The organism is Flaviflexus sp. (assembly GCF_041440645.1).
Classification (GTDB): Bacteria; Actinomycetota; Actinomycetes; order Actinomycetales; family Actinomycetaceae; genus Flaviflexus.
Window position 1 is genome coordinate 1 of record NZ_JASDVN010000045.1, and the last position, 57,671, is coordinate 57,671.

General features: G+C 61.6%; 49 protein-coding genes (1 of these 49 running past the window's edge). 17 read left to right on the forward strand and 32 right to left on the reverse strand.

Going from position 1 to position 57,671, the window contains the following annotated elements:
* Window positions 1-57: 57 nt before the first annotated feature.
* The 3 genes from QMB98_RS06110 (at window position 58) to QMB98_RS06120 (ending at window position 2,517) form a co-directional block, all read left to right on the forward strand.
* Window positions 58-819: a triose-phosphate isomerase gene (locus QMB98_RS06110; RefSeq protein WP_371684796.1), complete on the forward strand. Its 762-nt coding sequence runs from the start codon at window positions 58-60 to the stop codon at window positions 817-819.
* Between the two features lie 64 nt (window positions 820-883).
* On the forward strand, window positions 884-1,747 hold the full coding sequence (locus tag QMB98_RS06115) for a ketose-bisphosphate aldolase (RefSeq protein WP_371684797.1): 864 nt from the start codon (window positions 884-886) through the stop codon (window positions 1,745-1,747).
* On the forward strand, window positions 1,744-2,517 hold the full coding sequence (locus QMB98_RS06120; protein WP_371684798.1) for an HAD-IA family hydrolase: 774 nt from the start codon (window positions 1,744-1,746) through the stop codon (window positions 2,515-2,517). The genes QMB98_RS06115 and QMB98_RS06120 overlap by 4 nt, the downstream gene beginning before the upstream one ends.
* A 211-nt stretch (window positions 2,518-2,728) precedes the next feature.
* Here the strand turns inward: QMB98_RS06120 and QMB98_RS06125 are convergent, their stop codons facing one another.
* Complete coding sequence (locus QMB98_RS06125) at window positions 2,729-3,517, reverse strand: GntR family transcriptional regulator (protein WP_371684799.1); 789 nt, start codon at window positions 3,515-3,517, stop codon at window positions 2,729-2,731.
* Between the two features lie 200 nt (window positions 3,518-3,717).
* Between QMB98_RS06125 and QMB98_RS06130 the strand changes: the two genes are divergently transcribed.
* From QMB98_RS06130 to QMB98_RS06165, 8 genes are all read left to right on the forward strand, one after another.
* Window positions 3,718-5,901 carry a thiamine pyrophosphate-dependent enzyme gene (locus QMB98_RS06130; RefSeq protein WP_371684800.1) on the forward strand — a complete coding sequence of 728 codons (2,184 nt, stop codon included), beginning with the start codon at window positions 3,718-3,720 and terminating at the stop codon, window positions 5,899-5,901.
* 20 nt (window positions 5,902-5,921) lie between these two features.
* Window positions 5,922-7,292: a dihydrolipoamide acetyltransferase family protein gene (locus QMB98_RS06135; protein WP_371684801.1), complete on the forward strand. Its 1,371-nt coding sequence runs from the start codon at window positions 5,922-5,924 to the stop codon at window positions 7,290-7,292.
* Between the two features lie 537 nt (window positions 7,293-7,829).
* A complete protein-coding gene (locus tag QMB98_RS06140; RefSeq protein WP_371684802.1) occupies window positions 7,830-8,015 on the forward strand; it encodes a hypothetical protein in 186 nt (61 codons plus the stop codon).
* Window positions 7,979-9,382, forward strand: coding sequence for an FGGY family carbohydrate kinase (locus QMB98_RS06145; protein WP_371684803.1), 1,404 nt, complete (start codon window positions 7,979-7,981; stop codon window positions 9,380-9,382). The genes QMB98_RS06140 and QMB98_RS06145 overlap by 37 nt, the downstream gene beginning before the upstream one ends.
* The gene (locus QMB98_RS06150; RefSeq protein WP_371684804.1) at window positions 9,379-10,452 is read left to right on the forward strand and encodes a zinc-binding dehydrogenase; all 1,074 of its coding nucleotides are present in this window, start codon (window positions 9,379-9,381) and stop codon (window positions 10,450-10,452) included. The genes QMB98_RS06145 and QMB98_RS06150 overlap by 4 nt, the downstream gene beginning before the upstream one ends.
* A gap of 526 nt (window positions 10,453-10,978) precedes the next feature.
* Window positions 10,979-11,605 (forward strand): dihydroxyacetone kinase subunit DhaL, encoded by a 627-nt coding sequence (gene dhaL, locus QMB98_RS06155; RefSeq protein ID WP_371684805.1) that lies wholly within the window; start codon window positions 10,979-10,981, stop codon window positions 11,603-11,605.
* Window positions 11,606-11,643: 38 nt separating this feature from the next.
* Complete coding sequence (gene dhaK, locus QMB98_RS06160) at window positions 11,644-12,639, forward strand: dihydroxyacetone kinase subunit DhaK (RefSeq protein WP_371684806.1); 996 nt, start codon at window positions 11,644-11,646, stop codon at window positions 12,637-12,639.
* A 195-nt stretch (window positions 12,640-12,834) separates the two neighbouring features.
* The gene (locus QMB98_RS06165; RefSeq protein ID WP_371684807.1) at window positions 12,835-14,163 is read left to right on the forward strand and encodes a transaldolase family protein; all 1,329 of its coding nucleotides are present in this window, start codon (window positions 12,835-12,837) and stop codon (window positions 14,161-14,163) included.
* A 320-nt stretch (window positions 14,164-14,483) separates the two neighbouring features.
* Here the strand turns inward: QMB98_RS06165 and QMB98_RS06170 are convergent, their stop codons facing one another.
* The 18 genes from QMB98_RS06170 to QMB98_RS06255 form a co-directional block, all read right to left on the reverse strand.
* Window positions 14,484-15,257, reverse strand: coding sequence for a DeoR/GlpR family DNA-binding transcription regulator (locus QMB98_RS06170; RefSeq protein WP_371684808.1), 774 nt, complete (start codon window positions 15,255-15,257; stop codon window positions 14,484-14,486).
* 131 nt (window positions 15,258-15,388) lie between these two features.
* On the reverse strand, window positions 15,389-16,411 hold the full coding sequence (locus QMB98_RS06175) for a zinc-binding dehydrogenase (protein ID WP_371684809.1): 1,023 nt from the start codon (window positions 16,409-16,411) through the stop codon (window positions 15,389-15,391).
* A 39-nt stretch (window positions 16,412-16,450) separates the two neighbouring features.
* A complete protein-coding gene (locus tag QMB98_RS06180; RefSeq protein WP_371684810.1) occupies window positions 16,451-17,494 on the reverse strand; it encodes a 3-hydroxyacyl-CoA dehydrogenase NAD-binding domain-containing protein in 1,044 nt (347 codons plus the stop codon).
* 17 nt (window positions 17,495-17,511) lie between these two features.
* On the reverse strand, window positions 17,512-19,077 hold the full coding sequence (locus QMB98_RS06185) for an FGGY-family carbohydrate kinase (RefSeq protein WP_371684811.1): 1,566 nt from the start codon (window positions 19,075-19,077) through the stop codon (window positions 17,512-17,514).
* Window positions 19,078-19,584: 507 nt separating this feature from the next.
* On the reverse strand, window positions 19,585-20,235 hold the full coding sequence (locus QMB98_RS06190) for a class II aldolase/adducin family protein (protein WP_371684812.1): 651 nt from the start codon (window positions 20,233-20,235) through the stop codon (window positions 19,585-19,587).
* Window positions 20,236-20,253: 18 nt separating this feature from the next.
* Window positions 20,254-21,279, reverse strand: a complete 1,026-nt coding sequence (locus QMB98_RS06195) for a 2-hydroxyacid dehydrogenase (RefSeq protein WP_371684813.1) — start codon at window positions 21,277-21,279, stop codon at window positions 20,254-20,256.
* Between the two features lie 26 nt (window positions 21,280-21,305).
* Window positions 21,306-22,814 carry an FGGY family carbohydrate kinase gene (locus QMB98_RS06200; protein ID WP_371684814.1) on the reverse strand — a complete coding sequence of 503 codons (1,509 nt, stop codon included), beginning with the start codon at window positions 22,812-22,814 and terminating at the stop codon, window positions 21,306-21,308.
* A 132-nt stretch (window positions 22,815-22,946) separates the two neighbouring features.
* The gene (locus QMB98_RS06205; protein ID WP_371684815.1) at window positions 22,947-23,987 is read right to left on the reverse strand and encodes a zinc-binding dehydrogenase; all 1,041 of its coding nucleotides are present in this window, start codon (window positions 23,985-23,987) and stop codon (window positions 22,947-22,949) included.
* Window positions 23,988-24,097: 110 nt separating this feature from the next.
* The gene (locus tag QMB98_RS06210) at window positions 24,098-25,582 is read right to left on the reverse strand and encodes an FGGY-family carbohydrate kinase (protein ID WP_371684816.1); all 1,485 of its coding nucleotides are present in this window, start codon (window positions 25,580-25,582) and stop codon (window positions 24,098-24,100) included.
* 411 nt (window positions 25,583-25,993) lie between these two features.
* Window positions 25,994-27,058 carry a glycerol-3-phosphate dehydrogenase gene (locus QMB98_RS06215; protein ID WP_371684817.1) on the reverse strand — a complete coding sequence of 355 codons (1,065 nt, stop codon included), beginning with the start codon at window positions 27,056-27,058 and terminating at the stop codon, window positions 25,994-25,996.
* Between the two features lie 4 nt (window positions 27,059-27,062).
* Window positions 27,063-28,574: an FGGY-family carbohydrate kinase gene (locus QMB98_RS06220; protein ID WP_371684818.1), complete on the reverse strand. Its 1,512-nt coding sequence runs from the start codon at window positions 28,572-28,574 to the stop codon at window positions 27,063-27,065.
* Between the two features lie 4 nt (window positions 28,575-28,578).
* Window positions 28,579-29,283 (reverse strand): L-ribulose-5-phosphate 4-epimerase, encoded by a 705-nt coding sequence (locus QMB98_RS06225; protein WP_371684819.1) that lies wholly within the window; start codon window positions 29,281-29,283, stop codon window positions 28,579-28,581.
* Window positions 29,280-30,953 carry a ribulokinase gene (locus QMB98_RS06230; protein WP_371684820.1) on the reverse strand — a complete coding sequence of 558 codons (1,674 nt, stop codon included), beginning with the start codon at window positions 30,951-30,953 and terminating at the stop codon, window positions 29,280-29,282. Before QMB98_RS06230 ends, QMB98_RS06225 begins: the two co-directional genes overlap by 4 nt.
* Window positions 30,954-30,988: 35 nt before the next feature.
* Window positions 30,989-32,356 carry a sn-glycerol-1-phosphate dehydrogenase gene (locus tag QMB98_RS06235; protein ID WP_371684821.1) on the reverse strand — a complete coding sequence of 456 codons (1,368 nt, stop codon included), beginning with the start codon at window positions 32,354-32,356 and terminating at the stop codon, window positions 30,989-30,991.
* Window positions 32,357-32,439: 83 nt separating this feature from the next.
* Window positions 32,440-33,204: a DeoR/GlpR family DNA-binding transcription regulator gene (locus QMB98_RS06240; protein WP_371684822.1), complete on the reverse strand. Its 765-nt coding sequence runs from the start codon at window positions 33,202-33,204 to the stop codon at window positions 32,440-32,442.
* A 34-nt stretch (window positions 33,205-33,238) separates the two neighbouring features.
* A complete protein-coding gene (locus tag QMB98_RS06245) occupies window positions 33,239-34,786 on the reverse strand; it encodes a ribulokinase (RefSeq protein WP_371684852.1) in 1,548 nt (515 codons plus the stop codon).
* Window positions 34,787-34,857: 71 nt separating this feature from the next.
* Window positions 34,858-35,703 (reverse strand): HAD-IIA family hydrolase, encoded by an 846-nt coding sequence (locus tag QMB98_RS06250; protein ID WP_371684823.1) that lies wholly within the window; start codon window positions 35,701-35,703, stop codon window positions 34,858-34,860.
* 39 nt (window positions 35,704-35,742) lie between these two features.
* Window positions 35,743-36,768 (reverse strand): hypothetical protein, encoded by a 1,026-nt coding sequence (locus QMB98_RS06255; protein WP_371684824.1) that lies wholly within the window; start codon window positions 36,766-36,768, stop codon window positions 35,743-35,745.
* Window positions 36,769-37,358: 590 nt separating this feature from the next.
* Between QMB98_RS06255 and QMB98_RS06260 the strand changes: the two genes are divergently transcribed.
* The 3 genes from QMB98_RS06260 to QMB98_RS06270 are packed head-to-tail and all read left to right on the forward strand — an operon-like array spanning window position 37,359 to window position 39,730.
* Window positions 37,359-38,222 (forward strand): HAD-IIB family hydrolase, encoded by an 864-nt coding sequence (locus QMB98_RS06260; protein WP_371684825.1) that lies wholly within the window; start codon window positions 37,359-37,361, stop codon window positions 38,220-38,222.
* Window positions 38,219-39,058, forward strand: a complete 840-nt coding sequence (locus QMB98_RS06265) for an SMP-30/gluconolactonase/LRE family protein (protein ID WP_371684826.1) — start codon at window positions 38,219-38,221, stop codon at window positions 39,056-39,058. The genes QMB98_RS06260 and QMB98_RS06265 overlap by 4 nt, the downstream gene beginning before the upstream one ends.
* Before the next feature lie 9 nt (window positions 39,059-39,067).
* On the forward strand, window positions 39,068-39,730 hold the full coding sequence (locus QMB98_RS06270; protein WP_371684827.1) for a uridine kinase: 663 nt from the start codon (window positions 39,068-39,070) through the stop codon (window positions 39,728-39,730).
* A 168-nt stretch (window positions 39,731-39,898) separates the two neighbouring features.
* Here QMB98_RS06270 and QMB98_RS06275 read toward each other — a convergent pair whose 3' ends face one another.
* Both QMB98_RS06275 and lysS read right to left on the reverse strand, forming a co-directional pair.
* On the reverse strand, window positions 39,899-40,879 hold the full coding sequence (locus tag QMB98_RS06275) for a zinc-binding dehydrogenase (RefSeq protein ID WP_371684828.1): 981 nt from the start codon (window positions 40,877-40,879) through the stop codon (window positions 39,899-39,901).
* A gap of 390 nt (window positions 40,880-41,269) precedes the next feature.
* Window positions 41,270-42,748 (reverse strand): lysine--tRNA ligase, encoded by a 1,479-nt coding sequence (gene lysS / locus QMB98_RS06280; protein ID WP_371684853.1) that lies wholly within the window; start codon window positions 42,746-42,748, stop codon window positions 41,270-41,272.
* Window positions 42,749-43,777: 1,029 nt separating this feature from the next.
* Here lysS and glpA point away from each other — a divergent pair.
* Genes glpA through QMB98_RS06295 form a run of 3 tightly spaced genes read left to right on the forward strand, consistent with a single transcriptional unit; the run spans window position 43,778 to window position 47,888 of the window.
* Entirely contained in the window at window positions 43,778-45,352 is a 1,575-nt protein-coding gene (glpA, locus tag QMB98_RS06285; protein WP_371684829.1) for an anaerobic glycerol-3-phosphate dehydrogenase subunit GlpA, read from the forward strand.
* A complete protein-coding gene (glpB, locus tag QMB98_RS06290; RefSeq protein ID WP_371684830.1) occupies window positions 45,349-46,599 on the forward strand; it encodes a glycerol-3-phosphate dehydrogenase subunit GlpB in 1,251 nt (416 codons plus the stop codon). Before glpA ends, glpB begins: the two co-directional genes overlap by 4 nt.
* A complete protein-coding gene (locus tag QMB98_RS06295; RefSeq protein ID WP_371684831.1) occupies window positions 46,596-47,888 on the forward strand; it encodes an anaerobic glycerol-3-phosphate dehydrogenase subunit C in 1,293 nt (430 codons plus the stop codon). Before glpB ends, QMB98_RS06295 begins: the two co-directional genes overlap by 4 nt.
* 142 nt (window positions 47,889-48,030) lie before the next feature.
* Here the strand turns inward: QMB98_RS06295 and panD are convergent, their stop codons facing one another.
* From panD to hpt, 11 genes are all read right to left on the reverse strand, one after another.
* The gene (gene panD, locus QMB98_RS06300) at window positions 48,031-48,474 is read right to left on the reverse strand and encodes an aspartate 1-decarboxylase (protein WP_371684832.1); all 444 of its coding nucleotides are present in this window, start codon (window positions 48,472-48,474) and stop codon (window positions 48,031-48,033) included.
* Window positions 48,467-49,294 (reverse strand): pantoate--beta-alanine ligase, encoded by an 828-nt coding sequence (gene panC, locus QMB98_RS06305; protein ID WP_371684833.1) that lies wholly within the window; start codon window positions 49,292-49,294, stop codon window positions 48,467-48,469. Before panC ends, panD begins: the two co-directional genes overlap by 8 nt.
* 187 nt (window positions 49,295-49,481) lie before the next feature.
* Window positions 49,482-50,357, reverse strand: coding sequence for a Rossmann-like and DUF2520 domain-containing protein (locus QMB98_RS06310; protein WP_371684834.1), 876 nt, complete (start codon window positions 50,355-50,357; stop codon window positions 49,482-49,484).
* Window positions 50,354-51,904, reverse strand: coding sequence for a PH domain-containing protein (locus QMB98_RS06315; RefSeq protein ID WP_371684835.1), 1,551 nt, complete (start codon window positions 51,902-51,904; stop codon window positions 50,354-50,356). Before QMB98_RS06315 ends, QMB98_RS06310 begins: the two co-directional genes overlap by 4 nt.
* 161 nt (window positions 51,905-52,065) lie before the next feature.
* Window positions 52,066-52,557: a PH domain-containing protein gene (locus QMB98_RS06320; protein WP_371684836.1), complete on the reverse strand. Its 492-nt coding sequence runs from the start codon at window positions 52,555-52,557 to the stop codon at window positions 52,066-52,068.
* Between the two features lie 38 nt (window positions 52,558-52,595).
* Window positions 52,596-53,060 (reverse strand): DUF3180 family protein, encoded by a 465-nt coding sequence (locus QMB98_RS06325; protein ID WP_371684837.1) that lies wholly within the window; start codon window positions 53,058-53,060, stop codon window positions 52,596-52,598.
* Window positions 53,057-53,914, reverse strand: a complete 858-nt coding sequence (gene folK, locus QMB98_RS06330) for a 2-amino-4-hydroxy-6-hydroxymethyldihydropteridine diphosphokinase (RefSeq protein ID WP_371684838.1) — start codon at window positions 53,912-53,914, stop codon at window positions 53,057-53,059. Before folK ends, QMB98_RS06325 begins: the two co-directional genes overlap by 4 nt.
* Entirely contained in the window at window positions 53,907-54,677 is a 771-nt protein-coding gene (gene folP, locus QMB98_RS06335) for a dihydropteroate synthase (RefSeq protein WP_371684839.1), read from the reverse strand. Before folP ends, folK begins: the two co-directional genes overlap by 8 nt.
* 14 nt (window positions 54,678-54,691) lie before the next feature.
* Window positions 54,692-55,258, reverse strand: a complete 567-nt coding sequence (gene folE / locus QMB98_RS06340; protein ID WP_371684840.1) for a GTP cyclohydrolase I FolE — start codon at window positions 55,256-55,258, stop codon at window positions 54,692-54,694.
* The gene (gene ftsH / locus QMB98_RS06345) at window positions 55,255-57,429 is read right to left on the reverse strand and encodes an ATP-dependent zinc metalloprotease FtsH (protein ID WP_371684841.1); all 2,175 of its coding nucleotides are present in this window, start codon (window positions 57,427-57,429) and stop codon (window positions 55,255-55,257) included. Before ftsH ends, folE begins: the two co-directional genes overlap by 4 nt.
* Window positions 57,413-57,671, reverse strand: the final stretch of a protein-coding gene (gene hpt, locus QMB98_RS06350; protein WP_371684842.1) for a hypoxanthine phosphoribosyltransferase. It continues 296 nt past the right edge of the window; 259 of the gene's 555 nt are visible here — the last part of the coding sequence; the start codon falls outside the window, past its right edge — the gene reads right to left on this strand; its stop codon occupies window positions 57,413-57,415. Before hpt ends, ftsH begins: the two co-directional genes overlap by 17 nt.

The following is a 57,671-nucleotide window of genomic DNA, read 5'->3' on the forward strand; positions in this document are numbered from 1 at the left end:
TTTCATGCCACGACGCGCAAAACGCCCGCTACACACTCAATTATGAAGAGCCTCTAAATGTCCCTCCCCACTCCCGTTGCCGGATTCAGTTCCAAGGCCTACCAGTCTCTTGCGGAGGCGAAGGCATGGGCGGGCGTCGTCTCACTGGCACTGAGCGACGGCCGCGGAGCAGGCCACTACATCTGCGTCCCCCACCCGATCCTGCCCCTCATGAAGCAGTGGCTGGACGGGACTGGCATGGACGTCGGCGTACAGGACCTTTCCCGGTTCACTCCCGGGCCGCACACCGGTGATGTCACGGCCGACCTGCTCGCTGACCTGGGATGCCGGTACGTCATGCTCGGTCATCCCGAGCGGCGACGGGACTATGGGGAGACGTGGGAACTGGTGGCGGAGAAGGCCGCCAGGGCCAGCGAGAACGGTATTGTCCCCATCATCATTGCCGGTGAGGCAAACCAGGATGATGACGTTCGCGCCGTATGCGAAGAGCAGCTGAACTACATCACGGGCGCCATCAGCCCCGATGCGGACCTGCTCATCGCGTACGAGCCAGCATGGGCGATCGGGGTGGCCGACGCGGCTCCCGCCGAGCACATTGTCGGCGCCATCTCGATCATCAATGACCTGCTGTCGAACCGTCCGGGTGCGTCCCGGATCGTTTACGGCGGTAGCGCCAAGGCGAGCACCTACACCGCCATCGTTCAAGCCGGGAAGGAGAACCCCTCCGGGGTTCCCGACGGCGTGTTCCTGGGGCGAGCCGGCCTCGACCCACACACGTTCCTATCCAGTGTCCACGAAGTAGAAAACGCACAAAACTAACGATGTTGGGGGCCGAGTAGCACCGGCCCCCAACGGGCTCACAGCCGACCACAAGGAGAAAGAAATGCCTTACGCAAACACCCTCGACCTGGTTCGAGAAGCAGAAAAGGGAGGGTACGCGGTTCCCGCCATCAACATTGTCGACCCCATGACAATTGCCGCAATCGTGCGGGCAGCTGACGAGATCGGCTCCCCCGTGATCTTGCAGACCTCCGTCAAGACCGTCAAGAGCGCGGGGGCGGACGTTCTTGTCAATGCCGCGAAGGTCGCTGCAGAGAAGGCCGGCGTTGGCGTTGCCCTGCACCTTGACCACTGCCCCGACCGCTCCATCATCTCCCTCTGCGTGGAGAAGGGCTGGAGCTCGGTTCTGTTCGACGCCTCCGACCGCGATCTCGAGACCGCACGCCGCGAAACGGCCGAGGTCGTTGAGGAATGCCACGCTGCCGGCGTTACCGTCGAGTCCGAGATCGAGAACATCCTCGGCGTTGAGGACGGTGTTGGTTCGGATGAGTCCACCCACGCCTACACCGTCGATCAGCTGATCGAGGTCGCGAAGGAAACCGGCACCGACCTGCTCGCCCCCGCACTCGGTACCGCTCACGGCCAGTACAAGTCCGAGCCCGTTCTCGTTCCCGAACGCGTCACGGAGATCCGCGAGAAGTACGACATCCCCGTAGTCCTCCACGGCGGCACCGGACTTTCTGACGCCCAGTTCCACGAGTTCATCGACAACGGCGTTTCGAAGATCAACATCTCGACCGCCCTCAAGCACGCCTACATGAAGACCGCTCTCGCCTACCTCAAGGAATGCGAAGAGAAGGACGCGTGGGAGCCCGTCAAGCTCTTTGCCGAGATCGAGAGGGCCTCCGAAGAGGTCATCAAGAACTTCGCCAAGATCTTCCGCTCCGAAGGAAAGGTTACCCAGTGAACGCCCTGATTTTTGACTGCGACGGCGTGCTCGCCGACACCGAGCTCGACGGCCACCTCGTTGCCTTCAACGAGACCTTCGAGCACTTCGGCCTGCCGTTCCGCTGGAGCCAGGACGAGTACGCACGCCTCCTCGCCGTCGGTGGCGGCAAGGAACGCTTCATCGCCTACGTGAAGGAGAACCCGGGCCTCGAGGAAACCCTGCCCGAGCCGCTCGACGAGTTCGTTCTCAAGATCCACAAGGAGAAGTCCCAGCGCTACGTTGAGCGGGTCGAGAACGGGCTCCTGCCCGGACGCCCCGGCATCGCCCGCATCATCTCCGAGGCACTGGATGCCGGATGGAAGGTTGCCGTTGCCTCCACGTCCGCACTCAAGTCCGTCGAGGCCGTTCTCACCGCCGTCATCGGCCCTGAGCAGCGCGAGCGCCTCTCCGGCGTCTTCGCCGGCGACATGGTTCCGGCCAAGAAGCCCGCTCCCGACATCTACCTCATGGCGATGGACGAGATCGGTGCGGACAAGGACACCACCGTCATCGTCGAGGACTCGAACACGGGCGCTAAGGCCGCTGCCGCGGCCAACACCCGCTACATCGTCACCCTGTCCACCTTCACGGTGAACGAGGAGTTCCCCCAGGCCACCACGGTTCTGTCGAACCTGGGTGTGCCCGGTGAGCCCGCCTCGATCCGCGAGGGCGAGGACGTCCTGACCGACGGCATTGTCACAGTCGAATCCCTAGAAAAGGTCCTCAGCCTCCCGATCCCGTCCGAATAGGACAAGCGGGAACAGGACAAGAGGGGTATGTTCCACCGGAGTGGAACGTACCCCTTTCCGCTTTGACCATACGAAGACAGCACATGAGTACGCCCGGCACTAGCCGGGCGTACTGTCGTATTGGCAAACCTAGGTATTGGCCCACCTACATGCTTGCGAAATATCGTCGCGACCAACCAACATCCAGGCAACCCTCCATCTCAGGCAGGAACTACATCTCGTACTCGTAGGTGAGGCGGATCCTGTCACCGCGCAGGAGGATGCGGGTGTACTCGAAGGGCACGCCCTCGGGGGTGCTGACCTTTTGGCGGAGTAGGAGGATGGGCTCCCCTGGGTTGATCGTCAGGAGCTTGCCTTCCGTACTCGAGGCTCGCGTCGACTCGAGGGTCTCTTCGACATGACCCATGACGAGGTCGTACTCGCGATCGAGAATGACGCAGAGCTGCTCCGTGGCGGAGTCGCGGTCCAGCAGATCCGGGGCGAGCTTGAGTGGCACGTGGGAGATGTGGAGGGAGATGGGGGCGTCCTCGGCGCGGCGCAGGCGCGCGATCTTCACGACCTGCTCGCCTTCGGCAAGATTGAGGTGTTCTGCGACGTAGGAGTCGGCGGGCTCAATGGTTGCGTCCATGAGCTCCGTTGAGGTGGTGTAACCGGCCTCCTCGAGCTGTTGCCTCATGCCGGTGTAGGCGGGTGACTTGGTCGAGATCTTTCCAGGGGCAACGTACGTGCCCTTGCCCTGAACGCGGAACAGGCGTCCCTCATTCACGAGCGTGGTGAGGACCTGACGGACTGTCATGCGGGACAGACCGTACTCCCTGTTCAGTTCGTGCTCGGACGGGATCTTCAGGTTCGGCTTCCACTCGCCCGAATCAATGCGCTCTCGGAGGATGTCACCAAGCTGGACGTAGAGCGGAACTGACGAGCTACGGTCGAGAGTTTTCGGTACTCTCTTATCGACCGCGTCGGGACTTGCGACCACCGGAATAATTTTGGAAGCCATTGATATCGAGTCCCTTCTTGACCAATGCTGTATAGCCTCGTGTACACTTGTAAGCAATTGTATAGCCTGCGCTGCGGAAAAACCGTATAAGCTCATCATGCAACGTAGCACGCAAGAGTCGCACTCCACAGATTTCCTTGCAAATACAAGCTTAAAGCACTGCGCGATACAGTCCGGAAATTACGACAAAGGATGTCAATATGCCGAAGACCACGAAGCTTCAATCCAAGGTGCCCTGGGTAGAAGTTGCCAGCACGAACGCGGATTGGGACAAGCAGTCCGAATCTGACCTCTTGAACATGGCGAGCCAGATTCACCTCATTCGCGCCTTCGAGGAATCCGTTCTCGACATGGCAGGTCAAAAGCTCATCAACGGCCCCGCACACTCCTCCATCGGACAGGAAGGCGGCGCTGTCGCCTCCGCTCTGCCCCTGCGCGTTGAGGACCAGATCAACGGTTCCCACCGCGGCCACCACCAGTTCCTCGCCAAGGCGTTTAACGCAGTGGCTCCCGAGGGCCTGGACCTGCGAGAGGACCTGAGCGACGAGCTCAACGACGTCCTCTACCGCACCCTCTCCGAGATCGCTGGCCTCAAGGCCGGTTACTGCCGCGGTCGCGGTGGTTCCATGCACCTGCAGTGGAAGGAAATCGGCGCCATGGGCACCAACGCCATCGTTGGTGGCGCCGTCCCGTTCGCAACCGGCTTCGCCTTCAACTCGAAGAAGCTCGGTACCGACAACGTGTCCGTCACCTACTTCGGTGATGGTGCGACCAACATCGGTTCCACCCTCGAGGCCATGAACCTCGCGGCGGCGTGGGATCTGCCCACCCTGTTCTTCATTGAGAACAACCAGTACGCAGTCTCCACCACGGCCGACGAAGCGACCGGTGAGAACCGCCTCTCGGGCCGCGGCCCCGGCTTCGGCATTGCCTCCTGGCGCGTGGATGGCATGGACCCCGTCGCGGTCCGCATCGCCACCGAGCAGGCCGTTGAGCACATGCGTGCGGGCAAGGGCCCGGCCGTCATCGAGGCTCTCACCTACCGCTACTTCCACCAGAACGGCCCGATCCCTGGTTCCGCCTTCGGATACCGCAGCAAGGAGGAGGAGAAGGAGTGGCAGGATCGCGACTCCATGCGCCTCGTCGAGGAGCACCTGCTCCGCCGCGGCATCCTCGATGAGGATGGCGTGAAGTCGCTTCGCAAGAACGCCAAGGCCATCATGGCCACGGTCGTTGAGAAGATCCTAGAGGACGATCCGGACGGCAAGCCCGGCTCCAAGCGCATCCGCCCCGAGCTGTGGCCCGATGTCGAGTTCATCAACGTTGGCATCCGCGGCGAGATCGACGCCGTCAAGGACGAGGACTGCAAGGAACTGACCGACTTCGCGGAGTCGGAGCTGGTTGAAACCAAGTTCCTCGACGCCGTTGCCTCCACAATGCACAGGCGCATGGAGGAGGACGAGACCATCTACGTCATGGGTGAGGACGTCCACAAGCTCAACGGTGGCTCCCGTGGCGCCACGAAGGGCCTTCCCGAGGCATTCCCGGGCCGCATCATCGGCACCCCAATCTCGGAGGCAGCGTTCACCGGCCTCGGTGGCGGCGCCGCTCTCGACGGCCGCACCTACCCCGTTGTTGAGCTCATGTACGCCGACTTCATCTGGGTGGCAGCCGACCAGATCTTCAACCAGATCGGCAAGGCCCGCCACATGTTCGGCGGCGAGCACGCCATGTCGATGCTCATGCGCATCAAGATCGGCACCCGCACCGGTTACGGTTCGCAGCACTCGATGGATCCCGCCGGCATCCTCGCCACCAACCCGGGATGGCGAATCATTGCCCCCTCGACGCCGCACGACTACATTGGCCTGCTGAACGCAGCCATGAAGCTCGACGATCCGGTTGCCGTTCTCGAGCACGACGCGGACCTGTACCGCAGCACCGGCCTAGCACCCAAGGACGACCGCGACTTCTGCCTTCCCGTTGGCAAGGCAGCCCTGCGCCGCGAAGGCAACGACGTCACCGTGATCTCCTACCTGTCCATGGTGTCGCAGTCCGTGACCGCGGCCGAGCAGTCCGGTGTGGATGCTGACGTCATCGACCTGCGTTGGCTCGACAAGGCCAGCATCGACTGGGAGCTGATCGAGAAGTCGATCAAGAAGACCAACCGCATCCTCATCGCGGAGCAGGCTAACGCCGGCACCTCGTACGGCGGATGGCTCGCTGACGAGATTCAGCGCCGTTACTTCGATTGGCTGGATGCTCCCGTCATGCGCGTACACGGCTCCGAGTCCTCCCCCAGCATCTCCAAGATTCTGGAAGCTGCCGCCCTGGCCGATGTCGACGATGTTGCGAAGGCTCTTGTCGAGCTCCGCGACATGTGAGCCCCGAAAGGACTTATTCAATGGCACAGTATTTCACCATGCCCGGGCTCTCGGCCGATGCTGAGGAAGCCCTCCTGGAAGATTGGCTCATCAAGGAAGGCGACGAGCTTTCCGAAGGTAGCCCGATTGCGACCGTCGAAACCGACAAGGCCGTTGTCGACATCGATATCAACGCTGACGGCGTTGTGCACGCTCTCCTTGTCGAGACCGGCAGCTCCGTTCCCGTTGGTGACCCGATCCTGGTTCTGCGCGATCCCGATGAGGATCCGGCCGAGGCAGATCGCCTTGCGGCCCTCGCCCGTGGCGAGTCCGCACCGGCCGCTTCGGCTCCCGCAGAAGCCAAGGAAGAGGCACCAACCTCCGCTGAATCGACTCCGGAGGTAACCAACACGGGTTCACCCGTGCCGGATGGTTTGGAACCTGCTGTTGCGGCCGAGCAGGCAACCCTCGGAACCGAAGAGCAGGTCAGCCCGGCACCGACCGGTCGCCTGTTCGTGACCCCGATCGTGCGCCGCCTCGCCAAGGAGCAGGGCATCGACCTCACCACCATCACCGGCACCGGCAAGAATGGCCGCATCATACGCCGCGACTTCGAGAAGGCTGTTGCCGAGCAGGCGAACGCCCCCAAGGCGCCACCCGCCCAGCAGGCCGCTCCCGTGCAGTCACCGGCTCCCGCCGAGCACTCCTCCTCGATCGACCTGTCGGCCTACCCGGATGCTGAGTTCGTTGAACACACGAAGATCCGCAAGGTCGTGGCGCGTCGCCTCCAGCAGTCGAAGAGGGAAGCTCCCCACTTCTACCTGCGCCGCTCCGTCAACGTGGATGCTCTGCTTGCTCTGCGCAAGCAGCTGAACGAGAACTCTCCCGTTCGCATCTCCGTCAACGACCTTGTCGTCAAGGCCGCCGCGAAGGCTCTCGCCGAGTTCCCCGAGGTCAACTCGGTTTGGGACGACGCGGGTTCCTACCGCCTCTCGACCGTTGATGTCGCTGTTGCTGTCGCTTCCGACCGCGGTCTCGTGACCCCGGTTGTGCGCAAGGCAGACCAGCTAGCGCTGTCGGCTCTCTCGAGCTCGATCAAGGATCTTGCCTCACGTGCGAACGAGAACCGCCTCAAGCAGGACGAGCTCTTCGGTGGCGCTCTCACTGTCTCCAACCTCGGCATGTTCGGGGTGGAGGACTTTGACGCGATCATCAACCCGCCGCAGGCAGCGATCCTCGCCGTTGGTGCCGCAACCCAGCAGCCCGTCGTCATTGACGGCGAGATCGCGGTTGCGTCGATCATGAAGCTCTCGCTTTCCGTCGATCACCGCAGCGTGGATGGTGCTCTTGGCGCACAGTTCCTTGCTCGCATCGTCGAACAGCTGGAGTCCCCCTTCAGCCTGCTGATCTAGCAGGAAGGCCCACCACGCGCGTCTGTGTGGTGGGCCTTTCTGTATCCACAGCGGACCATGGCCCAGATCACACCCTCCGATTGAGCCATTGGAAGGGAGCGCTTTTAAACGAACAGAGAACAGAGAAGGAGCCAACCAAGCAAGACCAGGAACGAAGTACAACGAACCCGAGACTGAAGAGTCTCACGAGAACAAAGATCTACGTCTATGCAGAGAGCCCACCGGCTCTTTCAATCCCAATCAGTGCTCGGCACAGCTCGTGGCGCAAAGCGATTGGACTCGAGCGCAACGCCGCGCACCCGCCCCGGAAGGTGAAGACCCCTTCCCCCAGTCACAGCCTGAAGAGGAATTTGTTTGGAAGTGCTTTCTCAAGCATGACTCGAGTAGTTCTCGAGAAGTTTTTGAGAGTCTCCCTTGTGGAGTCTCCCCTGTGGGCACGTGACATCACATAAATACCCCATCTATCTACTGACACTTTTGGTATTCAGCCGCCGCCACGCAGCGTGGACGGTGTTTTGTTCAAGGAGGAACACGGCAATGGAATACGTAATGGGAATTGATGCCGGAACGTCCGTCGTCAAAGCAACTATTTTTAGCCTTGAAGGTCGGGAAGTCGCCAGGGCTGCCAGGATCGTGCCAATCACGAACCCGGAGTCGTACATGGCGGAGGAGGATCTGCAGGACGTGTGGATGGCGGCGTTGGTGCCATCTCCGAGTCACTGACCGGCAGCGCCATCACCCCGGACAGGATCCGGGCGGTTGCTGTCACGGGCCAGGGTGACGGTTCCTGGCTGGTCGACACGGCCGGCAATCCCGTTGGTCCCGCAATCCTGTGGACCGATGGTCGCGCTGGCGAGATCGTGGACGAGTGGGGCCGCGACGGCACCCTGTCCTCCACTTTCAAGAAGACCGGCGGCGGCCCCTACGCGGGCACGACCTCCGCGATTCTGCGCTGGCGCGTTGAGAACCAGAAGGAACTCCTTGAGCGCGACGATATTCGCAACGTGTATTGCAAGGACTGGGTGGGCTACAAGCTGTCCGGCGAACTGTCCTCGGATCCGTCCGACTACTCACTCATGGGCATCGACACCGTCAACCGCACCTACTCAGATGATCTGCTCGAGGCCTTCGGCATCACCGAGGTCAAGAAGTGGCTCCCGGAGCTGAAGAAGAACACCGACCAGGTCGGTGTCGTCACCGATCAGGCCTCCGGCCTGACCGGCCTGCGCCCCGGAACCCCCGTGTTCAAGGGTGGCGTGGACATCTCCTGTTCGTCCCTTGGTTGTGGCGTGGCAGAGCCCGGCACCGCCATGGCAGTCATCGGCACCGCCGGCATCGTGACCGTTGCGACCGACGAACCGCAGAACGCCTTCAGCCCCGCCGACGTCGGTTGGCTCATCCCCCACACGGAGAAGACCTGGATCCGCTCCCTCGGTATGAACTCCGCGACCACCAACCTCGAGTGGTTCCTGCGCGAGTTTGGTCACCAGTTCCGTGACGAGGCAACCGCCATTGAGGGACGCAACCTGTACTCCTACCTCGATCAGGAACTCAAGAAGGTTCCCCTTGGATCGGGTGGCATCATGTACCACGGGTACAACGCTCCCGGTGGCGAGCGCGCCCCCTTCATCAAGCCCTCCGCACGCGCCTCCTTCAATGGCATCACCGGCTCCCACACCCGCTGGGAGATGCTCCGCTCCGTCTACGAGGGTGTCGCCTACGGCATCCGCGACTGCCTCGACCCCATCCCGGTCACGGTCGACACGATCAACATGGCGGGCGGCGGCGTGAACTCCCCCGTGTGGAGCCAGATCTTCGCCGACGTCCTCGGAGCACGCGTTGTCGTACCCGCGGGCACCGAGTTCGGTGCGAAGGGTGCCGCGATCTGCGCAGCGACCGGCGTTGGCCTGTTCTCCTCCCTCGAGGAGGGCGTCCGCGAAACCGTGGATCCGCTCCGCGAGTACGAGCCGGACCCGAAGAAGACCGCCCTCTACGACGAGTTCTTCGACGTGTACCAGCGTCAGCGTACGGCTCAGATGGAGATCTGGGACGATCTCCAGGCCATCACCCGAAAGGCCGCCAAGGCGTGAGAGCCATTGTGAAATCCGGTGATGGGCAGGTCAGCGTTCAAGAGGTTGCTGACCTGCCCGGACCCGGGCCTGGAGAAGTAACGGTCAACGTGGCTGCGACGGCGATCTGCGGCACTGACCGCAACGAGATTACCGGCACCACGGGCATGATTCCCCGGATCATGGGTCACGAAGTGTGCGGGATTGTGGCCGCCGTTGGTGAGCCCGTTCCCGGCATTCCCATCGGTGCTTCCGTGGGCGACAGAGTGGTGCTGGAAACTGACGCGTACCTGTGCAGGTCGTGCCACTGGTGCCGCACCAAGCAATACAACAGGTGCCCCAACCGCACTGGCATCGGCCGCACCGCGAACGGTGGACTTGCCGAACAGATCACGATCCGCTCCGACGCCGTGCACCGCCTCCCCGATAACGTATCGCTTCTCGAGGGAGCCCTCCTTGAGCCCCTCGCCGTAGCGGTCCACTCGGTCCTTGAGGGACCCTTCGAGATCGGTCCGGACTCCACGGTCGTTGTCATCGGCCCGGGCACCATGGGGCAGCTCTGCGCCCAGGTTGTAGCCGCTGTCGGTGCGCGTGTCATCGTGGTTGGCCTGGAGCGCCACGAGGCACGCCTCAAGGTCGCGAAGGAAACCGGAGCACACTACACGGTGTCGAGCGGAGCGGACGATGTTCGCGCCCTCGTGAGTGAGCTGACTGGGGGCATGGGAGTGGACTACGTCTTCGAGTGCAGTGGCAGCGTCGACCAGGTTGTCGATGGACTCTCGTACCTGCGTAAGGGCGGCATGTTTGGCCTGGTCGCCTTCTACAAGGATCCTCTCGTCGTGGATGCGATGACGATCATGCAGAACGAACTCAACGTCGTCGGGTGCCGAGGCAAGAGGCCCTCCAGCTTCCGCACCGCACTCGCCCTCCTGCGCAACGGACACCTGAACCTCCTCCCCGTCATCGGAGCCGTACACTGCTTGGATGAGTGGGACCTGGCCATTGAGGAGGTCAGTCGCGGAGTCAAGGTCGTCATGACCCCAGGCGGTGCCCCGCTTGATACCGAACTTCCCGACCACCTCAAGAGCTGACGTGGGCAGGTGGTAACGGATCTTTCTTGCCGCCCGCAGGACCCTCCCTTCGTGCGGCAAGAAAGATCAAGGACGATGCCGAGGTGGCCCGGGCCCTTGCCCGGGCCACCTCCTTCCCACTCCCCTCCATGCGCCAACCATCACCATCGAGACACTGCAGCTTCGCAATAGAATCGACGGCCGCGAGCGCACGCCACCGGATCATGCCGAGAGAATCCTTTCTCGGGCTCTCTTGAGTGAAGTCCTACCCGCGGGTTCGGATTCGCCACTCTTTCTCCAGCTCAGAGGCCCGTTAACGTGGCGGACTTGAACCGCATTTACAGCCAGCAAGAAGCGCACGCATGCACGGATTCTCAAGATTTCAAAGTCCTCTGAGGTTTCTTCATTCAACCCTTACCAAACAGCACCAGATTGCGTAACATGGGTCACAGGTCGCACATGTATAGGTGCAGATTTCGCCGGTGAAATCTGACCGCGGTGCGACCACTATTTTCAGTCTGCAAGGGTGCAGTTAGGACGCAACACCATGAATGATCTCGAGTTAACAGAATTTGTCGTCAAGACAATTGCCGACACCGCCATTGAGAACGAGTCGTTCTTTTGCGAATTGGATTCGGTCGTCGGGGATGGTGACTTTGGATATTCGCTCGCTCGTGGATTTGAGAAGCTGCTGGAGAACTGGGACGACATCGATCGCAGCAGCGTCCCCGTGTTCCTCCAGAAGTGCGCCATGATCCTCACCTCCAGAATCGGCGGCTCATCGGGCCCAATCTGGGGGACGGCGTTCATGAGGGCGTCCGCCGTTGCTCGCCAGCACGAATCCCTCGACGCTTCCGTGCTGGTCGCCATGATTCGTTCCGCCATCGAGGGCATCCAGGCCCGTGGCGGGGCAGAGTTTGGCGACAAGACACTCATCGATGTTCTCGCCCCCATGGCGGATGAGATCGAGGCCGCCAGTGGATTATCTGGCAAGCAGATTGCAGAACGAGTTGCCGTACGCGCCGACGAGGCGGCGGAGGCCACGAAGGAGATGATCGCCAAGCGCGGTCGCGCCTCCTATACAGCTGAACGAAGCATCGGCAGCGTCGATGCTGGCGGCAAGGGTGTTGCCGTCATTACCCGCGCACTCGCTGATGCGTGGCCCGAGTCCTGACAACCACACAATTAATTCAAAGGCGAAAAGGAAAACAAATGAAGAAGTTCATGAACGACCCGAAGAACTTTGTTCCGGAGATGCTGGACGGCATCGTGCGAGCAAATCCCGACACGTTGAGGTACGTGCCGGACTACAACCTGATCCACCGTGCAGACGCACCGAACAACGGCAAGGTCTCGATCATTCAGGGTTCCGGCTCCGGCCACGAACCCGCACACGTCATGACCGTCGGCCCCGGCATGCTGACCGGCGCCTGCCCGGGTGACGTGTTCGCAGCTCCCCCGATGGACTACGTGTACGAATCTGCCAAGCTCCTGAACTCCGACAAGGGCGTCCTCCTCCTCGTCAACAACTACACGGGCGACCGCATGGCGTGGGAGATGGCGAAGGAGATGCTGGACGCCGAGGGCGTCAAGACCGAGATCGCTTACGTGAACGATGACGTTGCGGTCCAGGACTCCACCTACACTGTCGGCCGCCGCGGCGTTGCCGGCAACTTCTTTGTCATGAAGACCGCTGGCGCTCTCGCAGAGGCCGGTGCTGAGCTGGAGGACGTCAAGGCCATTGCCGAGAAGACGAACTCCCTCGTTCGCACCATGGGCATTGCGCTCTCCGGCACCACTCCCCCCGCCAAGGGCGAACCAATCTTCACCCTCGCGGATGACGAGATGGAGGTGGGCGTTGGCATCCACGGCGAGCCGGGACGCCGCCGCGACAAGATGGCCTCCGCCGACGACATCGTCGACGAGCTGCTGAACGCGGTCGTCTCCGACCTGCCATTCGAGGAGGGTGACGAGGTTGCCCTCATGATCAACGGACTCGGTGGCACGCCGATCTCCGAGCAGTACATTCTCTACGGCATTGCACACCGCAAGCTCGAGGAGAAGGGCATCAAGGTCTGGCGCTCCTACGTTGGAGAGTACTGTACATCGCTGGAGATGGCGGGCGCCTCGCTCACCCTCCTGAAGGTCGATGACGAGCTCAAGGATCTGCTCCTCGCACCCGCCGAGATCGCGATTCGCACCTTCTAGTTCATCCTTTTACCCATCGCGGGAGGGACGCCACGACGCTCCTCCCGCAATTCCTGTTACCCCCAAAAACTGCGATTTCGTTCCCTCCACTTTGGGCGCGTGAGAAGACTTCCAGGACTATCTCAAACCTTGTATAGTCCTGTATAAATTCCCTGGTTAAACTGGTCATGAGAGCCTACAAAGGAGTATGCAATCATGAAAGTTCAGAGTTATCCACCAGCTTCCCTGAATCTGACGGTCGAGGATCTTGACCTTGAGTGCCAGCCCGGGCAGCGCGACGACGTGGAAAGAATTACGAGGACCCCGATCGATCCCGACACCTTTGCTCTCCTGTCGGGCCGCGTCAAGAACATTGAGGTCGGCCCCGAGCTGCAGAAGGTCGTCACCTACTTCAAGACTCCCAAGAAGGAGACTCCTTCCGGGTTCAAGCGCGTCCTCTCCCTCAAGAGGGACACGCTCGTGGTGGACCTGAGGCGGGACATCTCGTACGACAAGAACGGCGAGCTGAAGCCGACGAAGGTCATCTATTCCGCGGATTCCGCGAATCCGTACGAAATTGAGCCCATTGCCCCATTCCTTGGGAACCTTACCTGCAACCCCGGCATCATCTACGACCTGTTTCTCAACAACCCCGAGGCGAACGTTGGGAACAAGTTCAAGGACCGCGACGAGGTCGTGACCGCCCTGGGTGACGTGCTTGGCCCGGGCTGTGACATGTCGATCGAGCTGAATAATCCGTTCGAGCCGGACTTTGCGAAGATCCTGGATGAGGCGGAACGGTTCAGGGAGATCCTCTCCCCCTGGCGGGTTGTCATCAAGGTTCCCCACACCGGTCCCGTCAACCACGAGAACTACCGCCAGCTTCTCACCGGCGATGGTCACCTAGATACGGCATTCGACAAGGGAGCAACCGCCGACATGCTGCGCGGCCACAACCTGGCCCTGAAGCTCTACGAGCACGGATTCAAGGTCAACTTCACCCTCATGTTCGAGCCACATCAGGCTCAGATGGCGCTGCAGGCACGCCCCGCCTTCATCAATGCCTTTATCCGCCATCGTCGCATGCAAGCCAGCAGGATCGTGGGCCTTCTCAAGGCCTACGAGCTCTCCGGGGACACGTACTTCGTTGGAGACCTCCGCAAGTACCTCATCGCGTGCGACTTTCTGCCCGCTGGATCCGACGGCGTCACGGACGATGCGGTTCTTACCCGCGCACGCGAGGCACTCGCCAACCGCGCCGTCACCACCTCGGACAACAGCTCCGACGGGCTCGATACGGTGCGACACAACCTGCGGGCCCTCCGTCAGTCCAACCTGCCCGACACGAGACTCATCATCTGCTCCATGGAGGGGCCGCTCAACTACCCCGACATCGACCGCCTACTCATGGAACCCGAGTTTGAGGACATGGTGGACAGGGTCGTGGTCACGGCCGAACCCCAGTACCTGGCAAGGTTCACCTCAACCAACCAGGTCGTGAGCTACCAGCGCAGGTTTATGGCTGCGGCAGAGGGCAACGACTAGGGGTCAACCAAGCCACCATAGCAACCAACAAGACAGCCACAGCAGGTATGAAGGTGACTGCATGTTCGATCCCCGAAAAGACAGTCGCATATTCTGAAGCGCCCGACCCAGCATTCCATTGCCTCGTCGGGCGCTGCACTACCGCTGACGCGATCTGATCGGAGTAACGGGTTCTCAATGCACCCCACCAGGGCGCGCTCTCCGTCTTCGATCTCTATGCGCACCTACGCAATGAAAAGTGCGTGTTGGTCTCTTTGGGAGGAAACGATGCCACGCCCTTGTGACATCGCCTTAACCCACAGTTTACCCATTTTGTTGCTCTAGTCACGCCCAACTCGGACGGTGGCCCCTCGTTCGCGTAGCTCCGCAATGATGCTTTCCGGCGTGCCAGCATCCACAACAACGCTGTCAAAGTCGGCAGTATCGGCGACTCGGTAGAGGGCCTTCCGTTCAAACTTCGATGCGGTCACGGCAAGGTGGGATTGCACGGACGACTGCAGCATGAGGGCCTTGTATTCGGCGACCTGTGAGTAGGGGTGGTAGACGACGCCGTCGGAGATAGCTGCTGCCGAGATGAAGGCATGGTCGGCACGCACCTGCTGGAGCGTCTTGACGCCCGCTGGGCCGTAGTTCGCGTCAAGGTGGCGGTCGTACCTGCCGCCGAGGGTCACGAGCTCCCAGTCGGGCACAGAGCCAGCGAGCTGGATGATCGACCAGTTGTTCGTGATGATGGTGAGTCCACCCACGGAGGTGAACTTCTTCAGGATCGAGTACACAGTGGACGAGTCGTCGCAGATGATCGAGGTGCCGCGGGTCAGGTACTTCTCAAACTGAGAGGCGAGCGAGTCCTTCGCCTCTTCTTCCTGGGTGAGGCGGTACTTCATCGAGGTCTCGCTCAGGGAGGTGGCAACGGCGGTGACCTCGCCGCGGGAACGCACGATCACGCGATCGTTCTCCAGCTCCGACAGATCACGGTAGATCGTCATCGGGGAGGCGTCAACGAGCTTCAACAGGTCTTCAACGCGCACTGTACCTGCGTTGAGGACGTGTTCTGCCAGCAGTTGTTGCCTGTCGTTCTTACTGAGCTGAGCCACGTTGCTCCCTTCTGCCTAAATTGCTCAAGCCTACTGCCTCACCTGAGCCACTTCGTTATTTTATCGCTCGATACCAGCGAAAGATGAATTGAGTGTGCCGGGAGCGAGTCGCTCCCGGCACACCTTCCTAGCTAGGGGCGAAGAATGTACTTCGAACCCTTGCCCTGGGACATGTCCTCGAGGGACTCGACGAGAGCCTCGAGGGGGCGCACCTCGGTGCAGAGAGACATGCCGTCGAACTTGCCGGTGGACAGCAGTTCAACCGCGATCTTCACGTACCGGGGCTGGTGGTGGTACACGCCCTTGAGGGTGTACTCCTTGTAGTGCATATCCGAGGAGTTGACCGAGAACGGCGCATCCTTCGGGGTGCCACCGAACAGGACTGCGGTGCCGCCGGGGCGGAGGCAGTGCACGGTCTGCTCCCACACCTGGGGCAGACCTACTGCTTCCACGGCCACGTCAGCGCCGCGACCACCGGGGGTGAGCTCGTTGATCTTCGCGGCGCACTCCTGCGGGGTTTCGAGGCCGGTGAGGTTGACGGTGCGGGCACCGGCTTCCTCGGCCTGAGCGAGGCGCCCCTCGGAACGGTCGGCGGCGATCACGCTTGCACCGCGCAGCTGCGCGAGCTTGATGAACATCTGGCCGATGGGGCCAGCGCCGTTGACCACGACGGTGTCGCCGAGCTTGATGCCGGACTCGGAGATGCCGTGAACGACGGTCGAGAGCGGCTCGAGCGGGGCTGCCGCCTCGAACGAGAGGGTGTCGGGAATCTTGTAGGTGTTCCGCTGAACAATGGCCTTGGGAATGATGATCTGTTCCGCGAAGGCACCGTTCAGGTACTCCAGGTTCTCGCACAGCGACTCACGGCCAATCGAGCAGGCCCAGCAGTGCCCACAGGGGGCGGTGTTGGCTGCGACGACGCGGTCACCGGGGGCGAAGTCGGTGACTCCCTCCCCCACTTCGGTGACGATGCCGGCGAACTCGTGTCCGAACCTGGCCGGCAGTGTCGGGAACAGGGTGGGGTGTCCCCTGCGGTACGACTTGAGGTCGGTGCCGCACGTGGCTGCTGCCTTCACTTCGACAGCGACCTCGCCCGGTCCCGGGGTTCCCGGTTCCACATCTTCGAGTCGAAGATCTCCGGGTCCGTAAAACATGTATGCGCGCATAAGATTCCTCTTTTACTTCTTTCCTACCTAGGGACGTGCCGGAAGTACGGCGCGTGCCAAGATATTGGTGTAGTCAGGATCGTCCTGGTAGACGATCTGCTCTGCGGCGTAGAGGAGCGGCATGCGCTCCTTGACGTCACCGGTCTGTTCGGCGAGCCTGATCGCGAGCGGGATGGCGGGCACGCCCTCCACGGTCTGCTCCAGCTCCTCCATGGTCTTGAGCGCGGCCTTCGCACCCTCACCGCGGCCGATGCGGACGCCGTAGACCTTGTTGCGGCCGGACAGTCCGGTCACCTCGAGGTCACCAACGCCGGGCAGGCCGTAGGCGGTTGCTTCCTTCGCGCCGAGTGCGACGGACAGGATCGACATCTCCTTGACAGCCTGGGCGAACGTGGCCGCCTTGAGGTTGTGGTGAGGGTGGCCGGTCTTTTCCTCGAGACCATCGGCGATGCCGAGCATGATGGCGTACACATTCTTCATGGGTGCGCACAGCTCGACGCCGACCTCATCATCGGAGGGCTCGATGGCGTAGTGGTCGGAGCGTGCCTCGCGGGCGTACTTGACCGCTACGTCGTAGTCCTTCGATCCGAAGATCGTGGCCGTGGGTTCGTTTGCTGCACACTCGTTGGCCTTGACCGGGCCGGCGATGGCGACGATGGGTGGCAGGGCGATGCCAGCCGCCTCCGCCATGCGGCGCAGTCCGACGGGCAGGAGCTCGATCGTGCCGTCCTCCGCGGGAAGGAAGCCCTTCGTCGTGAGCCACAGTGCCTGCGCCTTAGAGATGCCCTCGAAGGCGAGTTCTGCAACCTTGGGGACGCCAACGGATGCGACAGAGAGAGCCACAACGTCGACACCATCAAGTGCCTTGTTCAGATCGTCGGATCGGAAGGTGTTGACCTTGTCGGAGATGACAACGTTGATACGAGGGTGGGGTTCACCCGCCTCAATTGCATCAATCAGATGGTCATCGAGCCACGTTCCCCACAGGTTCACCTGCCAGCCTGCCCGCACGAGGGCGTTGGCGAGCCCGGAGCCCATGGCTCCAGCACCGAGGATTGCAATAGATGACATGTTCGATCCCTTTCGATCTAGTTATCTTCGTTGGAGACTTCAGCATCCGGGTAGCGGCGAGCGAACTCGTGAAGCTGATCGTTGGTTTCCTTGAGGTCCGCGTAGAGGCGGCCCTGGATCTCGCCGAGCTCTGCGTAGATCTTGTGGTTCTCTTCGTTCGGCTCGGTGGAGTCGGTGAACTGAGCCATGTGCTTGGCTGCGGTGGCGATCGAGTTGTCGCCGAAGACACCCGTGGAGGACATGGCGACAATGCCGGCGCCGAGTGCCGAGATCTCGTCTTCCTTGCAGGCGGTGATCGGCAGGCCGATTGCGTCGGTCATGATCTGGCGCCAGAGCTTCGAGCGGACGCCGCCACCCATGGCGCGGACCGTGGTCAGCTTCGTGCCGGTCGCCTCCTGGAGGGCGCCGAGCGAGCGCGCCATCTCCATCGAGATTGCCTCCAGCAGGGAGCGGTACATGGAGCCGCGGCCGTGGGTGCCTCGCCAGCCGACGACTGCACCGCGGGCGATGGGCTCCCAGTAGGGGCTCTGCACTGCGTTCCAGTAGGGCAGGGTCACGAGGCCACCGGCACCGACGTTGCGGGCCGCGGCGACTGCCTCGAGCTCCGGATCCGGTCCACCGTTGAGTGCGGGGTTGCCGAATTCCTTGCGGAACCAGGTGGTGAGGAACGCACCCGAGGACTGCAGGACCTCGAGAACGTAAGTGTCGGGGATGCCGCCGGCGAGGGTACGGAACACCTGGCCGTACTGGTATTCATTCGCGGTCACGCCGGCGTTCACGGCGGTACCCATGTTGAGGTAGGCAACCTCAGGATCCACAGCTGCGGCGCCAACGCCAGCAGCCTGCCCATCACCGAGACCGGAGATCACCGGGATCTCCTTCGAGATGTTCCAGGACTCGCGGACTTCCTTCTTCACGTAACCGATGACATCACCGGGCTGGTAGAGGTTCGACATCTGGCTACGCTTGACGCCAGCGATCTCCATGAGCTGGTCGGAGTAGTCGAGCTTCTCAATGTCGAACAGGCCGAGGGAGTCAGCTGCCGCAACCGAGGAGTTCCATTCGCCGGTCAGGCAGTAGACGAGGTAACCGTGCACGTCGACGATCTTGTCGGCGCTTGCCCACAGCTCGGGCTCGTGCTCGTTCACCCATGCCATCTTGTAGATCGCGGGAGTCACGTCTGCGGGCTTGCCCGACAGCTTGTGGATCTCGGGGGTGCCATACTTCTTGATCTGGTCGGCGGCGCGAATGTCGAGCCACAGGATGCCGTTGCGGAGCGGGGTGCCGTCCTCGGTGAAGGGAGCGAAGGTTTCGCGCTGGTGGGTGAGGCCGATGGCTGCGATGCGGCCCTTGTCCGCCATCTTCAGCTTCGAGATGGCCTCCGCAATAGCGGCGTTGGTCGAGCTCCACCAGTGCTCCGGGTTGTGCTCGCCAAAGCCCTGCTGAGGGGTGCGCATGGGGATCTCACGCTTGCCGAGTGCGAGCACGTTTCCTTCGACATCAACAACGATGGCCTTGGACGACGTGGTCGACGAGTCAACAGCGATAACGAGCGGGCCTTCGGCCGCGTTCAACTTGTTCATCTTTTTCTCCTGAATTCTTCCTTGAATCCGACCGGCTTGGACGAACCGGTGTTAGGTAACAGTATTAACACATCAAACTGATAAATCCACCAAAAACACATGATGAACACATGTGCAAACTCTTTACACCATCCGTCCATGCACGAGCTTCGCAATTGTCTCGATTGGAAGGAATTCATGACCCTCACGACCTGCACGTTTCTTGGAGTCAGTCTCTTTTCTCGGCAGAAACACAGGACTTCTCGAGACGATCGACCACTCCAGCCGCTATTGAAGCGAGAGCGCCGAGAACGGTCGCGGGTACGACTGAGCGGGAAGATGCTCGCACCTCCCCGCTCTGGTCCGACATAATCTCGGACACTCACAACACTCCACCCTGTTAAAACTGGTGGAAGCTGACTGCACTATTCAGTTGTCGAGAATGACCTCTTTGTGGCGGTTCATTGCCGGTACACTGCCGATTTAGCAATGACTTTCCAGCGGTTCGGAAACGCTCCCGAACCGGTCCTAGCTGTCCTTGCCCGGCTGCTTGCCGTAGGAGGACATGCCAACGACCGCGGATGCGATCTGATCATCGTCGAGGAGTGCGATGGGGGCTCCGGTTGCCATGGCGCGGAGCTGGATCTCGCAGATGTACTCGAGGATGGGCAGGAGGTTGACGGCCTTCTTGAGGTTCGGGCCGATGGTGATGGCACCATGATTCTTCATGAGGGCGCCGGAGCGTCGCTCAAGGGCCTTCGCAACGTTCTCGGCGAGCTGGTCGGTGCCGAATTCCGCGTAGGGGGCTACGCGGATGATGCCACCGAGCATGGCCGAGTAGTAGTGCGACGGCGGAATCTCGTCCACCACGAGGCCGAGTGCCGTGGAGGCGTAGGCGTGGTTGTGGGTGACGGCCGTGGCGTCCGTTGCCTCGTAGACCGAGATGTGGAGCGGGAGCTCCGAGGAGGGCTTGAGCCTGCCCTCAACGTGGTTTCCCGCCATGTCGTACACAACGACATCCTCGGCGGTCATGGTTGCGTAGTCGACGCCCGAGGGCGAGATGACAACGTGGTCTCCGATGCGGATGGAGACGTTGCCGGCGGTGCCGACCACGAGGTTCTCCTCCACCATGAACAGGCAGGTGTCGACGACTTCTTGGCGTTCTTTTTCGTACAGCATTCTTCTTCTGCTTCTCTCTTACTTTTCTAGGACAGCCGGGTTAGCCAGGTGGGTCGGGACCTCACCACGGGAGTAGGCGGCGATGTCGGCGGTGGCGATGCGGGCGGCCACGCGCGATGCCTCCTGGGACGCTCCAGCGAGGTGGGGCGTGAAGGTGATGCGAGGGGTCTTCAGCAGTCTGTGGTCCGCGGGGAGCGGCTCCTCGGGCAGGCAGTCGAAGGCCGCTGCGTGCAGGTGACCGGCGTCGATCGAGTCGCACACGGCGTCGTAGTCGACGAGCGGGCCGCGAGCGCAGTTGATGAGGATCGAGCCCTTCTTCATCTTCGCGAGCGACTCGGCGTTGATCATGTGCTTGTTCTCCTCCGTCACGCGCGCGTGGAGGGTGACGAAGTCGGACTCGGCAAGGAGCTGATCGAGGGTCACGAACTCGACCACGCCGTCGCTGCCGGGTTCCTTGAACGGATCGAAGGCGAGGACGCGGGCACCGAAGGCGGCCATGATCGCGGCCACGCGTGCGCCGATGGCGCCGTATCCGATGACACCAACGGTCGAGGCGCCAACCTCCTGGCCGGTCTTCTCGAACTTGTAGTAGTCGGTTGCCCACTCGCCGTTCACGACCTCCATGTGCCGCTGGGCGATCTGACGGGCCGCGGCGAGCAGCATCGCAACCGAGTGCTCTGCCGTGGCGCGAGCGTTCCTGCCCGGAGCGTAGGAGACCATGACGCCGTGCTTGGTAGCGGCATCAATGTTGACGTTGACGGGGCCACCGCGGCAGATCGAGATGAGCTTGAGGTCGGGGCTGGCGGCGATGACCTTCTCGGTGAACGGGTGGGTGTGGGAGATGACGGCCTCGCAGCCTTTGAGAGCATCGATGAGTTCGTCCTCATCACCCAGTGCCTCGTGCACCTCGGCGACGTCGCCGAAGGGCGGGTCCGGCCAGGTACCAACCAGTCGCGCCACCTCAGCGTCCGGCACCTCGTTCTTGAGTGCCGTGGTGAGAACGTCATCGGTCAGGAATCCGTCCGATGCAATGAGTACTTTCATGTTTCTCTTTCTCTTTCCTGCGATTGCTAGTTGGTCTGCTTGCGCAGCGACCTCATGTCCGGCCACACCGGACGGAGGGCTCCCCTGGTCTCGAGGAACAGGTCGTACGCATCTCGGTACAGCTTGTTGTTATCGGCGTTCGGCTCGAAGGTCTGAGTCGATGCGCCAAGTGCCTCGGCGGCCTCGGGGATCGTGTTGTAGCGGCCCGCGGACACGAGTGCGAGCACGGCCGCGCCGCGTGCACCGGCCTCCGGAGCGTCCTGGCGGACGACGGTCAGTCCCGTGGCATCGGCGAGAATCTCGCAGATGAGGTCGGAGCGGAAGCCACCGCCCGACACGAGTAGGTCATCGGTCACCTCGAGGGTCTCGATGCACTCCACGAGGGAGAAGGCAACGCCCTCGTATACGGAACGGAGGATGTCCTCGCGTTCGGTCGTGAGCGACATGCCCTGCCACGAGGCCGAAGCGTTCGGGTCGAGGAAGGGTGCACGCTCACCACCGGGGGCTGCGTACGGCAGGTAGACGACGCCGTGCGAACCGGGTCCAGCATGGCGTGCCGACTTCTCGATCTCGTCCCAGTGAGCGTCCTCGAAGCCCAGCATCTTCCTGATCCAGTCGAGGTTCGGGGTGCCGGTCATGGGGGCCATGAACTCGAGAACCTGGGCGTCGTTACCGGTGGCAAGAACCATGGACAGGTCCGACTTGCGTTCGGCAACCGACGGCAGCAGGGTGCCAACGAAGCCGGTGGTGCCGAGGATCAGCCAGGTGGCGCCGTCTTCGACGGCACCGAGGCCCGCGCCGGTCACGGCGACGTCGATCTGACCAACGCCGACCGGTGTGCCCTCGGGGATTCCCGTGATCTTGGCGGCCTCGGCGGACAACGGGGATGCCTTGCCGGCTGGGTGGCGCACCTCGGGCAGGAGCGACAGCGCGTCGGTCAGGTTGACGTCGGCCGCGAGGGACTCCGAGTAGCCTGAGGCGTCGCGTACATCAAAGAAGGTGCGGGATGCTTCTGAGTAGTCGGTGGCGCGCTCGCCCGTGAGCTTGAAGCGCAGCCAGTCCTTACAGTAGAGCTGGGTTGCCGCCCGGGCCATGACCTCGGGCTCCTTCTCGCGCAGCTCCTCGAGGAGGACAGGGAAGAGACCGGAGAACAGGGAGGTGCCGGTGACTTCGAGGACCTTGGCGTCCTTGCCCTCCTCAGTCCACTTGGCGACCCTGTCGCCCGCACGACCATCCATCCAGTTCGCTGCGGGGCGGATCGGTTCGCCGGCCTCGTCGACCAGCCACACGCCGTCACCCTGGCCGGTCAGGCCAATGCCCACGACCTCGTGACCATCGAGCTGGTCCTGAACCGACTTCAGGCAGGAGGCAACGGCCTCCCAGATCAGATTCATGTCCTGCTCTGCTTCGCCATTGGGTCCGTAGTTCACGGGAACGGACTCGTGGTGAGTTGCGTAGATCTCGCCATCAAGGGTGAAGGCAACGGCCTTCACTGCTGTGGTGCCGCCGTCGACACCAATAATTACTTCGGACATTGTGTTACTCCTCATTGAGTGGCCTGGAGGAAAAGTTGTGATCGATTGCGGGGAGCCAGGACCTCTCTCCCCGCAACGGGCCGATCAGTACCGAAACTGTTCGGAATATGTCCGGAACTGCTCTGAACGGAATTAGTTGGGAACGATGGCGACCTTGATACCCTCACCCGACTGGGCGAACTCAATACCCTCGACAACTTCGTCAAGCTTGTAGGTGTGGGTGTGGAGTGCCTTGACGTCGATGAGGCCCGCACCGATGAGGGCGAGAGCCTTCTCGTGGTGTGCGCGGCCCGCGTTCGAGGTGCCCGTGACGATGAGCTCGCTGTAGTGGATGAGGTTCGGATCGACCTCAGCGAGAGCACCCTTCGGGAAGCCTGCGAAGGCGTTAACACGGGCGCGCTTGCGGGCGGCCTGAAGGGCCTGGTTGACGAGGGCGCCGTGACCGATGCAGATGATGACGACGTCAGCGCCGCGACCGTCGGTCAATCCCTTAACGAACTCAAACAGGTCCTGCTCAAGGGGGTTGATCGTGTGGGTTGCACCGAGCGATTCGGCGATCTCGCGGCGGGGTTCCGACGGGTCGGACACGATGACGTTCTCGGCACCGAGAAGGCGGTTGAGCTGCGTGTGGAGCAGGCCGATGGGGCCGGCACCCATGATGAGGACGGTGTCGCCGACCTCGGTTTTGTACTGCTCGGAACCGTTGATGACACATCCAAGGGGTTCGGCGAGGGCCACCTCCGCGGGGGTCAGGTGCGCCGCCGCCTTGTAGACGCCGCCGCGCTCAAGAGCATCCTTCGGGACACGGACGTACTCGGCGAGGCCGCCGTTGACCCGGTACCCGAAGATCTGGGAGTCGGTGCACAGGTGCTCGAGACCGCGTGCGCAGTAGTAGCACTTGAGGCAGGGAATGGTGGGGAGGATGCCAACGAGATCGCCGATCTCGTAGCCTTCGACACCTTCGCCGATCTCCTCAACGTATCCGGAGATCTCGTGCCCGAGGACAACACCGACATCAATGCCTTCCGACTTCTCAACACGCAGGATACGACCGTCCGTGCCGCACACCGTGTTGGCGCCGACTTTGAGGACGAGCTCACCCGCCTGCGCTACCGGCTTCTCAATATCTCGAAGTTCAAGCTTTCCTGGTCCAGCAAACACTGCTGCTTTCATGCGTCCTCCCTAGAACGATCATGCGGTGCGGATTGCACCGTGCCCCGCGGGGCGAAGTCTGTTGTGTGGGTGCGAGAGTGTGGGAGGGTTTCCCCTCCCACACTTAGTCACTAGTTGGCCCGTGCCTGAATGTCTGCCAGCCTGTGGCTGACATCCGCCGTGGACGGGTACAGGTCGAGGTAGATCTGGTACATCTCGCCGTAGATCTCGAGGTTGTCCGGGTTCGGCTCAATCTCACGCTCTGCGGAGTTCCAGGTCGTGTTCTGGTCCACGAGGCCCGCGGTCACGGCCGCGAGCAGAGCATCGCCGTAGGACGCGCCGATGGTGACCTTCGGGATGTACTGCTTGATACCGATGATGTCGGACATGATCTGGGGCCACAGGCCACCGGTCGTGCCGCCACCAACAGCCCAGTATTCCTTGGCCTCGCCGCCCGATTCCTTGATCGAGTCGAGCAGGTGTCGGGAACCGTAGCCGGTTGCCTCGAGCGCGGAACGGTAGATGTCGCCGTACGAGTGCGTGAGGTTGAGGCCGGCGAGGACACCGCGGGCGTTCGGGTCAGCGATCGGCGAACGCTCGCCCGAGAAGTAGGGCAGCATGAGCAGGCCGCGAGCACCCGGGGATGATTCGCCTGCCAGCTTCGTCAGCTCGTCATAGTCGCGTCCCGACAGGTCAGCCACCCACGTGGTGAGCGAACCCGTGGTCGACATGCCGCCGGACACGTTCGAGGTGCCTGCGTAGAGGCCAGCGTTGGACCACAGCGAGGGAGCGATGAGGGCCTTGTCGGAGATCTGCACGGCAACCATGGTGGAGCCGTACATGAGCATGACCTGACCCGGCTGGCTAACGCCAACGGAGAGGGCCTCGACGAATGCGTCGATCGAGCCGACCGACACCGGGGTGCCGGGACGGAGGCCGGTGATGCGGGCGGCGTTCTCGGTGATGTGGCCAGCGACCTCGTTGGACCACATGAGCTTCGGCATCTCGAGATCTTCACAGATGTCGGTGACCCACTCGTCAACCCAGTCGTTCGTGAACGGCGAGTAGAGGGGCTCACACATGGAGGCCGACAGGTGGTCGAGAACGTAGGCGCCGGTCAGGTGGAAGATGCAGTAGGTGTGTGCCATGAGGAAGCGACGGGTCTTCGACCAGACCTCGGGCTCGTTGCGACGAAGCCACTCGATCTTCGGGCCAACAGACTGCGACGTCATGTGGTTACCGCAGACCTCGAGGATCTTGTCGGCACCGTAGCGCTCGGTCAGCTCGTCGATTTCCTTGGCGGAACGGGTGTCAACGCCGTAGAGGATGGCGGGGCGCAGGCCCTGTCCACGCTCGTCGGCTGCGAGGAACACGGGGCCGATGCCGGAAATGGCGAGGCCCGCCACGTCACCCTTTGCGCGGGCGGTCAGACGGCGGCAGATCTCGACAACATCCTTCCACCAGGTCTCATCCGGATCGTGCTCGGCCCAGCCCGGACGGGGGAAGGACGTTTCGTGACGCACAACCTCGCTGTGGATGACGTTACCTTCAGTATCGGCAAGCACACCCTTCGTTGAGCCCGTGCCAATGTCGATTCCGATTACAAGATCAGACATCTCTCAATCTCCTTTGATTTGAGGAATACGGCCGCGAGCACCTCCGCACGGGCCATGGTATGCACGTGATTGCCCTCACGCGCACCCTTCAATATTCCTCTAGCATTCGTGAATAGTCAATGTCAGAGACCGATAAAAATTGAACATATTCTCATCTCATCACGATAATTTCACAGTCTCGTTGATCATTTTCTCGAGTGACTCTATCTCTAGAATCTCTCCATAATTCAGGTCCGACAGTTTTCAACTTTCTCAGACTATTTGGCTCTACCGTGCGCTTTTGAACGAGAATTTCGCGCGCATATTCCAGAACTGGGTACCAGAAAAAAGCAAAAGGTGGGCCCGTCCCACTTCACATTGGGTGAAGCGGAATGGACCCACCAAATTATCAGCGCCCGCGCGCTGGTGTTTTTAGGTCAGATCGTAGAAGAACTTGTCCCAGGGAATATCCAGCGGAGCGTCTTCTGCAACCACCGAGTAGAGGAAGCGGCAGAGCGGGTACTCTTCCGGCTTGATGACTCCGCGTTCGGTCAGCGGGCCGAGAGCCTTACCGATCACCTTGATCGCGGCAACGCCCTCGAGCGTCACCCCCTTCATGTGCTGGTCGCGAACCTCGGAGAACGGGATGCCCTGACCGACAAGCGTGCCGGCCTTGACGTTGCGGCCACCCATCGAGGTGACGAACATGTCGCCCACGCCGCCGAGACCATCGGCGCTGTCCGGGTTGCCACCCATGAGCTTGACGAAGGAACGCAGCTCGCGCTGGCCCTGAGCAAAGATCGCGGCACCGAAGTTGTACATGACGTACTTGTCGTTCTCCTTGCCCTCCTTGCGGAGCAGACCCTCGGCGAAACCGGCAGCGAACGCGTAGATGTTCTTCGTTGCGGCACCGGTCTCGTGGCCGATGAAGTCGGTCGAGGTCCAGACGTGGTAGTAGTCGGTACGGAACAAGTCGGCCAGGTACTCCAGGTCGTCCTTATCGTGACCGCAGAACACCACGGCGGTGTCGTGATGAACGGCGAGCTCACCAGCGATCGAGGGGCCGGTGATGGCGTTCCACGAGATCTGCTCGACCAGCTCTGGATCCAGGTACTCCTGGATCTTGTGCGGCAGGAGCTGCAGTTCGCCCGTCTCCTCGTCGGCCCTCATGCCCTTGGTGATGCAGAGGAACTTCTGTCCCGGCTTCAGCAGGGTGGCGAGCTGCTCGCCAATCCACTCAACACCGAAGGAGTTCACGCCACTCATGACCACGTCCGCGCCCTCGAATGCCTTCTCGGCATCCTCAAGCTGGTAGGCGGTCACGCCGTCGTTGACCTTGAGACCAAGGTCGGGGTGCACGCCGGTGGTCTGGATGGATTCGACGATCTCGCGATCAAGGAAGGTGCCAACGAGGCGCACTTCGTTGCCATTTTCTGAGGCGGGGAAGGACAGGGCGGTGCCCATGATTCCTGACCCGAGGATAACAATTGTTGCCATTAACTTAACTCCGTTTCATCACGGTATTGATTCGGGTGAAGATCTCTTCCAGGGCAGGGTAAATGTCCTGCTGGATCTCCGCCCACTGTCCATAGACTTCGTAGGCTTCGGGATCGGGATCTGTCCGGTCAACGAAGCTGGCCATACCCTCGGATGCTGCTTGCACATCCGGGTACGCACCGATCGCTGCCATCGCCATCATGGCGGCGCCCTGGGCGCTCACTTCCTCCACGCCGGAAACGACGAGGGGAAGGCCTGTGGCGTCGGCGAAGATGCGACGGTAGAGCGGGTTGCGGGACCCGCCACCCGTGCAGCGAAGCTCCTTGAGCTTGCGGCCGGTTGACTCCTGAACGCGTTCCAGGTTGCCGCGCAGCTCCATGGCCATGCCCTCAATGATCGAGCGATACATGTGAGCACGCGTGTGGGCGGTGCTCCAGCCAACCTGGATGCCCTTCGCGAACGGATCCCAGTGCGGGGACTGGACGGCGTTCCAGTACGGGACCGTCAGCAGGCCGTCCGTACCGGGTTCGAGAGCCTCGGCCGCCTTGTCGAGCTCGGGGTCAAGTCCGCCACCGCGTGCCGGGTCACCCAGTTCCTCACGGAACCAGTTCGCAAGAACCGATCCGGAGTTCTGAACGATCTCGAGAACGAAGGAACCGGGAATGCCACCCAGAAGGGTGCGGTACGCCGGCGAGTACGCGTACTCGAAGGCGTGCACGCCTGCCACGATCGAGGTGCCGATGTTGACGTACGCGACGTCCTCCTCAATGGCTGAGGTGCCAAGTCCTGCGGCCTGACCGTCACCAACGCCAGCGACCAGCACGACATCGTCGTTCAGGCCCCACTCGGAGAGAATCTCGGGCTTGATGGTGTCGATGATCGAGGCGGGCTCAGCCAGCTCAGCCATCTGATCCCTGCTTACGCCAGCGATCTCGAGCAGCTCATCCGAGTAGTCAACGTTGGCAATGTCAAGCAGGTTGAGCGTGTCGGCGCTGCCGACTGCGGACACCCAGCGTCCCACGAGGCGGTGAGCCAGGTAGGCGTGAACGTCGACCAGCTTGTGGGCGGCCTTCAGCGTGTCCGGCTCGTGCTTCTTTAGCCACGCGATCTTGTAGAGCGCGGGGGTGGTGTCGGCGGGCTTGCCGGAGAGCTCGTGAATATGGTCGGAACCGTATTCCTTGATCTCGTCGCCCGCGCGGGAATCCAGCCAGAGGATGGCGGGGCGAAGGGCCTCGCCATCCTCATCGACGAGTGCAAACGACTCGCGCTGGTGGGTGATGCAAAGCGCCTTGATCCGCTCGCAATCGCTTTCGTCCAGCGCAGCAACGGCATTCGAGATGGCTGTGTTTGTTGACGACCACCACTGGGTGGGGTCGTGCTCGTACTTGTCCATTCCGGGCGTCAGCAGGTCAATGTCTGCCTTGCCCGTGGAAAGGACCTTACCCGAGGCGTCAACGACGACTGCCTTGGTAGCCGAGGTCGAGGAATCAATTGCAATAACTAACGGATCTGACACGGTCCTAGCCCTTCTGTCCGTACACGTTCTGGTAACGGTCGTAGAGGGAATCGATGTGCTTCTGGTCGATGGGCTTCAGCTCGCCGAGTCCGCGCGCGATAGCAACGGTGCGAGCCACCTCCTCGACCATGACGGCGGCCTTGACGGCTGCGGTTGCATCCTTACCGATCGTGAACGGTCCATGGTTGGCCATTAGGACCGCGGGAGAACGTGAATCTTTGAGTGTTTCGACAATGCCGCGACCGATAGAATCGTCACCAATGATGGCGAACGGACCAACCGGTACGTCTCCACCGAACTCGTCACCCATCATGGTGAGCACACCGGGGATTGGTTCGTGGATCGCAGCGAAAGCTGTCGCGTAGGTCGAGTGGGTGTGAACCACTCCCCCTACCTCTGGCATATGACGGTACACGTAGGCGTGCGCCGCGGTGTCGGATGAGGGGGAGAGATGATCGGGAGTACCATCTACGATCTTCTCCCCGTCAAGCGTGCACACAACCATCACATCAGGGCTCAGCTCGTCGTATCGCACCCCGGAAGGCTTGATAACGAAGAGGTCCGCGCCCGGCACGCGCTCAGAGACGTTGCCGGCAGTCCACACGACCAGGTTGTTGGCGGGAAGCTCCTCGTGGAGCTTCGCCACCTTGGCCCGGGTTGCTGCGACAGCGTCCTGAACGTTTTGCGACAGTTCAGTTAGTACGATCATTTGGAGCTCTCGTATGCCTTTGCCTTGATGTCCTTCAGGCGGTACATCGGCGAGTTGGCGTCACGGCCGAACTGGTCGTGCAGTTCCTTGTAGATGGCGTACAGCGCATCGTACTTCGCGGAACGCTCCTCGTTCGGCAGGTAGGCTTCCTTGCGCACGTTCGCCATGTTCTCAGCGGCCTGGAAGACATCGTCGTAGACGCCAGCCGCAACTGCTGCGAACACTGCGGAACCGAGTGCACCGGTCTGCTCAGCCTCGGAAACCGAGATGGGGCGACGGGTGATGTCCGCCATGAGCTGCATGTAGAACTTGTTCTTCAGGAGGCCACCGGCTGCGACGATCTCGTCGATCTTCACGCCGTTCTCTTCGAAGTTCTCGATGATGACGCGGGTGCCGAACAGGGTTGCCTCGAGCAGAGCGCGGTAGGTCTCTTCCGGCGTGGTCGTCAGGGTCTGGCCAATGATGAGGCCGGACAGACGGGAGTCAGCCAGGATGGAGCGGTTGCCGTTGTGCCAGTCGAGAGCGATGAGGCCGTGCTCGCCAACTTCCTGGTCAGCGGCTTTAGCAACCAGGTAGTCGTGCAGCGAAAATCCCTTGCGGGCAGCCTTCTGTGCGTACTCGGCGGGAACACAGTTGTCGGTGAACCAGGCGAAGATGTCACCAACAGCGGTCTGGCCGCCCTCAAAGCCCCAGTAACCATCGACAGCGCCACCGTCGACGATGCCGAAGGTGCCGGGAACTTCCTTGAATTCCTCGCCGTTGACGACGTAGCAGGAGGAGGTACCGAGGATAGCGGTGAGCTGTCCGGGGCGAACGGCGTTCGCGCCAGCAACCACAACGTGGGCGTCGATGTTACCGGAGGCAACAGCGGTGCCAGCCTTGAGGCCGGTCAGCTCCGCCATCTCTTCGGTCAGCTCGCCAACCTTGCCACCGAGGGGCAGGATCGGGGCGGACATCTTGGTCTCGAACACGTCGCCGAAACCGGGAGCCACGGACTCCAGGTAGTCCTTCGACGGGTATTCGCCGTCCTGGAACATCCGCTTGTAGCCGGAGTCGCCTGCCGAGTAGGTGAGGACGCCCGTGAGCTTCCAGGTCACCCAGTCAAGCAGGTTAACGATCTGGTCGGTTGCCTCGTAAACCTCGGGAGCCTTCTCGAAGACCTCGAGTGCCTTCGGGAGCAGGAGCTCGGAGGAGAGAACGCCGCCGTAGCGGGGCAGCCAGGACTCGTTGCGATCCTCGGCGGCCTTGACCAGGCGGTCAGCCTGGTCCTGGGCGCCGTGGTGCTTCCACAGCTTGATGTAGGCGTGCGGGTTGTTCTTGAACTCTTCACGCTCGCACAGGGCGTTGCCCTCGGAGTCGGTGAAGAACACGGTAGCGGACGTGGCGTCAATGCCGATGCCGACGATGTCAGCGGGATCGACTCCAGCTTCCTTCACTGCCTCGGGAACCGCGGTGCCGAGTACCTCGATGTAGTCGGCGGGAACCTGAAGAGCGAATTCGGGCGGGAGCTTCTGACCATCAGCAGCGTCCAGGGTGCGGTCCATGACGGCGTGGCGGTACTCCGTGACGGAGGTGCCCAGCTGGTGACCATCGGAGGCGCGCACGACGACGGCGCGACCGGAAAGCGTGCCAAAGTCGATACCGACGATGTACTTCTCGCTGTTAGACATTAGAAATTTCTCCTTGGGTGGTGTGGGTGTAGCGACTAGGCTTCGGGGTGCTCGTGCTGGCCCCAGAATCCGTCTGCCGAGAAGAGCTGCTCAACGACGTCTTCGAGGAGTCCCAGATCGGTCAGGATGTCCAGAACCGTGTAGCGGGGACGAATCATCTGAGCCTTGAAGTGGGTCTCGCGGAAGCGGTCCCAATCGATCTCGATGAGTTCAGGGTGGTAGGGGGCGCCGGCTGCCTTGAGCATGTCCATGGCCTCCTGGGCGGTCACGAGCTGCTCGCGGCAACGCTCCTGGATGGTGGGCCACTTCTCCTTGAGGAGCTCGATGCGGGCAACGAGTGCGTCACCCTCCATGCGCTTGCCGAGCGAGTGCTTAACAGCCTCGTCCTGCATGTGGGGCTGGAGAGCTGCACGAACGTTCGCTTCGATCTCTTCGGGAGTCTTAACGGCGGCAAGTGCCTTGTCGACGTCGAAGTCCTCGACCGACATGTTGAGGAAGACCTCCCACATCGCACAGGATGCGATGGTGCCCACGCCAACCTTGAAGCCGTGCGACAGCGGCGGCTCCCAGTCGAGGCCGTGACCCTCCATCTCCCACGTGTGGGAGAACTGATGGCCGGCGCCGGAGGCGGGACGGGAGGACTCGTATGCCTGCATGGCGAGACCGGACATGAGCTGGCCTTCACCAAGCTTCGCGATCGCGTCCTCGCCACCGTTTGCGATAGCAACCGGGTCGGCAAGGGAGGCGCGGAGTGGGCCCTGAACGAGGGACCAGGTGTAGGGATCGATCGACTCGATGTCGAGCTCCTCGGAGAGGATCCAGTCCGCACCTGCGGGGATCTTCTCAATGAGGTCGCCGTAACCGGTTGCGGTCAGGCGCTTGGGTGCGTTCACCATCGTGTCGATGTCGGCAACGAGGCCCGCGGGGGCGGGGCAGTTGCGGGTGATCTTGAATCCGTCCTTGGCGATCGATGCGCCGAAGGCTGCAAAGCCATCGACCGATGCTGCGGTACAGACGTTGATGTAGGGGCGCTCGAGTTCACCAGAGGCGAGCTTGGCGATGTCGTTGAGGGTGCCGGAACCCAGCGACACAACAACGGTGTTCTCGTAAGGGCGTATGGCCTCACGCAGGATCTCGACGTTCTCGTAACCGCCATACAGCGTGGGGGTGCCGGGGAAGATGTAGGGGTCGTCAGCAAACTCGACGCCAGCGTCCTTGAGGGAGGCTACGACGACATCGCCGACTGCACCGTACGTGTTTTCATCTGCGACAACCAGAACCTTGGAACCCGGGAACAGGTCAACGAACATCTTGCCCGTTTCCTTGTTTACGTCCTTACCGAATGTTATGGCCTTCGTCTCCGAAGCAGTTTCCAAAGCCTTGTTGATTAGTTCAGTTGACATCATCAATTCCTCTCTTGCTTTTGACCGTAGTCTAGAGTGCGTTTCTTAAGATCGTCCGGTAATAGAACAATTACTCAGTGGGCCTAACTGGCCGTGATCACGTGCGTCTCCCGCGAGATTTGCGCCAGCGTTTCCGCAGGTACCGAGTCATCGGTGATGACGCAGTCGAAGTCGGAAATGTCGGCAACCTTGTGCAGGGACGTACGTGCAAACTTCGGTGCCGCAACGACAAGCACCGAAAATTCCGCTCGCGACATGGCAAGCGTTTTGAAGGATCCCACCTCCGCGTAGGGGTGGTAGACAGCGAGATTATGAACGGAAGCCGCACCGACAACAACGGCGGCGGGACTCAGGTTCGTGATCTCTCTCGTTGCCGTGGGTCCAAAGAAGGCATCGAGTTGAGGCATGTAGGTGCCACCGAGTGAAATGAGTTTCCCCTTCACTTTGTGGGACAGTGATCGCGACATTGCGAGTGAGTTGGTGATGTACGTCTTTTGCTGCGTATCAGTCAGCTCATCGACGATTGCGAGCGCCGTTGTCGAATCGTCAAGGAAGATCGTCGAGTATCCGGCAAGGACCTGCGCTGCGGCCTTGGCAATCTTTGCCTTGGCCGAGGTGTCCTGCATGAGCCGGAACGAGATGGGGGTCTCGGATGAGGAATTGATGACTGCCGAAACCTCGCCACGTGAGCGGCGCACAAGGCGCTTCGACTCAAGCGTGGCAAGATCCCGGTACAGCGTCATGGGAGAGACATCGAACAGCTCGATGAGCTCATCGGTGCGGATTGCGCCCCGTTCGTAGATCAGCCTGGCCAGTTCATCCTGGCGCTCCTGCTTTGAGGCAGCCACCGAAACTCTCCCAACCTCCGACATGTGTCGACCGTTACGCGTTCTTGCGCAGGTTGTCGACGTAGTCGACGGAGGTATGGATGTGCTCCTGGACGAGCGGGAACTGAGCCACGTACTGGTCGGCGAAGAACTTGTACTCCTCGTAACGGTCCATGTTGGGCTCAATGTGCTCGCGCTCGTGCACCATGTTGTCGGCGGCTTCCTGGACGGAGTTGTACAGGCCAGCACCGGCAGCTGCGAGGATGCAGGAACCGAGGGTCACGGCGTCGCCAACCTCCGTCAGGGTGATCGGAATACCGGTGACGTCGGAGTGCATCTGGGTCCACGAACGGGACTTGGTGGAGCCACCGCAGGCAACGAACTGCTTGACCTCGAAGCCAGCCTCGGCAAGCTTGCGCATGTTGGCTTCCACGCCGTAGCAGACGGCTTCCTGAATGGCCTTGTACATGTACTCGCGGGTGTGCGATAGCGACAGGCCGGTCATGACACCACGTCCCTTCGAATCCGAGTACGGGGTGCGGTTGCCCTGGAAATACTCGTTGATGATGAGACCATCGCAACCGATCGGGACATTCGCGGATCGCTGGTTCATGATGTCGTACGTGTTGAGTCCGGTCGACTCTGCGGCTGCCTCGATGTCAGGCAGGAACTGGTCCTTGAACCACTTGAGAACCGAACCAGAGGAGGTCAGGGAGGTCTCAACCGTGTACTGGCCGGGGACGACACCGTCGGTGTAGCCACCGAAGAAGCCGGGGCCGGACACGGGCTCGGCCGACTGGCCGGACATGACGTGGGACGAGCCGGTCACGAGCGACATCTTGCCCGGACGGAGCACGTTGAGGCCGATCTGGCCGTGCCACGCGTCGCCACCGCCCTGTGCGACGGGGGTGCCGGGGATGAGGCCGAGCTGCTCGGCTGGGCGGCGGGCGAGGCCACCAACCGGGGTGCCGAGGTCGTTGACGACGGTCGGGAGCTTGTCGAAGACATCACCTGCGCCGGCCTCTTCGTAGAGGTCGACGGGCCAGCCACCGTTGTCGCGGTCGTAGTAGGCGCGGTGAGCAGCCGTGTTGATGTTGAGCGTCCACTCGCCGGTGAGCTGGTAGGTCAGCCAGTCCGGAGCGTCAACGAGGCGGAAGGCCTTCTTGTAGGTCTCGGGCTCGTTTTCACGCAGCCAGGCGGCCTTGAAGGGGTACCACTCAGCGGTTGGGGGCAGGGTGCCGTTACCGGTGTAGCGGCGTGCCGGAGACTTCGTGTCGATCACGCGGGCAGCCTGCTCGGTCGCACGCACGTCCATCCACATGATGGCGGGACGGATCGCGTCACCGTTCGAGTCCATGGCAACCACGGTCATCGTGGTCGCATCGTACGAGATGCCTGCGATCTGGTGCGGCTGGAGGCCAGCGCGCTCCATGACGCGGTGCGTGGAGGCGACGAGCGCGCTCCACCAGTCCTCGGGGGACTGCTCAGCCCAACCCGGTGCCGGGTGGGTGGTCTTGTAGGTCGTTGCCGCGAACGCGACGGGGGATCCGACAAGATCGAAGATGCCGACTCGACACGACTCTGTGCCGAAGTCGATGCCCATGACGTAGGGGCCGCCAGTGAGCGAGTTCTTGTTTTCGAATGTAGACAATGTGTTCTCCACCTAATGGTTGTTTAGTCTTCGTCGGTCCAGCCCCAGTCGGAGCGAATGGACTCCGGAATGAGGTGGTCGACACGGTCTAGGACATAGGTAGGCTGGTGCGATTCGTCCAGAGCCTGAGCTTCCTCGAGTGTGGAATCTCCGGTGAGGACGAGGGCAGAAGCCATGCCGGTGTTGATAGCCATCCCGATGTCTGTCGATAGGCGGTCGCCCACCATCATGCAGTTCTTCGGATCGACATCGAGATCTCCGAGGGCAGCCTCGAGCATCGCGGGCTCTGGCTTACCCATGTTGGCCTTCAGCTTGGTTCCGGTGGTTGCTTCGATGGCGGCAACAATGCCTGCAGCATCGGGTTCCCCTCTTCCCCCGGGGAACGGGCAGAACTTGTCCGGATTCGTTGTGATGAGGAAGGCCCTCTTGTGGAACCAGATGGCGTCGAACGCGATCTGGAGCTTCTTGTATTCAAAAGTACGGTCGTAGGAGGCGATGACAATGTCGATCTCCTCGGGGTTCTCGCTCATCTTGATGCCCGCTGCGCGCAGGGCCTTCTTGAGCGGCTCTTCCGAGATCGGGTAGACCGTGGCATCCGGGTAGTGCATCTTGAGCCACCTCGTGGTGGTCACAACGGTGTTGGCGATCTCGTCAAGCGGAGTCGGGATGCCAAGGCGATCGAGTTTCGCCTTGTAGTCATCCGGATCCTTCGTCGGGTTGTTAGACAGGAACCTGACGGGTTTACCCAAGGAGCGCAGCCCCTCAATTAGGCGCTTTGCTCCGGGAAGCAAGTGCTCACCTAAATAGAGTGTTCCATCCTGATCGAATACATAAGCGTCATATAGCTTGTCCGGTGAAGAGAGAATCAATGGGCTACGCTCCTTGGATTTTGTTTTAGTTGGTTTCGCCTACGCGAGGATTGCGGTCAGTGCGAAGAGAACGGTGGTACCGATCCAGATGGCGAATGCCGGGGGGTCAATGTGGGTGTCGCCATTGGCGTTGGTCATACGCGACAGAGCCTCACCGAGCAGACCACCAAGGGCACCAGCAACGGCACCGATGAGGACTGCAACAACAACAGCACCGTTGTCAGCCCACTGAGTGACGTCGGAGGATCCAACAAGAATCGGGGTGAGCTTGAGAGCTGCGATCGAGGCGAGGATGGTCATGTGGTGCGTCACCGGGGTCTTCATGCCAAGCGACAGGAAGATGAGGGTAACGGCCGAGATTGCCCAGCCGATGAGCTGTGCGTGGTTGACGATTGCGTAGTCGCCGGTGTTGGAGACGTAGAAGACAACGATCATGACCGTTGCGAATGCGGACATGAGACCGGAGGTGAAGCCGTGCATCGCGGTGATGCCCCAGCCTTCCTGGTGCTCAACCCAGTGCTTGCCCTCGCCGACCTCGAGGAGGCCGTGATCCTTCGTGGAGAACAGACCGGTGCTGCCCCAGATGAAGCGGATGGCGATAGAAACGATAACAATGGTGAGAGCAACGGTATCGGTCCAGCCGATGACTTCATTGCCGTAGTGCAGGGACGGGTCGCCGACCTTGAATGCGGGAACCTCAGCAAGCAGGATGTTGATGAGGTAGCCGATCATACCGAAGACACCACCGACGGCGAGGACGTCTGCGTGTCCAATGCCGGCGAGCGGGGTTACGATATCGCGGCCGTTTGCGCCGCCTGCCATGACACCCTTCTTAGCCGCGTAAGCAGCTGCAGCTGCACCACCAAGGAAGGCGATGTGCGGACCGAAGACCGGGCCGAATACGACCGAGCCCATGAATTCGCCGGTGTCGATGCCACCCAGGTAGCCACCGAGGCCAACCAGGTAGAGAAGACCGGTAAAGATAAAGGCGGTCTGGCCGCCGATTGCTGCGCCGAAGGCTCCGCCGCCGAAGGAGGCGACTAGCCATAAGAGATCAAATTCCACGTTGAAATCCTCTTTTAGTTTGTGGGGCTGAAAGCGCCGTGCATCGTAGACAGGTAGATGCAGTTTTGTCCGCCTACTTTGGTGGATAAAAACTGCGGCGCGTTCGGACTGACTAGTGAGCTGTAATGATACTCACTAGGTCCTTTTATATGACGGCGTTTGAGTTCACTGGCTCCGACGCTCCGATGACTAAATACCTTCATATCGAGATATGAACGCGTGGTTTCAGTCTCAGACCTTGTCTTTGCTCGGTCGGGAATCTCTTCATGACTGCCAACTACGGCGGAAGCAAGCCACGAAGAGCGCGTGTTTCCTACCGAATAGTAGGTAACATGTTTCATCACGCACATTGTGAGCCTCCCTCCTGACGTCTTTGCCAGCTACTGAACCGAAACACCGATGTTGCGGTCACGTCGTCATCGTAGACAGTAACACTCTACGTGTTAATTTCCCCATCGGTTTGGTTTTCATGCACCAATTCCCGACCAAATCCTAAAATTGTGCAAACACTTGCACCTTGGGTCAGGGAGGGAGTGAGATGGAAGGGGCCGGGCCTCGGTCCCGATTCCCAAGTGAACTAGAGTACTCATGTGAAGACCCAAGCGACTCCTGTACTGAATCTCGACGAACTTCCGTGGCCCTCTGATCAGCCAGAGCACTTCATTTTCGATGTGGACGGCACCTTGACGGACGAAAAGTCGGTCACCCACCAGCCGACGGTCGATGCTTTGAAGGCCGCCCACGAGGCCGGCTACCCGATCACGGTGGCAACCGGAAGGCTCCTCCAGGCCGGCATCTCACTCCTCGATCGCGCCGGGATCGACGGCTGGGTCATTGCGAACTGTGGTTCCGTCGTGTGGGATGGCAACTCTGTCGTGCACGAGTACCCGATGCCGACGGAACAGCTGGAGCGATTCATTGAGCTTGGCCGTGAGGCCGGGGTTGTTCCCGCCGTCTACTTCATTGACGAGATCGTCATGGACAAGGGCAACTTCAACATCGACAACGGCCAGCACAATCTCCTCGATGTCGCGATCAACGCGAACGAGGGCAAGCCGATCCAGCAGGTCGATCTCGAGACCATCGATCTCTCGCACGCCACGAAGATTCAGTTCGGTGGCGACGCCACAATTCTTGACCAAATCCAGGACCGCGTCATTGAGGAGTTCCCCGAGGTTGTGCGCGGGCACGCGTACGCACTTGAGATCACTCCGGACGGTATTGATAAGTGGACGGGGATCTCGGTGGCGCTCAAGGACCGTGGTCTCAGCGCCTCGACCGGTCTTGGCGTGGGCGACTCCGGTAACGACGTTCCGTGGCTCCCCAAGGTCGGCATCTCCATCGCGGCTCCCCTCTCCACCCCGGACGTCATTGCAGTCACTGACTATGTCCTTCCCGATATTGACTTCCCTGTCGCCAATCTCATCAACGCAATCGTGAGGAGAACACGATGACACCAGAACAGATCACCGGCCCCATTGCCTACCACGGCGAAGGCCCCTGCTGGCACGAGTCCTGGGGTGGCATCCGATGGGTCGACATGCTCGCGGGAGACCTCCTGACCATGAACTCGGATGGCGAAGTCGACCGCCTTCACGTCGGTGAGATTGCGGCCTTCGTCCGCCCCCGCACGAACGGTGGCTACGTTGTGGGCCTCGAGAACACGATTGGGCTCGCCTCCTCCCCGTTCGCGGATCCGGTTCCCGAACCCCACTTCTGGGACGACTCGAACCTGCGCTTCAACGAGGGCGGTGTCGACCCGTGGGGCAACCTGTACTGCGGTTCCATGCCCTACGACCGCACCGAGGGTGCCGGCGCCCTCTACAAGGTGGATCCCGAGGGGAACCGCACCGTCGTCCTGCCGCACGTCACCACCTCGAACGGCATTGCCTTCTCCCCCGATGGGACACTCGCCTACTATAACGACACGAAGCTGCGCCGTACCGAGGTGTTCGACGTGGTGGACCGGGAGCTCACCAACCGGAGAACCTTCGCGGATTCCGATGGTGCGAGCGCCGATGGGTTGACCGTGGACTCGCAAGGAAACGTGTGGGTGGCGATGAACCGGCACGGCAAGGTCCGCCTATACTCCCCCGAGGCCGAGATCCTCACCGAGATCAAGCTGCCCGTGCAACTCGTCACGGCGTGCACGCTTGGCGGACCCAACCTCAAGACGCTTTTCATCACCACATCCAAGGAAAACCTGGCTGATCCGGAGCCCGAAGCAGGGTCACTGTTTGCTCTCGATGTTGACGTTCCTGGCATGCCAGTCGCCGCATACGCCGGATAAGGGGTTATCGTGAGTCCCGTGACGACGAACCTGACCGACGATGGTGCACTGTTTGACCTGCCACCCGAGGAGCGCAAGCCACACGCTCGGGTGATCCTCGTGACCGGTCCTTCCGGCTCGGGCAAGACCAGGTTCACGAATCGCACGGGCCTTCCCGTTGTGTCGCTCGATGACTTCTACTTCAACGACGACCACCCCGGCCTCCCCCAGAAGCACAGCATCATCGACTGGGACTCCCCCGAGTGTTGGGATCACGAGGGTGCGCTCAACGCGCTCCTCCAGTTGTCCGTCACGGGACAGGCCGTCCTTCCCGTCTACGACATTCCGACGAACTCGCGCGTGGGTGAACGCACCATGGATCTCGACGGCTCACCGATCTTCCTCGCGGAAGGCATCTTCGCCAAAGAGATCCTTTCCCAGTGCCGCCGCGAGGGAATTCTCGCCGACGCACTCTGCATCTCCCGCCCCCGGCTCCAGACGTTCTGGTTCCGCCTCATGAGGGACCTGGATGAGGCGCGCAAGCCACCCATCCCCCTCATCCGCCGCGGCATCTCCCACGCCCTGCACGAGCCTGAGATGTACCGGGATCTTGTGAAGGCAGGATTCCGCAAGGTCTCCATCGTCGAGGCACACGAGACCCTGACCCAGCTGCTTGCCAAGAGGCGCGACTAGCGCGTAGCGCGACTGACTTGATCCAGACTTCTTGAGCTCGATGAGTATGAGCTTGAGCAAGTGCAAGCGAGCTGAGAAGCAAAGCAAGAACTAATGAAAAGAACTGAACCCGGTACCAGAGCGGTACCGGGTTCAGTCATCTAAGGATTCTTGCTACTCGCGTTCTCGTTACTCGGGAACGACGGCGGTCTTGATTCCCTTGCCTGCGGTCACGTGGTCGAGAGCGGCAGCCGTGTCCTCAAGCTTGAAGGTATCGGTGTGAAGGGCACCGACGTTGATGGCTCCCTCACCGATGAGCTGGACTGCCTTACGGTAGTTGTTCCTCCCCATGTTCGAACCACCGGTCACGGTCAGCTCGTTGTAGTGGATGAGGTTCGGGTCGATGCTCGCCATCTGTCCCTTGGGGAAGCCGGCGAACGCGTTGACGCGGCCACCGTTACGGACCGACTGGAGCGCGGTCTGGAAGAGGTCGAGGTTGCCGATGCACTGGACGGCCACGTGCGCACCGAGGCCACCGGTGATGTCCTTGACGTACTCGGGGATATTGACCTCGCCGGAGAGTGCCGTGTGGGTGGCTCCGAGCTCACGGGCCGTCTCGAGGCGTCCCTCGGAGCGGTTGATGACGATGATTTGGGAGGCGCCGCGGTGCTTGTTCACCATCGTGTGGAGGAGGCCGATAGGGCCGGCACCCATGATCAGGACCGTGTCGCCAATGTTGGTCTTGTAGTTGTCGGCACCGTTAAGTACGCAGCCGAGGGGCTCCGCGAGCGCAACGGCCTCGGGCTTGGAGCCGGGAAGTGCCTTGACGATGGCACCACGCTGGATCGATTCGGCGGTGATGAGAACGTAGTCGGCAAGGCCACCGTCGATCCAGTAGCCGTAGAGCTTCGCGTCCACGCACATGTGCTCGAGATGGTTCTCGCAGTAGTAGCAGCGCAGGCAGGGAACGGTCGGCATGACACCGACGAGGTCTCCCTCTTCGTAGCCTTCGACTCCATCACCGATGTCGTGGACGTAGCCGGAGAACTCGTGACCCATGATGACGCCGGGGCGCACACCCGCGGTCTTCTCGCCGCGGAAGATACGACCATCGGTACCGCAGACGGTGTTGGCACCGACCTTCAGCACCATTTCTCCAGGTCCTGCCACGGGCGTGAGGACTTCTTGGATTTCGAGTTGTCCGGGTCCAACTAGAACAGCTGCGCGCATGAATAACTCCTTGTGATCCGCATGTCCTGAATGACTTCTACCGTACCTTGTCTGTCAGGTTCATACATTTCTCTCTGGGCGACCTGACACAACTCAATGTCGCGGAAATACAGCACCACCGCCTACCTCGTTGCCCACAAGCAAGAAGATGAACCGGGTCCGTCGAGCGTATGGCACGCCTCTTACTCTGCCGGATGGCACGCCTCCCGATGGAATGTCCCGAGATAGAACGAATCTCCCCGCCGAGGCGGGGAGATTTCATCGAGGTGTTCGCATCCGTTTCCGAAGTCTACTCAGTCGTATTCCTCGCGGTCCGATACGTTGGTCGCATTAGCGGCGCTTGACGAACGGGAAGGCGATGGTCTCGCGGATGCCGAGGCCGGTGAGAGCGGTCAGGAGGCGGTCGATGCCCATGCCCATGCCGCCCGAGGGTGGGAAGCCCTGCTCCATTGCGGAGAGGAAGTCCTCGTCCAACTGCATGGCCTCGGGGTCGCCGTCGGCTGCCGCGAGAGACTGCGCAACGAGGCGCTGGCGCTGCACGACCGGGTCGGCAAGCTCCGAGTAGGCGGTGCCGGTCTCGACGCCACGGATGTAGAGGTCCCACTTTTCGGTCAGGCCGGGCTTGGTGCGGTGTGCACGGGTGAGCGGCGAGGTGTCCTCGGGGAAGTCACGAACGAACGTGGGTGCCCACAGCTTGTCACCAACGAGTTCTTCCCAGATGTCCTCGGCGATCTTGCCTGCGACCGCGTACGGAGGGACGGAAATGTCGTGCTGATCGGCAATCTTCTCCAGGTCGTCGCGGGAGGTCTCGACGGTGATCTCCTGTCCGAGTGCTTCCGACAGCGAACCGTAGAGGTCAAGCTCTGTCCATTCGCCACCGAGGTCGTACTCGGTGCCGTCGGCAAGGGTCACGGTGGTGGATCCGCACGCGTCGAGTGCGGCCTGCTGGATGAGGTCGCGGGTCAGCTCCGCCATCGTGTCGTACGTGCCGTAGGCCTGGTAGACCTCGAGCGCGGTGAACTCGGGCGAGTGCGTGGAGTCGGCGCCCTCGTTGCGGAAGTTCTTACCGATCTCGTACACCTTCTCAACGCCACCAACAACGGCCCGCTTGAGGTACAGCTCGGTCGCGATACGGAGGTAGAGGTCCTCATCGTAGGCGTTGATGTGGGTGGTGAAGGGGCGTGCCGCCGCACCACCGTGAATGGCCTGAAGCGTAGGGGTCTCGAGCTCAACGTAGCCACGACGATCGAAGTTGGAGCGGAGGGACTTCATGACCTCGGAGCGCATGCGGATCATGTCGCGAGCAGCTGGGCGCATGATGAGGTCCAGGTGCCTCATGCGGACGCGGTTCTCTTCGGAGAGGCCGGACTCTTCGCCATCTTCCTTCGTGTATGTCTTCGGCAGGGGGCGCAGAGCCTTCGAAGCCATCTTCCACTCGTGAGCGAAGATCGACAGCTCTCCCCTGCGGGAAGTGCCCACGTGGCCCTGAACGAACAGGTGATCACCGAGATCGACATCTGCCTTAAAGCGTGCCATCTCATCGTCGCCAACAACCTTCTGCGACAGCATGACCTGGATGCGGTTGCCCGGACCATCCTGCAGAGTCACGAAGAAGAGCTTGCCGGAGGTGCGCAGGAGCATGACTCGGCCAGCAAGGCCAACAGTCTCATCCGTCAACTCGGTACCCGGCTCGAGTCCCTCGTGCTTACCACGCACGTCAGAGATGGTGGTGGTGATGGGGAGCTCCGCGGGATAGGGATCAATGCCTTCCGCGAGCATCTTATCGCGCTTAGCTGCGCGGATCGCCATCTGCTCGGATGATGTTGATTCAATCTGGTCGTTGTCAGTCACGGCGCTATTCTACTGGGGTGTCCGATAAATGGACACGTCAAAAGGTGTGCGACTGCTCGCCCTTTACGCTCGCAAAGCCCGAGATCTCAGCCCCTCCTGAGGCATCGCGTCGATGAGGAGCCGAGCTACGTGGCGGCACGCGTGGACCATTCGACACCTGCACATCGCGGCCGACGAAAGAGCCCGCATCCATGCGACGAGCTACGCCCATACTTAGCAGGCTGGTTAGCCACCTCGTCGGTTATGGCCCCGATGCAGTTGGCTACGTTCCCAAAGTAGCTAGCCACGTTCAAGATGGGGCCGGCATCAATCAAGATGGGGCCTTCATCGTACTCAATCCAGCCAGCTCCGTTCACTCTTTCCAGGTCCTGTACGCGCCTCGCGCCTCTGTCCCCTCATGGCTGACTCCTCATTCCCCAAATGCCTGGTCCCTCTGACCATCTGCGCCCCGCTCCCCTGCCCTTACTAATAGGTAGTGCTACGCAGATATTCAAGGCAGGGTTATGCGGAGTTATTGAGTCTGCCAAGCCAAGACCGAATATCTGTCATGTATCCACTTGTAAGAATCTGGGCCTCCCGATCGTGACAACGGGGCACAGCTTGCTGACATGACCGGCAATTGTCAGGTGCGCAAGCAAATCCGACATTTCAACCTTTTCGGAACAGCTGCTGTGTGTGACTAGCGGCGTGACCAGCTGTGTTGGGAGTTTGAATGAAGAGAGGGCGGGGAGGCAAGAACGTGGCAATTGGCGGAGGATCCCTGGTATGACTCGTGTCCACATTTCGAATATCGAACCATTAGAGTTGCGTAAATCGTTGAAATGACGCGGATTCATGCACCTCGGTGCGAATGGCAAGAGAAACCTTGCACGTAGGAATACTGACGGCCTGAAGTCCGTAATTTACTTGCGGCGATATGTAATCTGGAGGCGTCGCCAAAGTTGTTGAACAGCCTTGGCGCTTGGAATTTCTGTTAAGGGAGCCCACATGAAGAAGATCGAAACGGATGTTGTTGTCGTTGGCGGCGGCGCAACTGGAGCTGGTGTCGTTCGCGACCTTGCTATGCGCGGATACCGCGCCATACTCGTAGATCGCGCCGACCTGGGCCAAGGAACCACCGGCCGCTACCACGGCCTTCTCCACTCCGGTGGACGCTACGTTGTATCCGACCCCCACTCAGCAACCGAGTGCGCCGAAGAGAACGCCATTGTCACACGCATCAACGCCGATGCCGTTGAGACGACCGGCGGCCTGTTCGTCATCGGCCCAGATGATCCGCTGGACTTTGGCGACAAGTGGCTCGAAGGCGCCCAGAAGACCGGTGTCCCCCACGAGGAGATCTCCGTGGCAGAGGCACTGCGTCGCGAACCTCGCCTGAACCCCAAGATCCAGCGTGCGTTTGCCGTTGAAGACGGCACCGTCGATGGCTGGCAGATGGTGTGGGGCACCGTCAAGTCCGCCGAGGCTTACGGAGCCCAGGTGTTCACCTACCACGAGGTCACGAAGATCATGCGTGACGGCGGTCAGGTGACCGGTGTTCAGGCCCACGACCACAAGACCGGTGAGGACGTTCAGATCACCTGTCACTTTGTTATTAATGCTGGTGGCCCCTGGGCCGGCCAGATCGCTGCCATGGCGGACTGCCCCGACGTTGAGGTTGTTCCCGGCCGCGGCATCATGATTGCCATGAACCACCGTCTGGTCAACCAGGTCGTGAACCGCTGTATCTACCCCGCTGACGGCGACATCCTTGTTCCCGTTCACACGGTCTGCATCATCGGCACCACGGACGTCAAGGTGGAAGATCCGGACAAGCTGGCAATCCCCCGCAACGAGGTTCAGCAGATGCTGGACGCAGGCGAAGTTCTCGTTCCCGGTTTCCGTCAGGCACGTGCTCTGCACGCCTGGTCGGGTGCTCGCCCCCTCGTCAAGGACTCCCGCGTCTCGGCAGAGGATACTCGCCACATGTCCCGCGGCATGTCCATCATTGACCACCAGTCCCGTGACGGCCTCTCCGGCCTCCTCACGATCGCGGGTGGCAAGCTCACGACCTACCGCCTCATGGCGAAGAACATCGTTGACGTCATGGTCGAGCAGCTGGGTGATGATCGCCCCTGCACCACCGAGACCGAAGCCGTACCTGGTTCCGAGTCGCAGAAGACCTACCACGTCACCCACCGTCTCGAAGAGCGCGAGAAGGACCTGCAGAAGGACCAGATCGTTTGTGAATGCGAGCTCATGAGCCGCAGGCAGCTGGAGACCCTGATCGAAGAACAGCCCACGGCTTCGTTCGACGATCTGCGCCGCCAGCTCCGTCTCGGCATGGGCCCCTGCCAGGGTGGCTTCTGCTCCATCCGCGCCGCGGGCATCATGCAGGAGACCGGCAAGGCCGACACCGAGCGAGTAACCGCACTGCTGCGGAAGTTCCTCAAGAACCGTTGGATCGGCCTGTGGCCCATCCTATACGGCGACCAGGTCCGCCAGACCGCTCTCGATAACTGGATTTTGCAGGGCACCCTCGACATGGAGCACCTGCCTGAGGCCGAGGAGGCTCACGTATGAAAACCGTCGTCATTGGCGCAGGCATCACCGGCCTCATTTCCGCCATCCGGCTCAGGGAAGCCGGCCACGACGTCACTCTCGTCACGAAGGGTCTCGGTGGCCTCCAGCTAGGTCAGGGCACCCTCGACCTGTTCGGCTACAACCCGGACCGTGTCGAGAACCCGATTGCGGAGATCGACAAGGTTGCGGCAAGCGACCCCAATCACCCCTACGCCATCATCGGCTCGGACAACGTCCGCAAGGGTGTCGAGTACGCGGCCTCGCTCCTCGGCGGTCTCGCGGAAGGTGACGTCGAGAAGAACGTCTTCCTCCCCACCGCCGTGGGCGCGCTCCGCCCCACCAGCTACATCCAGCCCTCGATGGCGAACGGCGTGCTGAAGCCCGGAGCGAAGTACCTCATTGCTGGCCCCCGCCAGCTCAAGGACTTTTACCCGCAGCTCATTGCCGGCAACCTGGCCCGCACCACCCTCCCCGGTGGTGGCACGGTCGAGGCTCGTCCCGGCTCCTTCTCCATCCCCGCACGCGCAACCGAGGTTGATTCCTCCGGCCTGAACTACGCTCGCGCCCTCGATCGGCCCGAGTACCGTAAGGAGTTCGCCGCCCAGATCAAGCCTCTCGTCAAGCAAGGCGAGATTGTTGGTCTGCCCGGCATGCTCGGTCTGCGTGACCGCAACGCGTGGCGCGACCTGCAGGACCTCATCGGTGCACCGATCTTCGAGATTCCCCTGCCCCCGCCCGGCGTTCCCGGCATGCGAATGAACGAGCACCTGACCGACCTGGCCAAGGAAAAGCGCGTCAAGGTCATTCTTGGTTCCCCCGTCACCGGTGGCACCGCAGAGGATGGCAAGCTCGTGTCCGTCACGGTTGCGTCCACTGGTCACGACATGACGATCAAGGCCGACAACGTTGTGCTCTGCACGGGCGGCTTTGAATCCGGTTCGCTCGAGCTCGACTCCTACGGTGTCATGACCGAGACCGTGTTCGGTTTGCCGCTCGTCGGCACCGACATTCCCGAACCCACCCACGGGGCCTATTGGGGCGACCCGCAGCCTCTCTTCCGCGTCGGCGTCAAGGTCGACAAGGACATGAGGGTCCTGGACGCGTCCGAAAAGCCCGTTTACAACAATCTCTATGCGGCTGGGGGTATCCTGGCTGGATCCATCCGGTGGACAGAAAAGAGCGGTGAAGGCATCGCGGTCGGTTCCGCATTTGCCGCAACCGAAGCAATCCTTGGAGGTAACTCATGAGCATCGATGCATTGGCAAGCACCCACGAAAGTCCCCTGAAGTTCGCCGGCGATCAGGTTGCTCGAGCCACACTGGATCACTGCGTGAAGTGTACGATCTGTGAAACCCAGTGCCCCGTCGCACGGGTCACCGACCTGTTCCCCGGACCGAAGTACGTTGGTCCTCAGGCTGAGCGTTACCGTCACGGCCAGACCGTTGACCACTCTCTCGACTACTGCTCCTCTTGTGGCATCTGCACCTACGCGTGCCCGCAGGGCGTTCAGATCGCTGAGCTCAACAGCCAGGCCCGTGCGGTCATGAAGGCAGAGCCGGGCAAGATGCCGTTCCGCGACCGCCTCATCACCCAGACCGACCTCATGGGTACCGTCATGACCCCCGTGGCTCCCATCGCCAACTGGGCTCTCAAGCAGAAGCCGATCCGCGTTGTCGTCGAGAAGACCGTGAAGATCCACCGCGAGGCACCCATGCCCGTGGCGACCACCCAGTCCTTCAAGAGCTGGTGGAAGAAACGTCCGAAGAACACGAAGGCCACCCTCGGCCCGGTCGTGTTCTTCCACGGCTGCGCAGGCGGCTACTTCGAGGTCGAGACCTCCAAGCGCACCGTCGAGGTCCTGGAAAAGATTGGTTACGAGGTTCTCGTTCCCAAGCAGGATTGCTGTGGTCTTGCCCAGCAGTCCAACGGACTCTTCGATGCAGCGACGAAGAAGGTCATCAAGCTCTCGAACCAGCTCCGCTCCGCCGGTAAGGATCTTCAGATCATCTCCTCCTCCGGTTCCTGCGCCGGCATGCTCAAGCACGAGGCACACGAGATCATGGGTGTGGACGATCCCGCCCTCCTCGATGTCTCCACCCGCATGCGAGAGACATCCGAGTTCCTCCTCGAGCAGGTTGAGCTGGGTCTGCTGGATCCGGAGACCTTCCGCTCCATCAATGATACCGTGACCTACCATCAGCCCTGCCAGGTGAAGTCCCAGGGCATGGGTACTCCGTCTGTCACTCTCCTCGAGCTCATTCCTGGCCTCAAGGTCAAGGAGTCCGGCGAGAACTGCTGCGGTATTGCCGGCACCTACGGCCTCAAGGCCGAGAAGTACGACATTGCCCAGCTCGTTGGTCAGCCCCTGTTCGACAAGATCAAGGACTGGAGCCCGAACCTGGCTGTCTGTGAAACCGAGACCTGCCGCTGGCAGATCCGCAAGGGTTCCGGAGCCAAGGTTGTCCACCCGGTCAACCTCATCCACCACGCCCTCGGGCTGTCGGATGATCTCTACGACCGCACCGCTAAGAACTAACTCTTAGTACTGAGTCAAGTGAGGGACCAGCTCAAGCTGGTCCCTCACTTCTTTTCAAGACTTGTTCTCGACGTTCTCCTGGTTGCCGTCCTCGTGCTCGTCCAATTGCCACAGTGACGGCACGACAGGCTCGAGCAGGCACTTAGTCGGCCCGGTACTCCGCGAAGGATTCGCCGGAGGATTTAAGACCATCCTCGTTGTCGGGAACCTGTCCAGGTTCTGCAGAGGTCTCGAGGATCTTGTTGGTCTCGTCAACAAAGACAACGTGCGGCTCGTAGTTGTGTGCCGTTTCGTCATCGAGCTGGCTGTAGGCAATGAGGATGACGATGTCGCCCTCGTGCACGAGGTGTGCTGCGGCGCCATTGATCTGGATCTGGCCGCTACCGCGCTCCGCGGGGATCGTGTAGGTGGTGATGCGGGCGCCATTGGTGACATCAACGATGTCGACGGCCTCGCCGGGAAGGATGTCCGCAGCATCGAGCAGGTCAGCGTCGATCGTCACCGAGCCCACGTAGTGCAGGTCGGCTCCGGTGATGGTGGCCCGATGGATCTTGCCGGTCATCATCGTGCGCATGCGATTAGCCAAAAGACACCTCCATGTTGTCGATGAGGCGGGTTGTTCCCACCCGTGCAGCAACCACGGCCAGTCCCTGCTTCTCGTTCGAGGATACTGGCTGGAAGGTGTCCGGATTGACAATGGTGGCGTAGTCAACGTTTACGGCGTCGTTTGCGCTCAGGGTGTCGAAGAGAATCTTCTCCGCCTCGGCCGGTGTGGCGCCGCTTGCGGCAGCATCCCGGGCCGCGGTCAAAGCTCCAACGAGTCCGAGCGCGACTGCGCGGTCCTCCCCCGTGAGGTAGGTGTTGCGTGAGGAGAGGGCCAGCCCATCCTCGTCACGGACGATCGGAACTGCCACGATCTCGGTCCGCACGTCCAGGTCCGCCACCATAGTCCTGATGAGGGCGAGCTGCTGAGCGTCCTTCTGACCAAAGTAGGCACGGTGCGGACGCACGAGGTTCAGGACCTTGAGAACGACTTGGAGGACTCCGGCGAAGTGGGTGGGGCGGGTCTCGCCCTCAAAACGAGTAGCAACCTCACCCGGATCCACACGCACGAGGGGCTCACGCGGGTACATTTCTTCGTCGCTGGGAGCAAAGACAATGTCGACGTCTTGGAGGAGTTCGAGATCCTTCTCGAGCTGCCTCGGGTACTTGTCGAAGTCCTCGTTCGGGGCAAACTGGAGGGGATTGACGTAGATGGAGACCACGACCGTGTCGCACTGCTCCACAGCGGCATCGACGAGTCGGCGATGGCCTGCGTGGAGCGCACCCATCGTCATGACCAACCCGATGCTGCCCGAGTTGGGCAGTAGGCCGAGGAGTTCCTGTTTCGTTTTCACAACCTGCACGGGTTCAAGGATACGCCCTCAACTACCGCGAGCCCCCGCTCAGATATCGTCCAGTGGCACGATCCACGTGCGTTCTCGAACGTTCGAGAGACTACTGCTCTGCGGGGCACGTCACGAGTCATTCTGAAGAGCCCGCTCACTTGGATACCAAGCTCTTTAACAGGGAAGCCCCGCGCAGGCACGCTCTCTAGCCTTCTGTCTGATCGTCCTGGCTCAGGATCCTTCGCAGGTCAGCCGCCGTGCCCTCACCGATGACCCTACGTGCGACAGCGCGATCGGTGGTGGCCTCCGCGAGCGCACGGTACGTGTCGCGGACTTCCGGATGCCCCACCAGCTCCAACAGGTGCTTTTCAACGGTGATGCCGTCCCCGCGCACGATCGGGCCCGTCAGGAGGGCCTCTCCCGAGCGCAGGGCGCCGTCGAGGCTGCCGTACGCGAGGGGGCCGAGGAATGCTCCGGGATCGGAGATCCCGGCCTCCTCCAGGAGCCTCATCGCCTGGGTCACGAGAGTGACAAGGTGGTTGCCGCCGTGGCTGAGGGCGGCGTGGTAGAGACCCCTCTTGTCGTTGTCGACCTCGACGGGGATCCCTCCCATTTCCGTCACGAGGGCGTGTGCGACGGGCAGGATCGTTGCGGGACCGGAGACTGCGAACGGGCAATCCTGGATCCTGTCGAGATCGAGGGAGGTACCGGTGAAGGTCATGGCGGGGTGGATGGCGAGTCCAAGTGCCCCCTGCGCCATCGCGGGAGCGAGGACATCAGTTCCGACGCTTCCTGCGGTGTGGACGAGGAGCTGACCGGTCTGCCACGCGTTGAGCTTGGCGAGGCCGGAGACGATCCCAGGAAGTTCCGTGTCGGGAACAGCGAGCAGCACGAGTTCACTGGTGCGCACGATCTCTTCGACGTCCCGGAGTGGCACACCGGGGAGGAGGACCTCGGCGCGCTCGATCGATTCCTCGGACCGTGCGTGGGCTGCGACGACCGTGTGACCGGCTCTCTGGAGCGCGGCTCCGAGAACGGCACCGACCTTACCCGCCGAGATGATTCCGATTCCTAGTTTCATGACACTCCCACTCGTCTTGCCCATTCCTCAATCGATTCTCGATCGTCTGCGGCTCTTGCCCGCAGTCCCCAGTTCCGCTCCTCTTCCAGGAGGTTGTGAACGTCGGTGAGGCTGAAGTTTTTGCCGTCCCAGTGGACCGGTCCCGAGACCAGGTTGAGTTTCAGGGTGGCCAGTTCGAGCCTGCGCTGGATTGGTCCCTGGCTGGTCTTGAGGCCCTGCCAGTGGCCGTGGAATGCCACCGTTAAGCGGCGTGACAGCCTCCCGGATCGGACCGCGGCTACCGTGGGCGTGAGGGCGATGCCGTTGCGTGGCTGAACAACGGGATCGAGCCACTTCGCGTTCTTGGGTGCTCCCAGGAAGTGCGGTGAGGGTGCCACTCCCACGAGAGCATCGTCGAAGAACGAACGAACGTCCTCCACCCCAATGTCGGGAATGATGGTCCACAGCAGGTCGAGGGCGTCCTTGCGGGACCCCACGGGCAGGATCACGCTCTTCTCCAAGGAGCTAGTGGAGTCGATCTCGTCGCTCCCAAACGCACCAGCGATGAGGACCTCGAGCTTCCACCAGTCCTTCCAGCGCCACAGGGTGGGCTGGGAGATGGTGACGGCGTGAATGCGGCGGGGCGGGATCGTTTGAGTGGTGGTCGTGGTGAGGCCTCGCCTGATCCTGATGCCATCGCTCGTGAGGAACAGCTTGAGGCCGTGGTTGAGGTTGAACTGGCCCCACGCGGTTGCGAGCGCGCCGAAGAGAGCCACGAGGAAACCGATCGAAAGGCTGTCATCGAATGCAATCATGAGGCCGATGATCGAGGCGATGGACAGGAGCGTGATAACGAGGATGCTGGAGAGTGCAAGCGAACCCACGAGACGCCCCGTGGGGAGCACATAGAAGGGCCTCTCGTTCTCGTACACATCATCGGGATCGTAGAGGGCGGGAACGTACTCCGGCTCCGATAGGTCAATGGCGCTACCGGTGCGGGCGGCGGCCGCGATGCGCAGGATCTGACTGCGCAACCCCTGGATCTCGTTCATCTTCAACAGGCCAAGGGAAAGATCCCCACCCGATCCGGAAGCAGAGTCAATGACGATCGACCCCAGCCCAAGGATTCTTGGGATGACTCCCTGCTTGATCTCAACGGACTGGATCCTGTCCCACCGCACGTGCCTGTGGGTCACTGAGAAAACACCCGACTGGTAGTGGACACCGGAGGGCGCGAGGACATAGCGCTGCTTGCGCCACACGAGCCACGCAAAAAGAATGACGATCGAGGACAGAGCAAAGATCACGCCGATGACAATGAGCAGGGTCGTGCGGGAGATTCCCGTGACCGCATTGAGGATCTCACCGAAGCCCTCATCGAGGATCTGAACGACAGCCGAGAAAGCGAAGGCCGCAAGTGCCGCCCACACCTTCCATAGCGTCAGGAGCGGGGTTGCCCAGTGGAACCTGTTCCACTGGTCTTTCGGAAGGAGCTCAGCCTCTTCCTCAGCGTTCACGTCCTCGGACAGGTCCAGTTGAGATGCATCCACGTCCTGCGCGGGTGCCACCCCACCAGGAGTCGGCACCTCAAGGTTCTGATCCCCGGAGGCTGTACTCGTGCTGGTGAAAGGTTCTGTCCCCGTGCCAGAGGCAGGCACATTGCCCGGGTTGGACAGGGGTTCGTTACCCGGGTTAGGGAGATGCTCGCGGCCCGGTTGGGACGGAGGGTTCACAGTCCCTCCATCTTCGTTGTGCCAAGCTCGGTGAGGCGGCGGCGGAGCCGGTCAGCCTCTTCCCTGGGCAGTCCCGGGATCTTCGCATCGGTGGTCGTGGAGGCCGTCTCCATCGTCAACGTGGCCAGTCCGTATGCGCGCATGAGCGGGCCATCCTCGACCTTCACCTCCTGCATGCGACCGTACGGAACCACCTCGATCTCCCGGAACAGGATTCCCTTGCACACAATGAGTTCCTCGTCGGTCTCGTGGAATCCCGTATAGAACACGGCACGCACGCGCACTGCAACGATCCAGGCGATGATGGCGATGGTGACGACATCGAGAACGAGGAGCCAAGTCAGGTGCGACCAGAGGATGAGAGTGACAACCAGGAAGGCCACCACGGGAAGCAACACCATCGCACCGATCCAGGCCCGCACTTTGGCGTGGTCCTTGGAGATGCGAGTGAACGGAACGTTCGGGGCTAGTGGCGAACTGATTGTCATAGCCCCAAGATTACGCGAGCGTGGGAGGCGATGTTGGGTCAGGCGCCCTGTGCAGCGGCGGGATTCTCCTCGTCGTCATCGTCGTCAATCGAGCACCACCATTCGCCCAACCAGCCCGCCGCACCCATGACCAGGGAGGCTATGCCGGCGGAGAGGAGGCGGGAGGACTGCTCGTCCAGGAACACCGCGTGCGAGCCCACCGTTGCGAGAGACGCACCAAGCCCGAGTCCGGCGAGGATCAGGCCGGCACGGGTGCATGCCTGGCTGAGGAGGGCGATTCGGGCGGCACGGAGCGGGCTCATGGTGCGCTTCTTCCCATCCGCCATAGCCTTGACCGGCCACGCCGCGATGAGAATGGCGACCGCGACCACGAGGGGCACGGTCCACATGTATTCGGGTACCACGAACAGAGGTAGGTCGGTGCGGATCCAGATTGAGACTGTGACAAGGCCCAAGAGGAAGCTGAGAACGAGTGTTCCCGCCCCCTGCAGAGCCGAGGTCATGGCCGGACCGGCTTCCCGCGCAAGGTTCCCCAGGGGTCGACCTCTCCCCACGGGCCCATGACGAAGTCCCTCGTATGCGCACGCGGGTGCGGGAGTGTGAGGACGGGATCGTCCGAGAGGATCTCGTGACCGTTGATCTTGTAGGACACGATGTCGAGGTCGAGTGTGCGCGGACCCCAGCGTTCCTCACGGGTCCTTCCCTGCTCATCCTCAATGCGCTGCAGTTCAGCAAGCAGAGCGAGCGGAGACAGGGTCGTGTAGCCCACCATGACCGCGTTGATGTAGTTGGGTTGGGTGGGGGTTCCCGGCATGACCTGCGCGGACGTGACGCGGGTGTTCGACATGCGCTCGTACTCGAGGATCCGGGCAACCTTGCCCGCACCGATCTCCACCTGGGTGACCGGGTCGTTGAGGTTCGATCCGATGCCAACGACCACCTGGGCGGCCGGCTTGGGGCTCTGGAGAAGCACGGAGGTCCTGCGCACCGACACCGACACGTCAGCGAAGGTGTGGTCGATTGGGGCCTTTGGCTTGTGCACCGTGACGTCGACCGCCCATGCGCCCATCGCGACAACGGCATCCGCAATGCGTTCGGCCAGAAGCTCGATGAGGTTGACGGGTTCACCCTCAATGATTTCCACGACCCGGTCCGCCACATCCGCGTAGCTGATCGTGTGGGACAGATCGTCGGAGAAGGCCGCACGCTGGAACGTGGAGTGGATGACGAGATCGACGATGAACTCTTGTCCGTTTTGGCGCTCGTGATCGAAGACGCCGTGATATCCGGTGGCGGTGAGGCCGGTCAGGGTGATCTGATCGGCCAGCTTCCCGCCAGGTAAGTAAAGGTCAGCCATGAATCTTCCTCACGATACGGGTGGCTGCGGCACTCGACTTGGCGTCGTGCACTCGCACGCCCCACACTTGTCCCACAAGCTGGGAGGTGACAAGGGCGGTTGCCAGGTCCCGATCGTCGGACACGGAGGCAAGGAAGCGCTTGCGTGAGTGGCCGATGAGCCAGCGTCCCGGGAGTAGTCCCATGAGCCTATCGAGTCCGCGCAGAACTTCCCAGTCCTGATCTCCAACTTTGGAGAATCCAAGGCCCGGGTCGAGGATGATGCGGTCCTGCGTGATTCCCTTCGCCACAGCCTTCTCGATCGCCACACTCATCTCCGCCGCAATGTCGTCGATGATCGAGTCGTACTGAGCCGTGTCGTTGGTGGTGACTGCCCCACCCCGGGAGTGCTGCAGAACGTAGAGAGCATCCGAGTCGGCAACGACGTCGTGAATCTCGGGTTCGACCCGGCCGCCCGTGACGTCGTTGATGATGGGGACTCCAGCGGCGATGGCCCTGCGGGCAGTTTCCGCGTGGTACGTGTCCACGGACACCTGGATGTCTCGCTCAAGAAGATTGGTGATGACGGAACCAATCCTGGACCACTCTTCTTCCGACGAGATCGGTGTGGCTCCGGGGCGGGTGGATTCGCCGCCAATATCCACAATCGTCGCGCCGTCTTCCACGAGCTCAAGCCCGCGGCCGAGGGCCGCCTGCTCGCTATCCCACTTCCCCCCATCACTAAACGAGTCGGGAGTGACGTTGAGAATTCCGAGAATCTCCATGCTTCCTCCTGAGCTTATTTGCTCATGATGAGGCTCATGGCCTCGGCGCGGGTGGCGGCGTTCCGCATCAAGCCGCGAACCGCGGAGGTGACCGTGTGGGAGCCGGGCTTGCGTGCCCCGCGCATGGTCATGCACATGTGCTCCGCCTCGACCACGACGATGGCGCCGCGGGCGCCCAGGGGATCCATGAGGGCGTCCGCCACCTCGGCGGTGAGCCGCTCCTGGATCTGGGGGCGGCGAGCGTACCCATCAACGAGGCGTGCCAGCTTCGACAGTCCCGTCACCTTGCCGTCGCTTCCAGGAATGTAGCCAACGTGGGCTTTTCCGTAGAACGGAAGCAGGTGGTGTTCACACACGGAGTAGACGGAGATGTCCTTGACGAGAATCATCTCCTCGTAGTTCAGATCAAACGAGGCGGAGAGCACCTCGGTCGGATCCTCGTGCAGGCCGGAGAACATCTCCTTGTAGGCACGTGCCATGCGAGCGGGAGTTTCCTGCAGACCGTCGCGGTCCGGATCCTCCCCCACCGCGATCAAGAGATCGCGGATGGCCTTCTCGACGCCTTCTGAATCGAAACTCATGATTCTTCTCCCGGGTGTTCGATGGGCGGAACGTAGGTGGCCTGACGACCATCCGAGCTGAGCCACAGGGGCCGCTCCGGAGCCTTCTTGACGGGTTTGAAGATCTCGGCCAGTTCCTTCTCGAGCAGGGTCTCCTTCTCAAGCAGGCGACCGGCCAACTCGTCGAGGGTGTGCCGGTTCTCGATCATCAGCTGCCAACATTCGTCGTGTGCGGTGTCGATGAGGGCGCGGACCTCCTGGTCGACAACGTGAGCCATGCGGTCGGAATACTCCCCGCCGCGACCGGCTCCGCCGCCCGCCATTGGGTCAGAGTCATCCGCCTTGAGGCGGACTGCTCCCACTCGGGTGGACATGCCGTACTCTGTCACCATCTTGCGGGCAATGCTCGTGGCCTTCTGAATGTCGTTCGAGGCACCCGTCGTGGGGTCCTGGAACACGAGTTCCTCGGCAACCCTGCCACCGAGCGCGTAGACCAGCTGATCAAGAAGCTCGTTGCGGGACGTCGAGTAGCGATCCTCTGTCGGCATCACCATCGTGTAGCCCAGGGCCCTGCCGCGGGGCAGGATCGTCACCTTCGTGACCGGGTCGGTGTGGTTGAGGGCCGCGGCTGCGAGGGCGTGACCGCCCTCGTGGTACGCGGTCATCCGCTTCTCGTTCTGGTTCATGACCCTGGTGCGGCGCTGCGGGCCGGCAATGACGCGGTCGATGGCCTCGTCCAGGTCCTCCAGCTCGATCGTCTTCTTGCCCTGGCGGGCCGCGAGCAGAGCCGCCTCGTTCATGAGGTTGGCAAGATCGGCACCCGTGAATCCGGGGGTGCGGCGCGCAATGGACTCGAGCTCGACGCCAGCCGCGATAGGCTTGCCCTCGGAATGCACCTGAAGGATCTTGGTGCGTCCGGGAAGGTCGGGAGCGTCGACTGCGATCTGCCGGTCGAAGCGGCCCGGGCGGAGCAGTGCCTGATCGAGAACATCGGGGCGGTTGGTAGCCGCGATGAGAATCACGTTCGTCGATGCGTCGAAGCCGTCCATCTCCACCAGGAGCTGGTTGAGGGTCTGCTCGCGCTCGTCGTTGCCGCCTCCGACGCCGATGCCGCGGGAACGCCCAACGGCGTCGATCTCGTCAACGAAGATGATCGCGGGGGACGACTGCTTGGCCTTGGAGAAGAGGTCGCGGACGCGGGAGGCACCCACGCCAACAAACATCTCAACGAACTCGGAACCCGAGATCGAGAAGAACGGGACCTGCGCCTCACCGGCCACGGCCTTGGCGAGAAGCGTCTTACCGGTACCGGGAGGGCCGTACAGGAGCACGCCCTTCGGGATCTTCGCTCCCATGCCCTGGAACTTCTCGGGTTTCTCAAGGAACTCCTTGACCTCACCGAGTTCCTCAACGGCCTCATCGGCGCCAGCGACGTCAGCAAACGTCACGTCCGGCATTTCCTTGTCGATGTCGTTCTTGCCGCCACGGACCTTGCCGAAGCCGCCCATGCCGCCCTGCTGAAGCTTCGGGAGGATGAGCATGAAGATGCCGATGATGAGGATGAACGGGATGAGCATCGCCAGCATCGTCGTCCAGAACGATTCCTGGGGAACGTACGAGTTGTAGCCAAACTCGGGTTCGGCCTTCTCCACTGCCGTGACAACGTCATCGGCCTGTGCGTAGAGGTACTGGAAAACAATCTTGTCCCCGACCTCCTGCTGCTTGCCCTCCTCGTCCATGGCCTTCACATCGGACTTGAGGTCAACACGGACGGTCTGCGCGCCCTCGGTGATGACGACGCGCTCGACCTCGTTGTTCTCGATGATCGACAGACCCTCGGAGGTCGAGACTGGCTCGTACTCGCTATCCGCGAAGAACATGAAGTAGGTTGCGAGCGCGACGAGCGGGATGATCACCCACGGCAGCCAGGAACGCGTCTTCTCCGGCTGCTTCTTACCCTGAGGCTTCTTGGCCCCTGACTTCTTCGGATTGGGCGAACCCGGGAGCCGCTTGTGGTCCTTCAGGCCGGGAGCCTTCTTCGGTTCCTGAGGCCGTGCCGGACCCTTTCCATGTGAGGGACCGCCCTGCTGCGCAGGGCGATCAAACTCTGGGTTGGGCTTTTGTGTCTCTCCCTGCCACGGCTTATCGTCGTTGCCGGGCAGTCGACGGCCTTCGTTATCCGCCATAGACATGTGGGGCTAGGGTGCCAACGAACGGGAGGTTGCGGTACTTCTCGGCATAGTCGAGGCCATAACCGACAACAAACTCGTTCGGGATATCGAAGCCCACGTACGCCACATCGATGTCAACGGTTGCGGCCTCGGGCTTGCGGAGCAGGGTCGCGATCTTCACCGACTCGGGTCCGCGGGACTCGAGGTTGGCCTTGAGCCAGGACAGGGTGAGGCCGGAGTCGATGATGTCCTCGACAATCAGG

What these genes read in the sequence shown, in the direction of transcription:
- QMB98_RS06245 (WP_371684852.1), bottom strand. Translation starts at nt 34,786, where the DNA reads ATGGGCATCGACTTCGGCACAGAGTCGTGTCGAGTCGGCATCTTCGAT.
- dhaK (WP_371684806.1), top strand. Translation starts at nt 11,644, where the DNA reads ATGAAGAAGTTCATGAACGACCCGAAGAACTTTGTTCCGGAGATGCTG.
- QMB98_RS06175 (WP_371684809.1), bottom strand. Translation starts at nt 16,411, where the DNA reads ATGTTTTACGGACCCGGAGATCTTCGACTCGAAGATGTGGAACCGGGA.
- QMB98_RS06180 (WP_371684810.1), bottom strand. Translation starts at nt 17,494, where the DNA reads ATGTCATCTATTGCAATCCTCGGTGCTGGAGCCATGGGCTCCGGGCTC.
- QMB98_RS06185 (WP_371684811.1), bottom strand. Translation starts at nt 19,077, where the DNA reads ATGAACAAGTTGAACGCGGCCGAAGGCCCGCTCGTTATCGCTGTTGAC.
- folP (WP_371684839.1), bottom strand. Translation starts at nt 54,677, where the DNA reads ATGGAGATTCTCGGAATTCTCAACGTCACTCCCGACTCGTTTAGTGAT.
- QMB98_RS06265 (WP_371684826.1), top strand. Translation starts at nt 38,219, where the DNA reads ATGACACCAGAACAGATCACCGGCCCCATTGCCTACCACGGCGAAGGC.
- QMB98_RS06215 (WP_371684817.1), bottom strand. Translation starts at nt 27,058, where the DNA reads ATGGCAACAATTGTTATCCTCGGGTCAGGAATCATGGGCACCGCCCTG.
- dhaL (WP_371684805.1), top strand. Translation starts at nt 10,979, where the DNA reads ATGAATGATCTCGAGTTAACAGAATTTGTCGTCAAGACAATTGCCGAC.
- folE (WP_371684840.1), bottom strand. Translation starts at nt 55,258, where the DNA reads ATGAGTTTCGATTCAGAAGGCGTCGAGAAGGCCATCCGCGATCTCTTG.
- QMB98_RS06115 (WP_371684797.1), top strand. Translation starts at nt 884, where the DNA reads ATGCCTTACGCAAACACCCTCGACCTGGTTCGAGAAGCAGAAAAGGGA.
- QMB98_RS06320 (WP_371684836.1), bottom strand. Translation starts at nt 52,557, where the DNA reads ATGACAATCAGTTCGCCACTAGCCCCGAACGTTCCGTTCACTCGCATC.
- QMB98_RS06325 (WP_371684837.1), bottom strand. Translation starts at nt 53,060, where the DNA reads ATGACCTCGGCTCTGCAGGGGGCGGGAACACTCGTTCTCAGCTTCCTC.
- QMB98_RS06225 (WP_371684819.1), bottom strand. Translation starts at nt 29,283, where the DNA reads ATGATCGTACTAACTGAACTGTCGCAAAACGTTCAGGACGCTGTCGCA.
- QMB98_RS06130 (WP_371684800.1), top strand. Translation starts at nt 3,718, where the DNA reads ATGCCGAAGACCACGAAGCTTCAATCCAAGGTGCCCTGGGTAGAAGTT.
- QMB98_RS06110 (WP_371684796.1), top strand. Translation starts at nt 58, where the DNA reads ATGTCCCTCCCCACTCCCGTTGCCGGATTCAGTTCCAAGGCCTACCAG.
- QMB98_RS06210 (WP_371684816.1), bottom strand. Translation starts at nt 25,582, where the DNA reads ATGTCTGATCTTGTAATCGGAATCGACATTGGCACGGGCTCAACGAAG.
- glpA (WP_371684829.1), top strand. Translation starts at nt 43,778, where the DNA reads ATGAAGAAGATCGAAACGGATGTTGTTGTCGTTGGCGGCGGCGCAACT.
- QMB98_RS06310 (WP_371684834.1), bottom strand. Translation starts at nt 50,357, where the DNA reads ATGAAACTAGGAATCGGAATCATCTCGGCGGGTAAGGTCGGTGCCGTT.
- folK (WP_371684838.1), bottom strand. Translation starts at nt 53,914, where the DNA reads ATGGCTGACCTTTACTTACCTGGCGGGAAGCTGGCCGATCAGATCACC.
- QMB98_RS06200 (WP_371684814.1), bottom strand. Translation starts at nt 22,814, where the DNA reads ATGTCCGAAGTAATTATTGGTGTCGACGGCGGCACCACAGCAGTGAAG.
- lysS (WP_371684853.1), bottom strand. Translation starts at nt 42,748, where the DNA reads ATGGCGATCCGCGCAGCTAAGCGCGATAAGATGCTCGCGGAAGGCATT.
- QMB98_RS06230 (WP_371684820.1), bottom strand. Translation starts at nt 30,953, where the DNA reads ATGTCTAACAGCGAGAAGTACATCGTCGGTATCGACTTTGGCACGCTT.
- QMB98_RS06165 (WP_371684807.1), top strand. Translation starts at nt 12,835, where the DNA reads ATGAAAGTTCAGAGTTATCCACCAGCTTCCCTGAATCTGACGGTCGAG.
- glpB (WP_371684830.1), top strand. Translation starts at nt 45,349, where the DNA reads ATGAAAACCGTCGTCATTGGCGCAGGCATCACCGGCCTCATTTCCGCC.
- QMB98_RS06135 (WP_371684801.1), top strand. Translation starts at nt 5,922, where the DNA reads ATGGCACAGTATTTCACCATGCCCGGGCTCTCGGCCGATGCTGAGGAA.
- QMB98_RS06190 (WP_371684812.1), bottom strand. Translation starts at nt 20,235, where the DNA reads ATGCTGTACGAAAAAGAACGCCAAGAAGTCGTCGACACCTGCCTGTTC.
- QMB98_RS06140 (WP_371684802.1), top strand. Translation starts at nt 7,830, where the DNA reads ATGGAATACGTAATGGGAATTGATGCCGGAACGTCCGTCGTCAAAGCA.
- QMB98_RS06205 (WP_371684815.1), bottom strand. Translation starts at nt 23,987, where the DNA reads ATGAAAGCAGCAGTGTTTGCTGGACCAGGAAAGCTTGAACTTCGAGAT.
- QMB98_RS06125 (WP_371684799.1), bottom strand. Translation starts at nt 3,517, where the DNA reads ATGGCTTCCAAAATTATTCCGGTGGTCGCAAGTCCCGACGCGGTCGAT.
- QMB98_RS06195 (WP_371684813.1), bottom strand. Translation starts at nt 21,279, where the DNA reads ATGAAAGTACTCATTGCATCGGACGGATTCCTGACCGATGACGTTCTC.
- ftsH (WP_371684841.1), bottom strand. Translation starts at nt 57,429, where the DNA reads ATGTCTATGGCGGATAACGAAGGCCGTCGACTGCCCGGCAACGACGAT.
- QMB98_RS06235 (WP_371684821.1), bottom strand. Translation starts at nt 32,356, where the DNA reads ATGTCAACTGAACTAATCAACAAGGCTTTGGAAACTGCTTCGGAGACG.
- QMB98_RS06295 (WP_371684831.1), top strand. Translation starts at nt 46,596, where the DNA reads ATGAGCATCGATGCATTGGCAAGCACCCACGAAAGTCCCCTGAAGTTC.